The organism is Nonlabens arenilitoris (genome assembly GCF_002954765.1).
Taxonomy (GTDB): domain Bacteria; phylum Bacteroidota; class Bacteroidia; order Flavobacteriales; family Flavobacteriaceae; genus Nonlabens; species Nonlabens arenilitoris.
Map to the genome: position 1 here is coordinate 3,064,358 of NZ_MTPW01000001.1, position 57,671 is coordinate 3,122,028.

Here is a 57,671-nt window from a genome sequence, read left to right on the forward strand (position 1 = left end):
GTTCAAGGAGTTTATAAAAAAGAGATTATGAATGATCCTGCTTTCGCGAAAGCGCAACAACTAGCCGACCAATTTGCTCAAAACGAAGGTCGTCGTCCTAGAATTATGATTGCTAAAATGGGACAAGACGGACATGATCGTGGAGCAAAGGTAGTCGCTACTGGTTATGCCGATGTAGGCTTTGACGTAGACATAGGTCCACTTTTCCAAACACCAGCTGAAGCAGCAAAACAAGCTGTAGAAAATGATGTACATATTTTAGGTGTAAGTTCTTTAGCGGCAGGACATAAAACACTAGTTCCTCAAGTAATGGATGAGCTAAAAAAATACGGCCGTGAAGACATTATGATCGTTGTAGGTGGCGTGATTCCACGTAAAGATTACCAGTTTTTATTTGACGCTGGAGTTGCTGCAGTCTTTGGTCCTGGAACTAAAATCAGTGAAGCGGCGATTGATATTTTAGGGTTATTGATGGATGAGTGATTAATTCGTTATTACATCCGTTCCTAAGAACTTATCATCTTTATTGTAATACCAGTTGCGCACTTTAGGCATATTGATATTGTTGACTTCGTGATTCTTTGATAGCAGAATGTACTCACCACTAGTTCTATCGATATCACCTTTTTGATCACGCTTGAAAAACTGATATATTTCCATTTTATAGGTCGTAGGGTCAAAGTAAAAGTACCACACATCACTACCTACATTTTCATCATACATCACCTCGAGCACCAGGTATTCTTTTCCGTTAAAAGTTTTACGCTCGACTTTATCTGTAATAATGGTTCCTGGATCTTCTAGCTTCATAGGTAATCCGTAGAGATAGGTGTAATAATCTTTCATGAAGACTGCTCGTTCCTCATCTTTAATTGTGGTTTCTAGTTGAGATATAGGCTTCTTCTCATTAATCTTAAGAACAGTGACTTCTCCTTTTTCAACAACGTAAGAGGTTGTGATACTATCACGATTTGCAACCAACGCAAAACGTTGCGCTGGTAGATTTATTTCTATATTACTGACGCGATCAGAATTCCTAGGAGTAGTCATAGTTACTTGAAAATAATCTTGAAACGTTTGCCAGTTTCCATCAGGATCATGATGTTGAATCGCCTTATCTAGCAATTGTTGTCCGGATAATTCTTGAGCTTGTAAGATAAAAGCGTTTAGAAAAAGTAGTACGAAAAAGAATCGCATAGTATAAATAATTTTAGAAACTTAAATTTAGAATATTAATTCCTTTAAAAAATTAAAATATGCTACAAATTCATTCACCTGTAGGTCCATTAGCTATTATAATTACTTTACTGTAATTTAGTTCCTTCTTGCTAATCTTCTAGCAAGACGCTTTTTATAAATCTTCAAACGGATACGCTGTACTCCACCACGTTGATCCTCGGGTATAGCCTCTATCCTAGCGATATCTCTTTTTAATCGGTCGATACTCGCTATATTATCACTAATCCTTATTCCTATGGCAACATTAAAATAATTACCATTATTAAATGTATTACTCAATGCTGGAGCTGTCGCTATTTTATAATCTACCATTTCAAAACTAGGACTAGCAAAAACAGATATGGCCGGTGTAAATTCGTATTCAATACTAGTCGTTAACCTGAATAGAGTTCCACTATCCCTAAATTTTGCGCCACCTTGAGCTGTTGTTTGACGATTCTTATTTTGGCTATATCCTATTCCTATGTCACCAGTAATATGCCATAAATTAGTAAAACGGTAATCATATCCAGCAAACAGGTATGCGTTGAATTTTGTAGCTCTATCATAATTACCAACGACTTCTACATCGTTAACTTTCATAAAATCATTTGATAAGGCTGCACCTATATAAAGACCTTTATAAAGATATGCCTGTGTGCGAATACCAAAGCCTAAACCACCACTTAAGCCATTGCCTATATAATTATCACCAATGGGTGCACCTCGCTGTATAAATAGATCTGTAACGTTCCTTCTTAACCGACTACTTTCTGGAGCAGAGATAGAATCTGTTTGTGCAAACAGGCTATTAGAAAGCAAAAGGATTATTGTACAAATAAACAATCTAAAATTGAACGACATAATTCTCTGTTGCATTAGTGATCATAAATTGCTCTGTAATTATAGCTCCTGTCGCATCTATATATTCTACAGTCATTGCGGACGGATACACCGTTTCAATATCGATAAAGGTATCACTAGCAGATTGATTAAAGGGTAAAAACTCTCGCTCTTCACACACCACATCAGTTGTGATCCCATCTTCGGTATATTGCGAGCAATTTAATGATTCAAAAGTAATGATAGCATTGAAAACATCTGTTACACCAGTAGTATTTGAAAAATTCAGGTTTACGATAGAAGACTGTTTTAAAATTTGTGTAGGTATATTGTATTCTAGTGTGCTCGCATAATTGCCATTACTGATACTAACATTACGTCTAGGGTAATCTATAGATGTCAGGCTAAAACTAGTCTGCTCATCTGTATTTACTAGCATTAAAAATGAAACCTCTCCATTTGAATCTGTGATGCCACTACCCAAGATAAAATCTTCGTTACTATCACTAAATTTTGTAAATGAGGCAGATTGAAAATCAAAAGAATAAAATCCGCTATACACAACGACTTCTACATTTTCCAAAGGATTATTAGATCCATCTAAAACAGTTGTAGAGAATAATGCTCTTTTATTATTATCAATTCTAGCCTCGCAAGAAATTAATAATATAATGAGACTTAAATACAAAAGATATTTCATGAAGTCGATTTTGCAATAGATGCAATTTACCTATAATAGTTGCGTGGTAGGCATAAAAAAAGCCACAAGAACTAAAAAGTAAAACTTGTGGCTTTAATAATTTAATAGAGTATTGCACTAGTCTTTATGCATAAAAGCTTGTTTAGCTCTTAGTGTCGCCTCATCTTCAACATGGTCATCATCTGGCACACAACAATCTACTGGACATACTGCCGCACACTGTGGCTCTTCATGAAAGCCTACACACTCTGTACATTTATCTGGTACAATGTAATAAAACTCGTCACTTACAGGCTCTTGTGTCTGATTAGAATCTACTTCTTTTCCATTAGGCAATACTACATTGCCGTCTAGATCAGTACCATCTGCATAGCGCCAGTCGTCTGCTGCTTCATAGATTGCGGTATTAGGACACTCAGGTTCACAAGCACCGCAGTTAATACATTCGTCTGTTATGATGATTGCCATAGCTGTTTTCTTTACTTTTGCACAAAAATAATGCCCATTGAACTCACTGGCAATTAATACCACGTTAAATGATAGAATTTCCGCTTTCGCGAAAGCGGGATCTCTACTCAACTCCTTTTTAAAACAGGAGCCTACAACAGCAACAGCAGCCATAGAGGCCGCTTTTTATAAAGCACAGTCCAAAAATTCTTGGTTCACAGATGAAAATCTTAACCATGCATTTGAACAATGGGCACTAGCTCTTACCGTAGAAACACTCACTTCCTGGACTAATGCTTATAATCTTGAAGATATTAACTCTAAAGTTGTTGCCATTATAACAGCTGGAAATTTACCTTTAGTGGGATTTCATGATGTGCTATCGGTTATCATTACAGGTCACCATGCTATGATTATAAATAGTAGTAATGATGATGTCCTTACACCTATGTTATTACAACTGGCTACTGATTATTTACCAGAACTATCTCAATCATACAGTTATAATGATGGTAGATTAACTGGTTATGATGCTGTTATAGCTACAGGTAGTGATAATACTGCACGATATTTTGAATACTATTTTGATTCAAAACCTCATATTATACGTAAAAACAGAAATAGTATAGCTGTACTTACTGGTACTGAAACTATTGAGCATATGGAAGCCTTGAGCAAGGACGTGTTCAACTACTTTGGATTAGGATGTCGTAGTGTTAGTCACTTAATGGTACCTCGTAATTATAATTTTGACTTATTCTTTAATGGGATGTTTAAACAACAGCATCTTATAAAAAATGAAAAATATGTCAACAACTATGATTATAATAAAGCTGTCTATTTAATGAGTGAATTTGACTTACTAGACAATGAGTTTTTATTAATTAAAGAAGAAAATGATAGTTACAGCTCACCGATAGCATCTTTAGGCTATAGTTATTATGATGATATCAATGATGTTGCAAAACAAATTAAAATAGATGCAGATAAGCTGCAATGCGTTGTGGCTCAAGGAGAAATAGCAAAAACTATTAAAGCAACTCTAGGAGATTTAACGGCACCTGCGGTGGTAGATTTTGGCACAACACAATGTCCTATGTTAAACGATTATGCAGATGGTGTAGACACGGTTAATTTCTTGTTGACATTATCTTAATCATTTATTGATTTCCTAATGTCCTTTGGGATGATAATTTGCATTTTTGTAATTATCGTAAACTCTCAATTATGAAAATCCATAATTTTTCGGCAGGACCATGTATTCTACCACAAGACGTATTTCAACAAGCATCAAAAGCTGTCTTAGACTTTAATGGTCTCAGTATTTTAGAAATATCGCATCGCAGTAAAGACTTTGTTGCGGTTATGGATCGTGCACAAGCATTAGCCTTAGAACATTTGGGACTTACTGATAAAGGTTATAAAGCTCTTTTTTTAGGTGGTGGTGCTAGTATGCAATTTTTAATGACTGCTTATAATCTATTAGAAAAAAAAGCGGCTTATTTAAACACTGGTACTTGGTCAGATAAAGCCATTAAAGAAGCAATAGCTTTTGGAGAAATAATAGAAGTAGCCTCTTCTAAAGATGCTAATTATAATTATATCCCTAAGGATTATGAGGTTCCAATTGATGCAGATTATTTTCATATCACAAGTAACAATACCATTTTTGGAACACAGTTAAAATCCATACCTCAAGTAGGTATTCCACTAGTTTGTGATATGAGTAGTGATATCTTCTCACGTCAGATGGATTTTACACAATTTGATTTAATATATGCAGGAGCTCAAAAAAATATGGGTCCAGCTGGTGCTACATTAGTTGTTGTTAAAGAAGATCTATTAGGAAAAGTGACACGTCATATTCCTTCTATGCTTAATTATCAAACACATATCAGTAAAGATTCAATGTTTAACACGCCACCTGTATTTCCTATATATGTAAGCATGTTAACCTTAGAATGGTTGAAAAATAATGGAGGAATTGAGGCCATAGAAAAAGTAAATAATGATAAAGCAGCTTTAATTTATGGTGAAATAGATCGTAATGAACTATTCCAAGGATTTGCAGCAGTAGAAGACCGTTCTAATATGAATGCTACTTTCTCTCTAAGAGATGAAACTCATAAAGAGCTTTTTGATACCATGTGGAAAGACGCAAGCATCAGCGGTTTAAATGGACATAGATCTGTAGGTGGCTATAGGGCAAGTATGTACAACGCACTACCTCTAGAGAGTGTTCAAATACTGGTAAATGTCATGCAAGAGCTTGAAAAAAAAGCATAGATTAAATTGACCACACCTTAACAAAATTGTGAAGGCTTGATAACTTTATAATATCAAACTATCAATTTGAAGAAAGCAATAAAAATAAATACAGTTGACAATTAACTGCCAACACCTAATAAAAGTAAGATGAGCAAAAAAGTATTAGCAAACGATGGAGTTTCACAAAGCGGAATAGAAAAGTTAACTGCAGCAGGTTATGAAGTGATTACCACAAACGTAGCACAAGACCAACTAGAAAACTATATCAACAAACATGAAATTGCAGTATTACTAGTACGATCAGCAACCACAGCTCGTAAAGAACTGATTGACAACTGTCCTAGCCTTAAAGTGATAGGTCGTGGTGGTGTAGGAATGGATAATATTGATGTAGAATATGCACGTGAGAAAGGCCTAAAGGTGATTAATACACCAGCCGCTAGTAGCGCCAGTGTGGCTGAGCTGGTTTTTGCTCACCTATATGGTGGTGTCCGTTTCCTTTACGACAGTAACCGCAATATGCCACTCGAAGGAGATACTAATTTTAAAGGATTGAAAAAGCAATATGCAAAAGGATCTGAACTTAGAGGTAAAACCTTAGGAATTATAGGTATAGGTCGCATAGGTCAAGAAGTTGCAAAAATTGCTGCTGGTGTAGGAATGAAAGTTATGGCACACGATTCTTATGCAGACTCTGCTCCTACCGTTTCTTGGGATTTATTTGATGGACAAACCGTTTCAGTGAAGATTCCATTAGTTAGTAAAGAAGAATTGCTAGTACAATCAGACTTTGTCACTTTACATGTTCCTGCTCAAAAAGATTATGTAATAAGCGAGCATGAATTCAATCAAATGAAAAAAGGTGCAGCAATCATTAATGCTGCCCGTGGTGGTGTTATAGATGAAGTTGCTTTAGTAAATGCATTAGAGTCTGAACATATATCATTCGCAGCACTAGATACATTTGAGAAAGAACCACAACCTGAAATGGTCTTACTTATGAATTCAAATCTATCACTTAGTCCACATATAGGTGCTGCTACTAATGAAGCACAAGACCGTATAGGAACTGAACTTGCAGATCAGATTATTGAAATTTTAGGATAAATAATCCCATAACTATAACTAGCCGAGAGTAACTACTCGGCTTTTTTGTGGAGTAATAATTACGCTTTCGCGAAAGCGTAACAAACACAACACTATCCTTATCTTTGTCATCCAATACTACTATATGGATAATAATGACATTTTAAGACGACTGAGATTTATACTCAATTTGAGTGATGATGCCATGATCGATACTTATGCAAAAGGTGGAGCACCTGTCACACGTGCCGAAGTAAGCGACTGGCTCAAAAAGGAAGAAGATGAGGATTTTAAAGAAGTCGTAGATGTTAATCTAGCTACGTTTTTAAATGGTGTAATTGTTAACTATCGTGGTAAACAAGATGGCGTGACTCCTGAAGCAGAAATGGTACTAGACAACAACACGATACTACGTAAACTTAAAATTGCTTTCAACTTTAAGTCAGATGAGCTTATTTACATCTGGAAAAAGGCAGACGTTGAGATTAGTGAAACAGAACTAAGTGCTTTTTTCAGAAAAAAAACACATGCCAAATACAAACATTTAAATGATCAGTATCTACGTAAATTTCTAAAAGGATTTCAAATCCAGCGCAAGACACAGCGCGAGAAAGAGGAAAGAAGAAACTCTTTTAAAAAATAAAAAAGCCTCATAGTAATTATGAGGCTTTTTTAATGTTTTATGTATTAACCACTATTGTTCGCGGTCTTTCTTTTTGAAAATTTTTCTCTCTTTAATATATGCAGGTATACCTATGGCAGCCACAAAAAGAACAAAGAACGCAACGTATTGTAGAGATAGAACTTGATCACCGCTTGCATAACTGTGCAATCCTGATAAGTAAAAGTTTACCCCAAAATATGTCATCAGTATTGATAAAAATGAAAGTATAGACCACAAATTAAATGTCCATCTACTTTTTAATCCAGGTACTAATCTTAAGTGAAGTACTATGGCATATACAAATATGCTAATCAACGCCCAAGTTTCTTTAGGATCCCAACCCCAATAACGTCCCCAACTTTCATTTGCCCACATACCACCTAAAAAGTTACCTATGGTTAACATAATAAGACCTATGGTAAGTGCTGCTTCATTGATATAAGTAAGTTGCTTGATATTTAAGTCCATGCGCTTTTTATTCTTATCGTTTGAAAAAATCATAAGTATAAAAGTGATAATCCCTAAAATCATTCCTAAAGCAAATGGACCATAACTCGCTACAATTACAGCAACGTGTATCATTAACCAGTAACTGTCTAACACTGGCTGTATGTTTGCCACATCTGGATCTAACCAGTTTAAATGTGCCACCCATAATACAATAGCTACAACAAAGGCTGCAGCGGCCATAGTTAATTCACTTTTACGGCCTAACAATAAACCAAATAACATAATAGCCCATGCCACATATAATAATGACTCATATGCATCTGACCAAGGCGCATGACCACTGATATACCATCTAGTAATCAAACCTGCCATGTGAACGATGAACAACCCTATAATAACTACTTTATGAAATTGAATAGCATAACGTAGTTCTTTCAACGGTTTCTTCATTAAAATTTCAGAAATCAATAAAAGGATTAAAAAGACCCCAAACCATGCATACCACATATATAGATTCCTGAAAACATCATATTTATTATATAGTATCTCTGCCTTTATCTTACTCTCGCTAGGCATTACTTCACCGCCATATGCTTTTTGGAAACGATTGAGACTTGCTAGGACTTGATCTGCCTCGCTGTAATCACCTTTAGCCTTTCCATAACGTAAAGTTTGTAAATAAGCTGGAATAAATTGTTTAGTTAATACCGAGTCTGTGGATTTAAATCCTGCGTCATTCAACTCTGGATAAGAATACCATTTATTGATAGGATCATTAGGTTTAGGGAATATTCTAATCATAGAACTAGAAACAACTTGATCTAATAATCCAAGATTAGAATTCACATCAATAAAATCTTTTTGAAAAGCATTTTTTCGATCTGATTGATTTGCTTCATCCAGATAAGGTGCCAGTTTAAATGCAATAAACTCGCCGTCTGGTGATCTAAAAAAGTCCATTCCAGCAGCATATTTTCTAGAACGATCGATACCTAAAATATCTCTAATAGAATCGTTTCCTCTTTTTAATCTAATAAGTGGAACCTCATACCATAGGTTACCGAACTGCATCATACTTAACAGCGTCTGTTCTGGTGATAAACGCACAATACTATCTCCTACCGTTGCTTCATAATAATCACGCTCTGATATCTTACGTAATAATTCAGAAGCTAGCGTGCTAATAGGCTTCATTCTACCGTTATCTTGTATAATGACTTCACCAAATTTATCTGCTTGTTCTTGTGGTATCATGTTAGCTACAATGATACTATCTAATCTAGAAACAGGTGTTTCTCTTAACTTAGTGCTTGTAGCAGTAACTTCTTGATGCTCGCCAGGTGCATGATCATGACCTTCATGCCCGTCTTGTGCAAAAGTGAGAGAAGACATGAGTAAAATAAATACAGCTGTAACGTTCATTTTTGCCTTTCTTTTATTAACACGTCTTATCAATCGACCTAATTCACCAAAACGAGTATTAGGATCAAAAAGCAATGCTAGTAAACCTATATACAATAGATAATAACCGGCATAAGTTACCGTTTTACCCCAAAAATCGTGATTTACAGATAAGTGAGTTCCCAACTCATCTGGGTCAAATCCGGCTTGAAAAAAACGATAACCATCCTTATCAAGCACATTATTCATATATATGCGTTCTGCAGTACTACCATTATCGTCGTTTACTAAAACTTTACTCTCAAAAGCCGCATATGCTTTTTCAGTACCAGGATGCTTATCTGCTATAAAATCTTCAAGAGTAATTGAAAAAGGAAGCTCACGCATGATAGAACCATACTTAATGTAAAGATTCACTCCATTGACTTCAACATCTACATAATCAGACACTATACCTTTACCACCTAGCATTTCAATCTTCTTACTATCAGTACCAGATGTAACAGTCGCTTTAATTCCATAAGCCTTTGCAGCAGTAGGCTCTGGTGATTTGATAATCCCTACATTACCTGCTGTTATGGGTTCTGGAATTACAAACTGCATATTACCTATAGTGTATAATGATCTAAGGTTTAAAGTTTGAATACTATCTTTAAAAACCTCGCCTTGCATTTGATCTGCCATACGCATAAACTGACCTTCAAAAGGTGTTTGAATCGTATAACCGTTCCAGTTTTCTACTATATTGACTATATCTTCTGCAGCTGCAAGTTCTGGATCTAAATTAACTCCAAATAGCGTATTATGTATTAAAGCTTTCTCTCCGTCTTTTAATAAGTGATCATGACGCGTTCCCTGTCCAGCTTCAACTATTTTAAGGTAGCGTTCTTTACCATCTTCACTGGGTATTAAACCTTCAACAGCATCAAATATTAGTGTATCAATGGTAATGCTAATATCTTTATCATAAAACTCTTCATTTAACGAGTAACTATAATCATAAGGCGTGATTAACATTTTATCCTTTATTTCTCGCTGCATTTCCTGTCCATCTGGGCTCATACCTTGCATGATGACACTCATATAAGTCTCGTCTGAGTAAAATGCTTGCTCTGTACTTCCTTCACGTATCAGCATCATTCCTTCAAATGATATATAACGTGTAATTCCTGCGCCTATAATAATAAGAATCCAAGATAAATGTAAGGTAAGCGTTGCCCACTTTTTCCACTGTAACAATTGATAACGTTTGATATTACCTATAAAATTAAGTACTAACAAAAACATCATTGCACTAAACCACCATGCATTATAAATCCATTTTTTTGAAGTAGGTGTATCATAAATATGTTCTATCCATGTACCTACAGCCATGCTCAACGCAAATGCAAATAATAAAAAAGTCATGGTTCTAGTAGAGAAGAGTAACTTGACAATCCAGTGGTCTTTCATAGCGCTGTTTTACGGTTTGCAAAGATACTTTACAAAACCCGTTTCACCTAGCTTGTAGGTCGTTCCACAGTTTGTATTTTTACAACATGATGGAGATAATTGTAATCGGTACTGGTAACCTGGGCTTCAACCTATGTAAGGCTATTGAAAATCAGTATGTTATTAAGGATTCCGCTTTCGCGAAAGCGAAATGTAAGAACGTTAAAAATACCCTAAAATTAATAGGTTACTACAACACTAGTGCTACACGATTAGCTAGCTTACAGGCACCACTACTCGACTCTATCACATCCTTACCTAAAGCAGATCTTATAATTATCGCTACACCAGATGATTACATCACTAGTGTTAGTAATTCTCTTAATACTGATGCGATTGTCGCTCACACTAGCGGTAGTGTCGATTTACAGGCGGTTTCAAATCGTAACAACTATGGAGTATTTTATATTCCCCAAAGCTTTAGTAAGTCTAGAGAAATGAATTTTGAAGAGTTGCCTGTCTGTCTAGAATACAATAATGATATAGCACAGAAAGGATTAGAAACATTGGGTAATTGCTTGTCTAGTAAGGTTACTTATCTAGATTCAGAACAGCGTAGACGATTACATATTGCAGCAGTTTATATGAACAATTTTGTTAATCATTGTTATACTAAAGCTGACGAAATATTAAGTGATGCAAATATTGATGCCTCTTTACTATATCCATTGATGAATGAAACTCTTGCTAAAGCTCAAGAACTAAGTCCTTATGAGGCACAAACCGGTCCTGCTAGACGTAATGATGTGCAGACAATCACAAAACACCTCGAGGCATTAAAAACTAATGATCGCGCTATGTATGACGCGATAACAAATTCAATAAAAAACACTTATGGCAACTAGTTATAAAGAATTATTACACGAGATCACTACTTTTTTCTTTGATGTAGATGGCGTTCTCACCGATGGCAGAATGTTAATATCAGAAAGTGGCGAGTTATTAAGAACGATGAATGCCAAAGATGGTTATGCCATAAAAACTGCTCTACAGCAAGGTTTTAATATTTGTATTATTACTGGTGGCCGTAATAATGGAGTAAAGTCAAGATTAGAAGGACTAGGCGTTAAAGATGTATTTCTGGATGCGCATGATAAGATGAAGTACCTTCATCAATATGCTGCTGCACATGATTTAAAGCCTGAACAAATGCTTTATATGGGAGATGACATGCCAGATATTGAGGCTATCGAGTTTGTAGGTCTAGGAACCTGTCCACAAGATGCCATTGCCGAAGTTAAGGCCGTAAGCGATTATATATCACACAAGTATGGTGGTGATGGTTGTGTGCGTGATGTTATCGAGCAGGTTCTTAAAGTACAAGGTAAATGGAATGTGGCTGGTGGAAAGAATATTCAATCATCTTAAATAGATTATACACTTTCTACTCTTAAAACGACAATGCTTACATTTTTTAAATTAATTCGCTGGCCTAATGTTTTGATGACCATACTTACACAGTTGGTCATCGTGTATGCTATTTTAAATCCATCTGGTGTTGATATCGCGTTAAACTGGTGGCAACTTACATTACTTATTCTATCGACCGCATTATTAACTGCTGGTGGTAATGTTATTAATGATATACAAGATGTAGAAATCGACAAAGTCAATAAACCTGAAAAAGTTCTAGTAGGCAAAGTAATTAGCGAGAATAATGCGTTTACCATTTATGGTGTATTAACGATTATAGCTGTTATTGCCGGTTTTGCTCTTTCAAACAGTCTTGACAAACCTATCATGGCTACTGTCTTTGTATTTGTAGCTTTTATACTTTATATCTATGCTACCACTTTAAAAAGTATGCTTCTAATAGGAAACCTGATAATTTCCTTACTTGTTGGATTAGTAATTATGATAACTGGAATTTTTGAATTGTATCCAGTGATAACACCTGTCAATCAAGGCGCTCAACAGGTGATGTTGAAAATTTTATTTGATTTTGCAATAGGTGCATTTCTTATTAACCTAGCCCGTGAATGGGTAAAAGATTGCGAGGATATAAATGGAGATCATTCTGGTGGTAGAAATACGCTTGCAATTGCCATAGGCAGGATAAGAGCTGCACGAGTTACAAGTATTTTTCTATTAGGCGTTATAGCCTTATTTGTTTGGTACATCTATAATTACCTTTATCAAAATCAAATAGCACTATTCTACTTTGTATTTATCATTATCGCACCACTTATGTATGTGATGTTAAGGTTATGGGGTTCTGAAAAAACAGCCCAATTCAAACTGTTGAGTATGATTCTTAAAATCGTATTATTTGCCGGAATATGTTCCATGGCGGTCATCTCCCTAACTGTATAACTATGCTTCAAGAAAAATTTAAGAATACCGAAATCATTCTAGCGTCTCAATCACCGCGTAGACAAGAGCTATTAAAAGGTCTAAATATTGACTTTAAAATACAAACTAGACCTGTAAATGAAGTATATTCTAATGAATTAAAAGGCGCACAAATAACTGATTATCTATCAGTTTTGAAAGCCGACGCCTTCAAAAATGATTTAAAAGATGATCAACTACTAATCACAAGTGATACCATCGTTTGGTTTAATGATGCACCGCTGGAAAAACCTAAAAATGATCAGCATGCTATCGATATGATTAGCTCAATGAGTGGTCAAGTACATGAAGTATTTACATCAGTTTGCTTTACTTCTACTTCAAAACAAACCGTGATCAATGATTGTACTAAAGTGCATTTTGCCGAATTGACTTTAGAAGAGATTGAATACTACGTTAAAACATACCAACCTATGGATAAAGCCGGTGCATATGGTATTCAAGACTGGTTAGGCTATGCAGCGGTTACCAGGCTTGAAGGTTGTTATTATAATGTTATGGGATTGCCGCTGCCTAAGGTATATGGGTTTTTAAAGAATTATTAAAATGAAAAAATCATTCTATTAATCATCATTCTATCCATTGCATTGGGGACACTTTTTTACTTCTCACGTATTTCCTTTCAAATAGACGCCTTTAAATTAAAAATATGGGCCAGTGAGGTATTATTTTTTCTAGTAATAGGAGCTATTAGTGGCTTTATCTCGTTAAGGCATAGCAAACGATGGAACCAGAAAAAAGATGAAAATCAATAATTATTTACACAAACTTGATGTGATTACGCTTTCGCGAAAGCAAACTTAAAATTTCTAAAAAGTTAAAATGTTATACGATTACTAAACGATTGTTTAGTTTTATAATTCATAAAAACTAGAATTATAAAACTAAAAAAGAAAACCATTATTGTTACCAGTTCTTCCAAAGGAATAGGTAAAGAAGTTGCTCTTCTACTCGCTAAAAATGGTGCAGAAGTAGTAATCAATTATCATTCAAATGAAGACGCCGCAAATAAAACAGTAGAAGAAATACATCATCTAGGCAGTAATGCCATAGCAATTCAGGCAGATGTTAGCGTTAAAGCTGATTTCACTAGATTATTTGATACTGCAATAGAGACCTATGGTAAAGTCGATGTACTTATTAATAATGCTGGTATTATGATCAATAAGCATGTTAAGGATTATACCGAAGATGATTTTCAAGCTATTTTAAATGTCAACCTTAAAGGAGTTTTTAATGGTCTTCAAGAAGCTGATGAAAATTCAGCAGATAACGGTAATATCATTAATTTCTCTTCTAGCACCGTAAAAATGATGTTACCTACTTATGGATTATACTCTGCATCTAAAGCAGCTGTAGAACAATTAACTCGAGTTTTTTCTAAAGAAGTAGGTCGTGGTATTTCAGTTAATTCAATTGCTCCAGGCCCTACAGAAACAGAATTGTTTTTAGAAGAAAAATCAGAAGACTTTATTGAAAATCTTAAAAGAATGTCTGCCTTTAATCGCATTGCAGTTCCAATAGATATCGCAAAAGTGGTTTTATTTCTCGCCAGCGACGATTCAAAATGGATATCTGGTCAGGTCGTTTTAGCAAACGGCGCCATCATTTAAATAATAAATCAAACACTTAAATATGAAAAATAAATATCTTACGTATTTACTAATGCGTCTTATAATAGGAATTAGTATGCTAGGTCACGGATTAGTACGTATTCCTAAAATTGAGGCTTTCAGTAATGGAATGGCTGCAAAATTTAGTGAATCTATCATCCCTGCATTTATGGTAGAACCTTTTGGTTATTTTCTAACTATAGCCGAGTTTCTGTTGGGCTTCTTAATAATCATAGGCTTATTTACTAGACAAGCGTTAACAGGTAGTATTATCACAATGTGTTTATTAGTACTAGGTAGCACCATGATTGAAAACTGGACCGTGATTAACTCACAGCTTATTCATGCTGCTGTTTTTGCATTTCTATTATGGAATATTGATTATAATAACAATTCTGTAGACCATATCATTAAAAGTAAAAACTAAGCATAACTCTATTTATCTATAAAGACATGAAACAACTACTTACCATAACTTTTATCGCTACTTTACTATTTACAGGTTGTAAAAAGAAACAAGAATCAGCCGTTTCTAGTAAAAATCTAATAAATATTTCCAATACAGAGCCTATTTTTATGAATGATGCTCATCAATTAGTATACGAGATGGTTCAAAAAGTTGGTAATCATGATCAACTTCTAAAGAAACAGAATGTTGTCTATAGCTATACCTATGAAACACCTGATGGGAAGATAGACCAGTCCATTGAAATGTATCAATTTAAAGGCGAACTTTCTCAAGGAACCTATATTAAACATGAACGCACTTTCCCTGATTTAACTGGAACTATTATACAAGGATACGATGGAACTAACTACTGGCTCAATCATAATAACAATAATATTATAGATGAACAAAGATTAAAAAGAGTCGCTTTTAATAGACCTACTAATTATTACTGGTTCACAATGATGCCTAAATTACTAGATCCAGGTATAAATTATGAATATGTAAAGGAAGAGACTATAAACAATAATACCTACGATATCGTCAAAGTATCATTTGAATCTGCAGATAATTCACCCAAGGATATTTATCAACTGTATATCAATCGCGATACAAAATTAGTAGACCAATTTTTATTTACTGTTGCAGACTTCAATAAAATGAAACCTTCCTTAATGCAAATGGAATATGAAAATATTGATGGATTGTTAATACCTACTAAAAGAAAATATAAAGCATCTGACTGGCAAGCAACGATAACAGATGCTCCTTGGATTCATGTAAATTGGACAAATATAAAATTCAACAATGATATAAATGACCAAGACTTTCAGAACAAAGCCATATAGTTCAAATCTTTACATACTAAAAAATCCACCTAGCGGTGGATTTTTTTTTCCTAGAAACAAGTCTAGGTGATATGATAAATGCTTTCTAATTAAAACATCTCGCGACCAGAGAAATGGAATGCTCCTTCTATGGCAGCATTTTCATCACTGTCACTACCGTGTACAGCATTTTCTCCCATACTAGTTGCATATAACTGGCGTATAGTACCTTCAGCAGCATCTGCTGGGTTCGTAGCACCTATAAGCGTACGGAAATCTGCAACTGCATTTTCTTTTTCAAGAATCGCAGCAACGATAGGTCCACGAGTCATAAATTCAACTAACTCACCAAAGAATGGACGCTCATTATGCACAGCATAAAAAGTTTCAGCATCTGCCTTAGTCATTTGAGTTAATTTCATCGCTACGATTCTAAAACCGCTCGCAGTAATTTTTTCAAGTATAGCACCGATGTGTCCGTTTTCAACGCCATCAGGCTTAATCATTGTAAATGTTCTATTAGTTGCCATCTTTATTTTTTTAAATAGGCTGCAAAAGTACTATTAAAAGTCGCAGTGGCAATACAATAGCCTTTAGTTTTTTGTGCCGTGATGAATTAAAGTATCATCTATAGCATTTACTTCTTGCATCACTCCTATTTTAATGGCTATGGATTACTTTTGTAATTATGAACGCAGCACAAATTAAAGAGCTCAAAAATTTATTGAGCACTCCTCAAAAAATAGTAATTGTACCGCATCGCAATCCAGATGGTGACGCAATAGGTTCCACGACAGCTTTGTATAGCTATTTAAAACAACTAGATCATCATTGTACTATTATTTCACCTAACGATTATCCAGACTTTCTAAAATGGATGCCTTTCACAAATGAAATAATGATTTATGAAAAAGAAAAAAATGAAGCAGACTCCTTAATTAAAGAGGCTGATTTCATCTTTATACTAGATCAAAATGCTTTTCATAGAGCTGGTGAAATGGAAACAATACTAGCTGCTACTGATACTACATATATAATGATTGATCATCACCAGCAACCAGATGATTTTGCTACCTATATGTATAGCGACACTTCTATGAGTTCTACCTGTGAAATGATTTATCATTTTATAGATAAGATGCAACACACAGATATGATTACCGCAGACATGGCTTCATCCATGTATACCGGTATCATTACAGATACCGGTAATTTTAAATACCGCTCAACTACTAGCGCGACATTAAGAGTAGCGGCTCAATTAAAAGATAAAGGAGCTGACAGCGAGGCTATTAATCGTAATATCTATGATGTAAACACACCATCTCGTATGAAATTACTAGGTGTTGCTTTAAACAATTTACAGATATTGCCAGAGTTTAAAACGGCCTACATAACACTTACCCAGCAAGAGCTTAACGATAATAATTTCAAAAAAGGCGATACAGAAGGATTTGTAAACTATGGATTAAGTCTAAAAGGTATCGTATTTGCCCTTATTTTTATAGAGAATAAAGACGACGGAATTATTAAAATCTCCTTAAGATCTAAAGGTGACTTTGACGTAAATTTATTAGCAAGAGAACACTTTAACGGTGGCGGCCATAAAAACGCCGCAGGTGGACGCTCAGACCTAGATATGAAAGCTACAGAGCAAAAATTAATTAGTATATTGCCTTCTTATGAAAAAGCACTTAGCGACACCATTATTTAAAGTTTTACTGGCACTATTAATACTAATTACCTATAGTTGTAAAACACCAGAGCCTCGTAAACCTATAAGTCGCACGACCAGTTCTACAACAGAACTGTCTATAGAAAACAATAAACAAATCTATGCTGCTGAAGAAGCAGCAATTGAAAAAATCATCGCTGGATTAGATAAAAAGTTTGAGCGATCAACTCATGGCTTTTACTATGCTTTTACACAAAAAGATAGTATTGAAGGTAAGACGCCCGTTTTTGGTGATCGTGTAACCTTTGAATACAATGTTATTGCACTTAATGGAGACACAATCTATCATAAAGAAGAACTATCTCCTATCACTAAAAGTATGGAGCAAGAATATGGAATCTTTCGCGGTATGCGAGACGCTTTAAAACTAATGCAAACCGGTGAAGAGGCTACTTTTTATTTTCCATCCTATACAGGTTATGGATATTATGGAGACCAGGACCGCATCGGGACTAACGTTCCCTTTAAAAGTGATGTCAAATTACTGGGTATTAATATAGAAGAATAATTCTTATAATTGCGTTGGATTTGTGTTTTACGCTTTCGCGAAAGCGTACTAATTCATGCCATATGTATCATTTACAATTAAATTAAAACAACAACTCAAATAATTAAAAAATTAAAATAATGAAAAAAGTACACGGATTACTTTTATTACTAGCTGTGATTCTTACAGCAGCATCTTGCGAAGATAAATATGGAGATGCACCAGACGGAATCTATGCAGAAATTGTTACCGATAAAGGAACAATGCTGGCCGAATTATACTATGAAGCCGCACCATTAACCGTTGCAAATTATGTAGCGCTTGCAGAAGGTAATCATCCACAATTGGGCGTGGATAGTTTAAAAGGAAAACCATATTATGATGGTTTACTATTTCATAGAGTTATGAAAGATTTTATGATTCAAGGTGGTGACTATACTGGTACTGGATCTGGTAATGTAGGTTACAAATTTGATCAAGAAATTGTAGATACTTTAAATCATAATGCAAAGGGAATTTTATCAATGGCAAATGCTGGTCCTAATACTAATGGGACACAGTTCTTTATTATGCATAAAGAGACACCTTTCTTAAACGGAAAGTATAATGTATTTGGTAAAGTGGTAGAAGGTCTATCTGTTATTGACTCAATTGCTGCCGTACCAGTAAATGCACAAGCAAACAACAGACCTATTGAAGATGTAAAGATGCAAACGATACGCATTATCAGAAAAGGAAAGGCAGCAAAAAAATGGGACGCTGTAGAGGTTTTTAATACTGTTCAAGAGGAAAAAGCAATTGCCGCACAAGAAGCTGCAGAGCGTTTACAAAAAAGAATGGCGCAAGCGCCAGAAATGCAAGCAAAAAAAGCTGCACAGCTTAAAGAATGGAAATCAAAAGCTACTAAATTAAAAGATAGCGATGTGTTAGTTTATAAAATATCTGAAGGTAGTGGTGTACAACCAGCTATGGGTTCTGAGGTTAAAATAGACTACAGTGGCTTCTTTATGGATGGTAAACTTTTTGATACTAGTGATGTAGAAATTGCGCAAACCTATGGTAATTATAATGAGCGCAAGGATCAAGCTGGTGCTTACCAAGCAATACCTGTAAAATATGATCCAGCAACACCTATGGGTGCGGTAGGCTTTAAATATGCATATTTAACAATGAACTATGGTGATAAGATTGTTGCTTTTGTTCCATCTGACCTAGGTTATGGTGAGCGTGGTGCTGGAAATGTTATACCACCTAATACAGAACTTATTTTTGAAATGGAAATCTTACCACAAGATTAATTTCTTAAATACTTAGAATAAAATAAGCGCCCTTCGGGCGCTTTTTTTATATCTATTATTATCTATTTCAATTGATCAATTACCGCTTCAGGTTTTAATAATTCCTGTTCACCTGTTTTCATATTTTTTAAAAGCAAAGCTCCAGCAGCTATTTCATCTTCACCTAATAAAATGACATATGGTATTTCATTACGATCTGCATACTTCATTTGTTTATTAGTTTTAGCAGCTTCAGGATATAACTCTGTTTTAATACCACTTTCACGGAAACGGCATACTAGATTCATAGCATGAGCAGCTTCTATATCACCAAAGTTTATAAATAAAACATCTACTCCAGCTCTAACTGAATCTGGGAATAAACCTAACTCTTCAATAACTAAGTAAATACGGTCCAGACCAAAACTAATCCCTACACCACTTACATCCTTTAATCCAAACATACTGGTTAGATCATCATAACGTCCACCACCACCTATGCTACCCATCTTCAATCCTTCTGGCGCAGCTACTTCAAAAATACAACCGGTATAATAATTAAGTCCACGCGCAAGAGTGATATCTAAATCTAGATTAGCAGACTTTAATCCTAGAGCAACAATTTGATTATTTATAAACTCAAGCTCTTCAATACCTTTTAGTCCAGTTTCAGACTCTGATAATAAAGATCTCATTACATCAAGCTTTGAAGCAAAATCACCTTGAAGACTAAAAACAGGATTAAGTTTTTCAATGGCACTTTTAGAAATGCCTTTATTTATCATTTCATCTTTAACCTTTTCTGCTCCTATTTTATCAAGTTTATCTAATGCAACAGTAAAATCAATGAGTTGATCTTCAGCACCTATCATTTGAGCGATACCAGCTAGAATTTTTCTATTATTAATTTTAATAGTACAACCATTTAATTTCAAATCTGTGAATACAGCATCATATAGCTTTACTAATTCTACTTCTTGTAATAAAGAATTACTTCCTACCACATCTGCATCACACTGATAGAACTCTTGAAAGCGACCATGCTGTGGTCGATCTGCACGCCATACAGGCTGAATTTGATAACGTTTAAAAGGAAAAGCTATATCATTTTGATGTTGTACAACATATCTAGCAAATGGTACTGTTAAATCATATCTTAAAGCTCGTTTACTGATTTGTGGAGAAACTTTATACTCATTTTTAGATTGTAAATCTTCTTCATTTACCTTATTTAAGTACTGACCATTATTCAAAATTTTAAAAATCAGACGATCTCCTTCTTCACCGTATTTACCTAGTAAAGTATCACTATTCTCAAAACTAGGTGTTTCAATAGGCATAAAACCATAATGCTCAAAATGATGCTTAATGGTATTCATTACATATTGACGTCGCTGTACTTCAACAGGACTGAAATCTCTAGTTCCTTTAGGTATAGAAGGTTTTTGTGCCATAACTTAAATTAAAGATGCAAATATAAACACATCATTAAGGCTAGGCTTCATAATTATATTTTAAAGTAATATGATTTACTTAATAGAACTTGTAACATTGTATAGAAAATTGAGTCTAACCACGTATGGCAGGATTATTAAGGCAAAACATCAACATTGCACAACAAAGTATTAAGGGACAATTCTTAAGAACAGCACTAACCGTCATTATTATTGCGATAGGAATTACGGCTCTAGTTGGTATTCTTAGTTCAGTACGCGCGCTAGAAAGCACGATAGGTGGTGGTTTTTCTGGAATAGGCGCAAATACCTTCAGTATGCAGCGTTATCCTTTTACCATGCAAAGACGTGGTGGTGGTGAACGTGTAAAAGTAAATCCTATCATTAGCTACCGCGAGGTTAAAGACTTTGAAAATCAATGGGATTATCCTTTTTCTCAAGTAGGTGTGTCTTTTCAGGCCACGTCGCAAGCCGAAGTGAAGAGTGAAGATCGTAAAACTAAACCTAAAGTCATCATATCTGGAGTTAATGCAAACTATGTTGAGAATGCAGGGTTAACCATTAATGAAGGACGTGGATTTTCAAGTTTTGACATTAAAAATAATGCTCGTGTCTGTATTATAGGTAGTGATATGGAAGATGAACTTTTTCAAGGACTTAACCCTATAGGTCAAGTTTTAAGTATAAGAGGTAACAAGTTTACTGTTGTAGGTTTACTAGAAGAAAAGGGTTCCACATTTGGAAATAATATTGACTTAAGAGTATTAATCCCTATTGATGTGGCACGCAGTATTTACACTAGTCCTAATATTAATTATGACTTAAGTGTAAAGGTTAAAGATGATCAATTTATGGAAGGAGCAAAAGATCGTGCTGTTGTACTTTTCCGTAATATAAGAGGTCTTGCCCCAGTAGAGGAAAATAACTTTGGTGTGATTCAAAGTGATCAATTACTTGGTGCCGCAAATGAGATAAAAGTAGCTCTCTATGCCGCAGGTTTTATAATTAGTATTATCACCATTTTTGGTAGTTCCATCGCGTTGATGAATATCATGCTAGTATCTGTTACAGAACGTACTCGAGAAATAGGCGTACGTAAAGCCTTAGGCGCTAAGCGATCAACGATATCTTGGCAGTTTTTTATAGAAACCATGCTTATCAGTCAATATGGTAGCATTTTAGGAATACTTTTTGGAATTCTAATAGGCTATGCTGTTTCAAATTATCTCGAAGTAGAATTTCTAATGCCATGGACACCTGTGATTTGGGCGACTATTATTTCTATAATCATAGCTATATTCTCTGGTGTCATTCCAGCGATAAAGGCTGCAAGACTAGACCCTATTGAAGCCTTAAGACATGAGTAAAATATATATCAAGTATTACAAATTTGCCGTAGGCGATGTAATCATTGGTATTTATGAAAATCAACTTTGTTTATTAGACTGGCAATACCGCAAACAACGTGAAGCCATTGATCACCGTATTGCAAATGATCTAAACGCTATCTACACGGTTGAAGATCATCAACTTCATCATAAGGTTATCGTTCAAATACAAGAATATTTTAATAAGAAACGTAATGAATTTGACATTCCTCTATTATTAACAGGAACTACATTTCAAAAAGCAGTTTGGAATGAATTATTAAAGATTCCTTATGGACAAACGATTTCTTATCTATCGCTTTCGCGAAAGCTTTATAAAGAAAAAGCGATAAGAGCAGTAGCCAATGCAAATGGTGCAAATGCCTTATCAATAGTTATACCTTGCCACAGAGTGATAGGAAGTAATGGTGATTTAATAGGATATGCCGGTGGATTACTAGCAAAGAAAAAGCTCCTACAAATTGAAGGAGCTTTACAGAGTAATCAATTGGGATTATTTTAAAATCCGTTTTTTTCTTTTCCTAGTTCCATTAAATCATCAAAATAATTAAAAAGATCTCCTTTTGTAATTATTGCTCCTTGTTCAATAAGTTTAAACTTATCACCGTTAGGATCATCACTATATTTTTTTACAGCTGTAAATAATTTCACCGTATCATCCATCAAATTCTTTTGTAACCAGGCATATCCTTCTTTAGTGGTAATATCGATTAGCTCATCACCTACCATTACAGATATTAAGGATATTTCTTTTTCTTGTAAATGAAATAAATTCATGGTCTGTGGTGAGATGTGCTCAAGATACTTTGCTTTTGTGAGTACGCCTTCCCATACTAGATCAGAGAAGACATCGATTTCTTGCTCTGCCACCTCTGGTTTATTTGCCTTTATATCATCCCATTCTGCAGCCGTTATGGTTTGAGTTGCTAGAAAATTGATGAATTCTGGATGTAATTCTTCTAATTGTTCTTTAGTTAACCTTCTATATTTCATGACATGATGTAAAAAAGCCGCTCCAGTAAGGAACGGCTTAGTTATTATTCTAATTTGAAATGACTAGTTCTTAGCACCTACCACGTCAAAAGTAAAAGCAGTAGTTACTTCTCTGTGGAAACGTAACGTTGCTTCATATTGACCTAGACGCTTGATGTTTCCACCAGCTACAGTAATAAATTTCTTGTCTAATTCAACTCCTTGCTTAGCAAGTGCATCAGCAAGATCTTGTGTAGTTACAGATCCAAAAAGCTTATCACCATCACCAGTTTTGGCAGCGATTTTAACTTCAAGACCGTTTAACTTATCAGATTGCTCTTGAGCAAGTTTGATATTGTTTGCTTCTTTATGAGCACGTTGCTTGATAGTTTCAGCTAGTTGTTTCTTAGCACCTGGTGTAGCCATTATAGCCATACCATTAGGGATTAAGAAGTTACGACCATACCCAGGCTTAACAGTTACTACATCGTCAGTAAAACCTAAATGTTCTACGTCTTTCTTTAATATAAGTTCCATATCGTTAATCTGGTTTTATTTTAATAAATCACCTACGTAAGGCATGATAGCGATGTGACGCGCACGCTTAACAGCTACAGCCACTTTACGTTGATATTTTAATGAAGTACCTGTTAAACGACGTGGTAACAATTTACCTTGTTCGTTTACAAAGCCCATTAAGAAATCAGGATCCTTATAATCTATGTATTTAATACCACTACGTTTGAAACGGCAGTATTTTTTTCTTTGTTGAGTTTCAATTTTTAAAGGAGATAAGTAACGGATGTCACCATCTTTTTTTCCTTTAGCTTGTTGTTGTAAAGTTGCCATGGATTACGCTTTAGCTTTGTTAGACATTCTATCTCTTCTCTTTGCAGCCCACTCGATAGCATACTTATCAAGTTTTACGGTAAGGTAACGCATTACACGCTCATCACGACGGAATTCTACTTCAAAATCGTTAATTACCTCACCAGGTACTTCAAATTGAAAAAGTGTATAAAAACCACTTTTCTTGTTTTCGATTGTGTAAGCTAGTTTTTTCAAGCCCCAATCTTCTTTGGCTATCATCTTTGCACCACGTGTAGTAAGGAAATTTTCAAACTTCTTTACTGCTTCCTTTACCTGATCATCAGATAAAACGGGATTCAAAATGAAAACAGTTTCGTATTGATTCATAATATATTGTTTAAAACGGTTGCAAAAATACTTCTTTTCTTTTGTTCTCACAACACTTTCAAGGCATAGAGATAAAATAATTCAGCACCACATATTTGTAAACAAATTCGATGAAAAACAAAATAAAATCGTTTAAACAACAGATTTATTTGCATTACATCAGTTAAAGTGTTAACATTGTCACGGTAATATAACACTTAAACGATGAACAACACTATTTTAAATTGTTACGTAGTTGATGATTCAAGTATTCAACGCCTTGCTATAGTGAAAATGATTGAGAATCATCCCAATTTAAAACTAGTAGGTGAATTTAGTAATGCTATCGAAACTAAAGCAGCAATAAAGGATCAAAAAGTAGATCTTATCTTTCTAGATGTAGAGATGCCTATTCTTACTGGATTTGATTTATTAGATGATATTACAGAAAAACCAGGCGTAATTTTTGTGACAGGTCAAACTAAATATGCGTTTAAAGCATTTGATTATGCGGCCATTGATTATTTACAAAAACCTATTAAGAAAGATAGATTTTTATATGCCGTTGAAAGAGCTTTACTTGCTCATAAGTTACGTACAGAAATGATTGAAGATCGCGGTGAGTTCATTTTTGTAAAAAGTAACCTTAAGAAACGTAAAGTCTACCTAAAAGAATTAAAATATATTCAAGCGTTGGGTGATTATGTAAAACTAATAACCGAGGATGATAGTTTAATTGTATTATCTACAATGAAAAGTTTTGAGAATGAGCTTCCATCAGACGAGTTTTTGCGTATTCATAAATCCTACATTGTTAACTTACGTAAAATAGAAAAGTTTAATTCTAAAGCTGTAGAACTAGGAAGTGAAGTATTACCATTAAGTAGAAATCGCAAATCAGAATTAATTGATGCTCTATCACAATTTTAAAATAAATAGAACCCTAAATATCCCCTAATTAAGCAAGGTCACTAGAAATAGTGACCTTTTTTATTACCATATAGTGTGGTTGTAATAAGGTGGAACTACAAAGTTTGCGTTTTTTGGCACGCTGATTGTATTTACTATATCGAGTACGACATTGAAGTCTGCTTATAATACCTAGTAATTATGAAAAAGCTATCTACCCTACTGTTAGTATTCTTGATGGGAATCGGGATAAGCTATGCAACTACAATTGAAGATGACCGTTATCGAGGATATGACAACAGTTTTATTTTTAATGAAGGAGGAATTGAATTTGCAGTTTTTCCTGATGGTCAATTTGATTTCAACTATTTAAATGATGGTCCTCAATTTGGTACTGTGATTAATACTCCTAATTTAAGTATCTCTTTTAATACTGGTTATAATTATGATGCTTATGTGCAATATGATTCATATGGTGCAGTAATTCAAATTGAAAATACGCCTATTTATTATGACAGCTATGGTCGAATCATACAAGCAGGCGATGTATTTATTAACTATCGCAACGGTTATGTTAATCGTGTCGGAAATTTGCGTGTATTTTACAACAGGCCTGGTGTTATTTTAAGAACCACGGGATTTATTAATAGATTTAATAGATACTATGTTTATCAGCCTTGGCATGCATATTATGGTGTACCTTTAGTAAATAACTGTATTGTATGGAATAATCCTTATCGTTTATATTACAATCCTTACAGGTATGCATGGAACTATCATAGAGTAAACTGGAATAGACCTAACTATTATAACGGTTGTTATGCTAGAGCAAATGTAAGACGCACATTTTACAGACCTAATGACAGAGTAAATTATCGTAGTTTTGAAAGAGGTCGTAGAGATAACAATGGTCGTGCAATTGCTACTAGAGATGCTAGAAGAGATCGCGAAGCTATCACTAGAGGACGCAGGACTGTTTCAAGAAGTGATAACCGCATAGCTAGCAATAGTCGTAGCACACAAGCTAGAACAGCTAGACGCAGTGATAATAACGTAACAACTAGTAGAAATAGTAGAAGCTCAAGAGCTACTGGTACAACAACTAGAGCACCTCAAGCTACTACAACTAGTAGATCTTCTAGAAGAGCAACAAGTACAGCAACAACACGTAGTACTAGAACAAGCAATCCTGCAATTTCAAATCGCTCTAGTAGATCAACACCTGCAATTTCAAACTCTAGAACGACTAGAAGAGCTTCAAGCACTGTTAGCAATTCACCTAGAACTAATAGAAATACTAATACAGTAGCGCGTTCTTCAAGAAGTTCAAGAACGAGTAACGCTACCGCTAGAAATAGTTCTGAAAGAACAAATACAAGAGCAATATCTTCTAGCAACCGTAAAGCTGCTGCTGCAAGCAAACGCTCTACTTCTAATAGAAGATCGGGAAGAAATTAATACATAAATTGAATGACCATTAAAGCCTACTCACAACTGAGTGGGCTTTTTTTATGGCATATACTTACGCAGCAATTCATTTATCTCTATAGATAATTTCAACTTTCTAATAATTAATACATAAATTATTGTAAGCAATACACTTTTCAGAAAGATATTTAATACAGGATGCCAGTTAAAATCCCAAAAGTAAAAAACCGCAATAAAGGTCAGTATTAATAGAATAGAAAGACTAGTTCTAGCAGTCCATGGATGTATATGTAATTTGTGATATACATAAAACGCTTTCGCGAAAGCGTATAAAACATAAGCAATGCATGTCGATATTGCAGCACCCATTAAACCATAAATGGGTATTAACCACATATTGAGTAAAATAGCCAAGACCGCTAGCAACAAACCTAACCACAATGTCACCCGATATAAGTCTGAATTGTATAATATAGCATTATTACTACCCAGAAGACTTTCTGCATATTTAACTACCGCAATTAACATTACCACTGGGATTCCCACTCGATATTCTGGACGCATTAATTGATAAAATTCATTGACATTACAAATGATAATAATTACTAAAAAACCAGCAATAATACTGAGATTAAGAGAGCTGCGTTTATAGAGATGCTCTACCTCTTTTATCTCACCTCTATTAAAATGACCTGCCGTTAATGGATGCATTATTTGCGCCATACCACGTGCTGGCACGGCTATAACCGTTGCAATAAAGACAGCGACATTATACCATGAGATGTTATCAATAATTAAATAATCATTAATCATAAACTTATCCAGGTCTAGCAATGCAGTGCCCACTGATCCAGCAACTATCATCAATAAAGAATAATTGATTAAATCTTTACTCGCTTTAATCTTCCCTAGCTGGTATTGAGGTGTATATGTTTTAAAAGCTACTAACTTCATTATAAAAGCTCTTAAGCCATAAATAAGGACTAGACTGTAAATAAATTGCACTTGTGTTATCCAGTCCAACGCTAGAAATATTAACATTATAGTCGCTGCTAATCTGTAAAAAACTTCCTTTAAAAAGTTACCTCCTATGGTTTTCATATGGACTTTAGTCCAAGCATAAAAAATTTCAAAGTAAGCTTGGAAAACCGCTATAATTGCGATGGACCATACAAAATCGCTAGTAATTTGATTACGATTTGCGATATATAGCCGTATAGGGTCATAGAATATATAAATGAGAATGAAAACTGGTATAATAATAACTAGTGGCCATAACAGCATTTGTGTTAAAAACGAATCACGCTCATTTTTATGGTCATACCTAGAGTAAAATTTCACAATAGTATTGTGAATCCCAAAGGACATTAAAGGAAATAATAGAAAAGCTGTCGATAAAATATAACCCCATAAACCATAGTATTCATCATCTAGATAGGTGGTCGCTAGCAACAACACATTAAGTGCACCCAGTACAAATCCAGCAGCTGTAATTGCAAGATTCCATCCAGATTGTTTAATAACTATTCCCATGTGTAAGCTATTGTTTTAGCTAGTGTTTTAGTAAGGTTTTCTCTTTTGTAACTATTAATATGATCATTTAATTGACCTTCATTATTACCATTTTTAAATAGCGCATATTTTTCTAAAACATGTTCTTTAAGTTTCTGCTTTTCAAGATAATTAAAATATTGACCAGAATGTGTATGTTTTATCAAGTTCTCAATATCTGCATCTTTAGGACCTATGGCTATAATAGGTCTTGCACTGGCAAAATATTCAAATAGTTTTCCTGGTATAATGGCCTTAGTATCTATACTATCAATTTCAATAAGTAATAAACACTGGGAATGAAACATTAGGTCTACAGCATCTTTATGAGAAAGGTAACCTAATAGGTTTAGATTCGAGTCAAGATCATATCTATGAATAGAATCTAAGATTTCACTACTCACATTACCAGCAAGTTGTAATTTAAAAGCCGCTTTAAAATCAGTGCTTTCACTACATAATTCTGCTAGTACTTCCCATAAAACTTGAGGATTACGATCAGATAACAGCGTTCCTACATGCGACATGGTAAAGGCACCTACTGGTTGTCGTGTTGTAGTATTTACATTGATGTCAAATCCATTTGTAATTACTTGTATAGGTGTATTGGATTTAGACGCAAATTCTTTTCCTGTATGAGGACTAGTAACTATAAGTAAATCTGCATTATTTAAAACATCTTGTTCTAATTGTTCATGCTTTTTTTGTGCTCTAGCTCCTATTTTTAAATGCTTATGATAACCTATAGTTGTCCATGGATCTCTAAAATCTGCCAGCCATTTAAAACCTGTATATTTATTCTTAAGCTCTAGACCGATTAAATGTATAGAATGTGGTGGTCCCGTAGTAATTATAGTCGGGTTTTTATGCTCCAGTAAATAAGGATGTATTGCTTTAATTACTCTCGATTTCCATCCTACTCTAGCATCTGGTACAAATAAATTACCACGCATCCATATCATGGCGCGCTGTAATGGTCCAGCATTCTTAGGTATAATTCCCTTTTGAAGATTTTTAGTACGCTTACGCGAAAGCGAACTGGCCCAACGACTAGGTTCATTGATAGGAACTTTAATGAATTGAATTCCTTTAGGTACTTCTTCTATAAGCGATGCATCAACTATAGGATAGTCAGGATGATCTGGTATAACCACCGTTACTTCAAAGTTGTACTGATCTAAGTATGTAGCAAATTTTAACCAGCGTTGTACACCTGGACCACCAGCAGGTGGCCAGTAGTAAGTAATGATGAGAACAGGATTTTTCATTTAAGATCTTTTCTTAAATGAGTAAAATAAACCGCCTAAGACAATCATAAACAACAAAATATTACTACCTAACATGATATTGCTTCCTGTTTTAACCACCTGAGGTTCAAAACTCATAACAATTTCATGTGATCCAGCAGGAACCTTAACACCTCTTAAGGTGTAATTTACTCTAGCGATAGGTGTCTGAATACCGTCGATAGTTGCCTTCCAACCATGTGGATAATACATCTCACTAAATACAGCCAAAGCCTCTTGAGTATTACTAGTTCTATATACTAATCTTTGTGTATCATAATCTATTAACTGAATACTAGATGTTGAGTCAGCATGTGTGGCTGTAAGATTCAATAACTCTTTCTGATTTTTTTGAATGACTGCAAGTTGACTTCCATTAAGCTCAGATAGACTTGTAATTTCTTCATTATCACTAGCCACTGTCTTTAAGGAATCTACAAACCATGCATTACCCATAGCCATAGGATTTTCTTTGGCAACATAACCGGTTTCTTCAGCATCAATAATATATCGCACGTTAAACATGCTCAAGATTTCAATGTTTTCTCTACCTACAGGAGCTATTCCATTTTCATTAAATAGATAAAACTCAGACAATTCTTGAATACGTCTAGGCTTTGCACCATGATATCCACCTATTGATTTGTGAAAATAAGGTGCTCTTCCAGAGTTGAATGGGTTGAGTAATAAGTCATAAACTCTATAATGATCACCTGCTTGTGCGTCTTTCATAGCGATATCATCTGCAGGAGTTTTGCGATGAGCATTATCATATTCACTAGCGGTTACATAATCATCACTGTTAACATAATTCATGTCAAAACTTACTAAGTCGAATAAAATGACCACACCAGCAATCACTAGTACAAGATTTTCTGACAGCTTCTTTTTGAGTAATAAAAACAAAGCACCAGCAATAATACCTGTAATTAATAAGGACCTTAAAGCATCTGCTCGCATGATTTCAAAACGGTCATCTCTTAAGGCATCTACAAAACCAATTCCTAATTGATCACTGTCCATATAATATTGATCCATAGGACTAGCAAAATCAAATAATTGACCACCTAAACCTATCAAGATTAATAGAAAACCACCAACTACAATACCTGTATATTTTAAGGCATTGGCTTTAGTCTCAACAGAATTTCTTTCATTAAAAAACTGCCATAAACCTATCACTGCAAGGATAGGAACGCATAATTCAATTAAAACCTGTATAGAGGTTACCGCCCGGAATTTATTATATAATGGAACTACGTCTATAAAGAAACGAGTTATCCAGTCTGCATTTTTACCATAAGATAATAAGAGAGCGAGCACTATTACAGCACTAGTCCACCATCTTAATCTACCTTTAATTAAAAATAATCCTAGAACTGCGAGAAACACAACACCTATACCTAAGTATGGTGGCGCCTCTACAATAATTTGATCACCCCAATATAACGGCACATTTTCATTGACAAAACGCACCACATCTGCTTTAGGTAAACCTTGATCTGTAAGATACTTTACTGTATTAGAGTCTTCATCTGGTCTAGCGCTACTACCACCACCAGCAAATCTAGGAACTAATAAATTCAAGCTTTCACTTAATCCATAACTGTATTGTGTGATATAGTCATAATCTAAACCTGTTTGTGGAACTACTTCTTGGCCTTGAGCATTAATGGAAAGATCAGATTTACCACGAGTACTCTCTTTAGAATACTCACTAGTAGCTAACAAATTACCTGCATTAGTTCCTAATGCTAATAGTACAGCCGCGGTCATAATACCTATAGACTTAAAGTAATGAGGCACCATCTTTTTACATATGGCATCAATAAGATATGCAATTCCTAAAATGATTACAGCCAATAATAGATAATAAGTCATTTGTGGATGATTAGCCTGTAATTCTAGTGCCATGGCCAGTGATGTGACTATGAATCCCAATAAATATCGTTTCTGAAAAACTAATATAATTCCACTGAGAACTAGAGGAAAATATGCAATAGCATGAGCTTTTGCATTATGCCCTACTCCTAATATAATGATTAGATAAGTTGAAAACCCAAAGGCTAATGCGCCTAGTAATCCAATTTTCCAATTTACTCGCATGACAAGCATGAGAATATAAAAGGAAATAAAATATAAGAATAAATAGTCTGCCGGACGAGGTAAAAATCTTAATGCACGATCTAATCCATCTATAAAGTCGTAAGGATATCTTGCTCCTAATTGGTAAGTAGGCATACCTCCAAAGACGGAATCTGTCCAATATAATTCATCACCCGTGGCGGCGCGATGTTCTATAAGCTGTCTAGCATTACCTTTATATTGTACAATATCGTTTTGGTAAAGTTTCTTACCGCTTAACACTGGATTAAAATATGCCAACGCAGCAATAATAAATACGGCTATAACAGCCAGATGTGGTAGTAATTTCTTGAAATTAAAAGTCATGAATTTATTTCAGTCGATGAAAGTTGAAAATTAATCAATTTCCTCAAAGTCCACATACTCACCTACGGTTTTATTTTCCTTAGGTTTATTAACTTTTTTCTGGCTAGATCGTGGACCTTGTGACTGGTTGAATAAATCATCTGTATTCATACCGCTGCGCTTCTCAAAGCTGCGTGACATGCGTTGCATGGCTTTTTTACCTAGCCATTTTAAAATACTAGCACCATAATATTTAAGTATTAATCGTACGGAAACGTAGATCACTAAAACAATAAGAATGACTTGTAGAAGTTTCAATAGAAGTAATTTTAAGTAAAATTAAAAAGTCATTTTATTATTACTCTTTAATATATCTTAAATTTGAACTTTTAAGGAATCATTTTATGACTGCTTTTACGCAAAAAATATTATTTGTGTCTGTTTGTTTAATAAGTTTTATAACATCAGCACAATACACAGAAACTATTAATACTAATAATCCCGGCTTATCCCAAGGCGCTTTTGCGGTAGGGAAAGGTGTTGCTCAAATAGAAGGTAATCTATTTTATAGAACAGAGCAGCATGACCTGCAGCGTTATGAGAGAGACTATACTGGTTTAAGCATGCAATTGCGATATGGTGCGTTTATGGAACGTCTAGAGTTTTCTTTTATAGGGAATTTTGCTTCTGTAAATCAAATGGATAATAGAGGTTTTGGAAATGTAGAAAGTAGTTTTTCTAACTTCTCTAGAAGTACAATAGGTGTTAAGTATCTTGTTTTTGATCCACTTAAATTCTTTGGAGAGAAGAAAGTAAATCTTTTAAGTTGGAAAGCAAATAATCGATTGAACTGGAGAGATTTTGTACCAGCCATTTCAGTATATGCAGGTGCAAATATTAATTTTTCAGAAAACAATCTATTAACGCCGCCCAATGATCCTACCTTCTCACCTCGATTTGAACTAATCACTCAAAACAACTGGGGACAATGGGTTTTTGTCACTAACTTTATAGTAGATCGCGTGACAACAGATTACCCTTCTTATGAATGGATTTTAACCATGACCCATAGTATTAATGGAAAATGGGCCGTTTTTGGAGAGTATCAAGGATTTAAATCAGACTTTTATAGTGATGATTTAGGTCGTGGTGGACTAGCTTATTTGATCTCTAAAGACTGGCAAGTGGACGCCAGTGCAACTTTTAATTTTAAAGATACACCATCTGTTTTTCAAGTTAATGTAGGAATGTCTTACCGTTTTGACTTTCATAAAGATGATGAAACCATAAGCCAGAAAAAGAATTTACAAGGCACTGGTGATGATAGCGGTAGAAAAGCCAAAAAAGAAAAAAAGAAAAAAATCGATTTCTAGGAATCTACTATGATTGAAATCAAGAGAATTACAGCAAAAGCTGATATCAAAAAATTTGTCAAATTCCAGCAAGAGCTGTACCAAGGCAATGATTATTATGTTCCACCTATCGTCAATGACGAGATGTCCAACTTTGATCCTGAAAAAAATCAAGTTTTCAAAAACGCAGATTGTTGGCTTTTTCTCGCCTATAGAGGTAAAGAAATTGTGGGACGTATTGCAGCCATTATCAACTATGTAGAAGTCAAAGAACAGCATAAATCAAAAATGCGTTTTGGATGGCTGGACATGATTGATGATATAGAGGTCACAAAAGCCTTGCTCAATGAAGTTCATCGTATAGGTAAAGAGAAAGAACTAGAATATGTAGAAGGACCAGTAGGTTTTTCTAATATGGACAAAGCAGGATTATTAATAAAAGGTTATGAAGAATTGAGTACTATGATAACCTGGTACAATGCTCCATATTATAAAGAGCATTTAGAACAGCTAGGATATGAAAAAGCTGCAGAATGGGTTGAGTTTAAATTTCAGCCACCTAATCCTATACCTGAGAAAATAAATAAATTTGCTGACATCATAGGTAGACGTTATAAGTTAAAAACACTTCAGTTCAAATCAACTAAAGAGATTTTACCTTATGTAGATGACATGTTTGATTTACTAAACAAAACCTACAGTAAACTAGTCACCTTTGTCCCTATACAGCAATATCAAATAGACCTTTATAAAGAAAAGTACTTACCGTTTATAAATCCAGATTTTCTTGAATTAGTAGTGGATGATAATGGTAAACTCATCGGTTTTGCGATAACTATGCCTTCATTTTCTAAAGCTTTACAAAAAGCTAAAGGCAAATTATTTCCTTTTGGGTTCTTACACTTATTAAAAGCTAAAAAGAAAAATAATAGAGCTGCCTTTTACTTAATAGGTATTGATCCAGAATATCAAGGGAAAGGTGTAACCGCTATGATGTTTAGAAACGTCACGCAAAACTTTATAGACTATGGCATTACACTATGTGAGACTAATCCAGAACTAGAAGATAATCTAGCGGTACAAGCATCGTGGAAAAACTATGATCCTATATTGCACAAACGCAGGCGTACTTATAGAAAAGATATTTCATAATTCTAATTGTGTAATGATTCATCTTGCTAACGGACTTACACAAAAAAGATTATGAAACTTACCTTACAACTAGCCGCAATCTATAACCTTATTTGGGGTACATGGGTAATCCTTATGCCCAATCATTTTTTTGAACTTGTAGGTATGGAACCTTTAAACCATCCCATGGTGTGGCAAGGAATGGGAATGGTTATAGGTGTTTATGGATTAGGTTATTGGTGGGCTAGTTATACTCCCATGCGCCACTGGCCTATAGTTGCAGTAGGTTTTTTTGGAAAAATATTTGGCCCATTAGGTTTTATCTTTAATTATTTACAAGATGTAGTACCTTTTGAATTTAGTTATACCTTAATAACTAATGATTTTATCTGGTGGATACCATTCTTCTTAATTTTGAAAAAAGTCCATACGGACTATAAATGGAGACTAACATGATCCATAAACTACTACTCTATTCCTTTATCTTATTATATGGCATCGCTGGTATTTTACATTTTGTTCAACCAGATTTATATCTAGAAGTTATACCTGAATGGCTGGGTAATAAAGTAATCATTAACTACCTCGCTGGTGTCTTAGAATTAATCGTAGCGTTACTAGCCTGTTTTAAACAATCTAGAAGCACCACGGCATACACAACAATAGCTATGTTGCTAGCTTTTACTATATCACATATTTATTTTATACAAAACGATAGCTGTGCAGGCTCTTTTTGTATAGCAGCGTGGATTGCATGGGTAAGACTAGTAGTAATCCATCCATTGTTAATTTGGTGGGCATGGTCTATTAAAAAGATGTAACACTTTATAAAACGATAAACAAGACAAATGATTATTGCTTACTCGCACGGCGTCTTTTCCGCTCTAATTTTTTGCGTTTCTTCTCGTTTTCTTTGGCTTTTTTTCCAAATATTCTTTCCTTATTCTAGCACGTTCTGCTAGTTGAATGGAATCATAATCTGCTGGAAGATTATCTTCATATTCATTCCAGGCAGTACGGCCTTTAAAATAATCATAGTCTATTGCAGGTTCTTGTTCTTCTAGAGTTTCTCTCTTAAATTCATTGAGCAAGACATCTTCTATATAAAAATCTTCAATATTTGTTTCTGGGCTATACTCTGCTTTTAAATCAATATCAAAAATACTCGCTGCATTTTTAAACCAGAAAGCACTCCATCCACTACGCAATTGTTTTAAAAGTTCAAAAGTGGTCATACCAGTTTGACGATGTAATAGCTTAATTAATATCTGACCTTCTGTTGTGGTTAATTTTTTAAGCTCGGCTGTAAACTCTTCTTCTACATAGCGTTGGACTATTTTTGTGTACTTCTTTTTATCGCTTTCATACTCTAGCGATGCAAGCCTTCGATCTAGCTCAGTTAATCGTTCTGCAGCTAGCTTTGCATAAGGCCACACTTTTTTAACCTTACGTTTAATAATTTGATAACGTATGTTTTCATATCTACTATCAAATTTTAAGGACTGCAATAACATAACACGATCTAGTTCTATGGCACTTAAAGAGTCACCATCTATAAAGAAGTACTGCGGTGTTTGTACTGTATCTGTTTTTACTGGCAATATGGTAGGTGTTGTTTGCGCTTTCGCGAAAGCGGAACCCAACAAAACTATTATTAATATAAATATCTTATTGATCATAAAACGGTAATTGCCAAAAGCATTCCAAAAATAAGAAAGCTGTCTATTAATAGCGATTTATGTAGGTGTTTATTATCTTCACAAACTAAATTTTATCACATGTCTCAAGAAAGCATATTAAATAAAAAGTCTCTAGATTTTCTAGAAAAATACCTGAATACCGCATCGCCTACAGGATATGAATGGAATGGTCAGAAAGTATGGATGGACTATCTAAAACCGTATGTAGATGAGTTTATCACAGATAATTATGGTACAGCTGTAGGCGTGATTAACCCAGATGCTAAGTTTAAAGTTGTCATAGAAGGACATGCAGACGAGATATCGTGGTATGTTAATTATATTACAGATGATGGTTTAATTTATGTCGTGCGCAATGGTGGATCAGATCACCAAATTGCACCTTCTAAAAAGGTTAATATTCATACTAAAAAAGGAATTGTGACTGGTGTTTTTGGCTGGCCTGCAATTCACACGCGATCGCGTGCGAAAGAGCAACCGCCTAAACCGGATAATATCTTTATAGATACAGGTTGTGAGACTAAAGAAGAGGTCCTAGCGCTAGGTGTTGATGTAGGTTGTGTCATTACATACCCAGATGAGTTTTTTGTATTGAATGGAAACAAATTTGTATGTCGTGCCTTAGATAACCGCATGGGTGGTTTTATGATTGCTGAGGTAGCACGCCTGTTAAAAGAAAATAAACAAGAATTAGATTTTGGCCTTTATGTAACAAACTCTGTTCAAGAAGAAATAGGATTGCGTGGTGCAGAAATGATTACACAAACGATCAAGCCTAATGTAGCTATCGTGACAGATGTAACGCACGACACGACAACACCTATGATTGATAAGAAATCAAATGGAGAGGCAGCGATAGGTAAAGGTCCAGTCCTTGCCTATGCTCCAGCTATACAAAATAATCTGCGCAACCTGATTATGGATGCTGCAGATGCAAATGAGATCCCATACCAGCGTCGTGCAACATCACGTTCTACCGGAACTGACACTGATGCGTTTGCTTATTCTAATGGTGGTGTCCCTAGCGCGCTTATCTCACTACCTCTACGTTATATGCATACTACAGTTGAAATGGTACATAGAGATGATGTAGAAAACGTGATTAAAATGATTTATCAGTCTTTATTAAAAATTGAAAATAATCACGATTTTAATTACTTTAATAATAAGAATGAAGGTTTATTCTAGTAGTGGTCCACTACTCAAGTACAATATTCATTTTAAAGTATTTAAAACCCTACTGGCATGTACTAGTAGGGTTTTGTTTTTATAATAGTTACTCAACAATAGCTATAATAAATTTTAAACTAAATCATTATGGCTAAGTTTTAAATAAATATAATCAACCTTATGAAGTCTTATATCTATTTGTATATTCTATTATTAATTTTACTTTCTTGTAAATCAAATCAAGAACAAAGCCATACTAACTTACCTAAAGATAATAAACCATCAGCAACACAATTGATTACAGAAATGGATCGTGATAACAATGGTCGATTATCTAAAGAAGAAACTCAAGGACCGATATCTAGTAATTTTAAAAATATAGATAAAGATCAAGATGGCTTTTTAACCCTAAAAGAATTAAATACTGTAGAGAATAGTCCTGGTAATAGACCTCCTAGACTAACCAATAATGATAAGGATTTATCAAAAGAAGTTAATTATGATATCAAAGCGGTTTCTGTAAATACAGATTATTTTATTTCAGAAAATATAATTGATGGTATTCAAAAAAAGTTGATCGTTATTAATGGTATAGAAACACTTTGTTATGTTTTTAAAACCAACTCGCAAGCAACAGAACATCAGATGGGTCCATGGTGCCCGAATCTGATTACTGATACCAAGGATAAAGCTGGAATATGGTTTGACGGTGGTAAAGTCTATGATGTGTCAGGTCATTTTATAGCCAGTCTAGATGATTTTTATAATGATGATAATTGGAAAGTTTACCGTGAAAATGGAACCGTGAAATATACAGATACCAAAGAAGGATGTTTAGCTGCTGCAAAACCAGATGTTGAAGAAGCTTATCAAAATTATTGTGTAGAATGTTTACCAGATTATTTTAAAGATCAAGTGACAACATATGTTATACCAGTAACACCTATTTATTTTAATGAATCTCAAAGCTTTGGAAGAAATGCTATAGGAGTTGCTTTTAATGGTGTTAATTATGATCCGCCAGCTCCTACAGATGCTATTCTAGCAGCACATACGATAGCACCATTAGATGATCATGGTGGACATGTAAATCCAAATGGCGGCTATCATTATCATGCCGCTACAGGTTCGACAAAAGAGGTTACACAAACAGATTTACATTCGGCGATTATCGGGTATGCTATTGATGGATTTGGTATTTATTCTTTGTTAGATAAGTAAGGCTATCAATCCACAGATTTAGATGAGTGTGGTGGCCATACTGATGAAATTAGAGAATATCACTAGCACGTAGGTGAGCCGGGAAGCAACCAAATAATAAAATGCCTACACGGAATAGCAGGATATACAGAAGTTGTAGAGTAATTTCAAAAATTATTTAGTTTTAAGAAAATTATTTTCCATGTCACAATTCTTTTTTAATCATATTGCGTTATCTGTTAAGGATGTCGATAAATCTGTACTCTTTTATCAAAAAGTATTTGATTTTAAAGAAATTGAGAACACAGCTTCTAACTCTTCAACTAGATGGCTTTCTATAGGGAATGGAAAGCAACTCCATTTAATACCCAGACCAGATGCTATAATTAAAACGAATAAAGCTGTTCATTTTGCTTTGTCAACACTAGAATTTGATGCATTTGTGTTGAGATTAAAAATAATGAATATTGAATTTTCAGATTGGCCTGGTACAACGCTTAAAAATTATATTCGGAAAGATGGAATCCAACAAGTGTATTTTAAAGATCCAGATCATTACTGGATAGAAATTAACGACGACTATAAAAAATTACTAAATATTATCATAGAACAAATAAATTAATTTTTCTTTTGTATTGATATTTATAAATCAAATAGATTTCTTGAGTCTTTAAATAAAGATTAAAATCATAGTGAAAGCGATTCATCATATATTTTGTTATATATTCTTTACTTTTCTATTTGTAGGATCAGTAAACGCTCATGATTTATCGTTTTCAGACACTTCTATATTTACATCTTTCCAATCAGAATCTTCAATACAGCAAAAAGCTAGGTTCAATAAGATTTTTGCAGTTGATTCTAAAATAGAACTAGTTCCTACTAGCACCTTAATTGATGGATACTCCTACTCTGTAAGTAAACATCTATTATCATTACATGGTCTTTTGACTAGCAGCGAATACTTATGTCAATTAGGCAAAACTCGCTTATTAACATTTGATCATTTATCTATTAAGAACTCCTTTAAAAAGGTGTTATTATTCCCTTTTCATTCTTTTTGGTAATTAAATAGTCATTTTTCTAACACTTAAGCAAGCTTCTTGATTTGAATCATGATAGCTAGCTGATTATTTATAATATCAAAACATTTCAAATCATGGAAACATCAATGGTGATTATTTCAATCACACTAATAATTATATGCATTTTACCATTTTTAATTATAAACGGGAAAACCAAAAAAAGAGCCCAATATTTAAAAACAATTTTTAACAATAAAATACAAGAAGATAAAAAAGTTTTAGGAGAATATGAGATTCATAACCAATTTGCCATAGGTATAGACAGTAATCAAGGTCAAATTTGTTTTCTTTTCAAAAATGATGAATGTGAACTATTTAAAAAAGTGAAATTAAATGATATTAGTTCTTGTGAAGTCTTAAAAGAATCTAAGCAAATAACAAATGGTAAATCGAGTTATGAGTTGATTCAAAGAGTTAAATTAATATTTTACAACTCCTATCATATAGCTATAGATCATTTTGAACTATATAATGATGAAAATAGCTTACAGGTGGATGGAGAAATTGCGCTGGCTTATAGCTGGCAACAGAAAATAGAACATATATTAACTGAAAGAAAAGCTAATAATACAAGAACCGAAGTAGTAATAGAGTCTAATAATATATTTGTTTAATCATCCCAATACAAGATTCAAAAGATTGACGACTCGTTAATCTTTTGAATCTTAACAATCCATTTATAAAACGATATTTCTTTAATTATTTTTTCATGTATTAACATAATACTCACGATAAACTATATCTTAATCTTTACTTTTATGAAATAACCATCAATCATTCACATAAAAATATCATATGGACTGGATTTACCAATCAGACGACCCAATACTTACAACACTAGCAGCAAGCTTTTTAATATTTATCGCCATTATTATAATTACACGTCTTGTTGGGTTAAGATCATTTGCAAAATTTACCGCATATGACTTTGCATTTACTATAGCTATAGGTAGCATCATATCTGCTACGCTCACATCTAGTACAACAGTAGTACATGGAGTAACCGCTATTGCCGCTCTATTATTTTTGACATTTATTTTCTCGTTTTTGCAAAGAGTATTACCTAGTATTAAAAAGCTCACCTCAAATAAGCCATTGTTATTAATGGATGGTAACCAAATTTTAAATGAAAATTTGAAACACGCACGCATAGAAAAAGAACAATTGATAGCCAAGTTAAGAGAGGCTAACGTCATGAGTTTTGATCAAGTAGAAGCTGTCGTTTTAGAATCTACTGGTGACATTTCAGTTTTACATCGTACAGAAGATGAAGATTCTTTACATCAAGATATATTAGAAGGTGTACGTAAAAAACCTTAGTCTATAATCATCAAAATATATAACGAAACCACTTTTACTACTAATCTAATATTGAAGTTTTAATTTTAGGAACTCTTAATAGCAAGACTACTCCTATTGCAAAAAACACCACTAGAAATAATATACTACCTCTCATAGATCCACTCCATTGTGTTACTAGAGTAAAAATAGTCATCCCTATCACGATACCTATCTTCTCGGCCACATCATAGAAACTAAAATAAGAAGCAGTATCTGGATTACCTTCTGGTATCATTTTAGAAAACGTACTTCGCGAAAGCGATTGTATAGAACCCATAACAAATCCCACAGCTGCGGCTGTTAGATAAAATTCCATCGGTGAATAAACAAAATATCCATAAATACATATACCAACCCATATAATATTGATACCTATTAAAACATTGATATTGCCATAATAATTAGAAAGTTTACTTGCTATAAAAGCACCTGCAATAGCTACTATCTGTATAAGTAAAATAGAAACTATTAAACCCATAGTAGCTCCACCTTCTTCCCATTCAACTTCTTCTGTACCAAAATAAGTAGCAACAAGCATAACCGTTTGCACAGCCATACTGTAGACAAAAAATGCTGCGAGATAACGTTTCATTTGTTTGTTATCGCCTAGTTGATGCCAGATTTTCTCCAATTCTTTAAAACCATTTGTAAAAATATTCTTTACAGCACTGGTGTCTTTTTTATTCCCTAGTGGCAAGTAAGCATAAGTATATTGAGCAAATCCCATCCACCACAATCCTACGAGAATAAACGACATTTGTACCGCATCTATACCTAGTAATTTACCACTAGCTGGGTAAAGGCCAAACTCATTCATTGCCAAACAAAAAACAAGTAATATCACACTACCTACATAACCTAAAGAGAATCCTCTAGCACTAGTTGCATCTTGCTGATGTGGTAAAGCTACATCTGGCAAATAACTATTATAAAACACTAAGCTACCCCAGAAACCTATCAATGCTAGAAAGTACATCGCAAGACTGAACCATAAATAATCAAAACTAAAGAACGCTAAACCAATACAACAAGACGCTCCCAAATAGCAAAAGAACTGCATAAATCGTTTCTTTTGTCCAGAGTAATCTGCGATACCTGATAAGATAGGAGATAAAATACTGACCACTAAAAAAGCAATCGCAGTGGTGACAAATATGATATTTTCATTGTTTACTTCTTTAAGAAACTCTGGTACATTACCGTCTTCATAAGCTTTCTTACTAATAGCAGAATAGAATATGGGAAATATAGCACTGGTGATCACCAGTGAGTAAACCGAGTTTGCCCAATCATAAAATGCCCAAGCTTGTAATAGTTTTTTGTGACCTCTAGGTAATGTATTTTTCATAAAAAAAGGGTTCTAATAAGAACCCTTTAAAAGTATATAAAAACAAGCGTTTATTTAAAGCTTGTAACACCATATTTACGAGCTTCAATTTTTGCTTGAGGTGCTAGTTCTTTCAAAAACGCAATACGACTATCGTTAGATGGGTGCGTACTCATAAATTCTGGTGGAGCTTCGCCTCCACTATTTGCTTTCATGCGTTCCCATAGTTCTGCTCCAGCATCAGGATTATAACCAGCAATTGCTGCTAGATATAAACCTATTTTATCAGCCTCAGTTTCATGTGATCTAGAAAAAGGTAACATTCCACCTACTTGTGAACCTATACCATAAGCTTGATTTAATATCTGTTGGGTACCTTCATTTAATCCTCCTAATTGACCACCTACAGCAACACCTACAGCACCTAAGGCTTGTACTTGGCTAGCACTCATGCGTTGTGCCCCATGATCAGCTAGTGCGTGTGCCACCTCGTGCCCCATTACAATAGCTACTCCAGTTTCATCTTGACAAATAGGTAAAATACCAGTATAAAATACAATTTTCCCACCAGGCATACACCAGGCATTAACTGTTGGGTCTTCAACTAGGTTATATTCCCAGGCATAGTCCTTTAAATACTGCTCTTCACCTAATGCATTTAACCATCGTTGTGCAGCAACTTTTATTTTACTACCTACTCGATTAATCATTTCAGAGTCTGCTGTACCTGTGACCACCTTATTGGTATTAAGAAATTCTCCATACTGACTAAAAGCCATTGGAAACAACTGACTATTAGACATAAAATTAAGCGTCTTCTTCCCAGTAAATACATTTGTCTTACAAGAAAACAAAGTTACCGCGATTGTAAGAATCAGTAATTTATTAAACCTCATATTAACTCTCTTTTTTATTAATTGTTCAACTCTTTTAATATCGATTCCGTGATGGGAATCTGTGTGTATAATCTCCTCATTATCAATAACAATAATTTGCGGTGATTGATGCATCACATTTAATTTACTTGCAATCGTATTGCTTAATTCCCTATGATTCAATAAATCTAGTAGGTAAAAACTAGCATCTTCATCTTTTAGAGAATATCCTGCCTCAAAATTTTTGAGTACCATTCTAGAAATCCCACATCTTGTACTATGTTTAAAAATTACCTTAGGAACTCTTTTTGAATTGGCGATCAAGTTATTTAACTGATCTTCAGACTCAAGCATTTGCCATGGCAATCCTTCTTGAATTTCATCTTTTGCAATATCGCGTTGTGATTTAAACAACTTATTAAACAATCCCATGTTGTATATTTATTAATTATCTCGCTTTCGCGAAAGCGGAATCTAACTCATCCCAATACTAAATTACAAAGATAAGGGATGTAACAATTAAATCTCGCTAATGATTTACTAACAGACAGTTTGTCGTATTTATTTGCGTTTTATATGTCTTTTTGGCAATTTTCAATAGAGGTATAAGATTTGACTCTTAAAAGAAAACAAAAAAAAGACATGAACATGAATCAACTTACAATAAAATCGCAAGAAGCGCTCCAGGCAGCGCAACAACTTGCACAAGCGTCAGGTCATCAATTTATAGAAAACCTGCACCTTTTGAAAGGAATGATACAGATAGATGAAAATGTATTACCATTCATTTTTAAGAAACTTAATGTTAATCTATCACTGGTTATTCAACTTATAGACAGTAGTCTTAATGCACTTCCTAAAGTAGAAGGTGGCGACATTCAATTATCTAGAGATGCATCTAAAACCGTTAATGGCGCTATGAGTATAGCTACTAAGATGGAAGATGAATATGTAAGCTTAGAACATTTATTAATATCGCTATTTGATGGTAAATCAACAGCAGCTCGCATACTTAAAGATCAAGGGATTACTAAAAATCAATTAGAAAAGGCCATAGAAGAATTAAGGCAAGGTAGTCGTGTTACAAGTGCTAGCGCTGAAGAAACCTATAACAGTCTTAATAAATATGCTAAAAATCTTAATCAGCTCGCTGACCAAGGTAAACTAGATCCTGTAATAGGTAGAGACGAAGAAATACGACGTATTTTACAAATTCTATCTAGACGCACAAAAAACAACCCTATGTTAGTTGGAGAACCTGGTGTAGGTAAAACAGCTATCGCAGAAGGGCTTGCTCATAGAATTGTGGCTGGTGATGTCCCAGAAAACCTTAAGAATAAACAAATATTTTCACTAGATATGGGTGCTCTAATTGCCGGTGCAAAATATAAAGGTGAATTTGAGGAACGATTAAAAGCGGTGATTAAAGAAGTCACAGAAAGTTCTGGAGATATTGTCCTATTTATCGATGAAATCCATACACTAGTAGGTGCTGGTGGTGGGCAAGGCGCCATGGATGCCGCAAACATTTTAAAACCAGCACTGGCACGTGGTGAACTGCGTGCTATAGGAGCCACTACCCTAGATGAATATCAAAAATATTTTGAAAAGGATAAGGCACTAGAACGACGTTTTCAACGTGTATTAGTTGATGAACCAGATACAGAAAGTGCTATATCTATTTTACGAGGTATAAAGGATAAATATGAGACACATCATAAAGTTCGTATAATGGATGAAGCGATTATAGGGGCTGTAGAATTGTCGCAACGTTATATTACTAATCGCTTTTTACCAGATAAGGCCATTGATTTAATGGATGAAGCTGCTGCAAAATTGCGTATGGAAATTAACTCAAAACCAGAAGAACTAGATGTATTAGATCGTAAGATCATGCAATTAGAAATTGAAATTGAGGCCATCAAACGTGAAAAAGATGAAACTAAACTTAAGGCTTTGCGCAGCGAACTTGCTAATTTTAAAGAATCTCGCAATGAGATCAATGCACAATGGGTGAATGAGAAAGATATTGTAGAAGCCATACAAGCAGCAAAAAGTGATATTGAAAATTACAAACAACTGGCAGAACGTGCAGAACGTGATGGCGACTATGGTCAAGTAGCAGAACTGCGTTATGGAAAAATTAAAGAAGCTCAAGAAGAACTAGAGAAACTTCAAAAGGAAGTCTCCCTTAATGACACTGGTAAATCCTTAATACAAGAAGAAGTTACCTATGATGACATCGCAGAAGTGATTGCAAAATGGACCGGTATACCGGTTACTAAGATGCTACAAAGTGAGCGCGATAAATTATTAAAATTAGAAGATGAATTACACAAGCGCGTGGTAGGCCAGCAAGAGGCAATTATCGCTGTGAGTGATGCTGTGCGACGCAGTCGTGCCGGTTTACAAGATCAAAAAAAGCCTGTTGGATCGTTTCTATTTTTAGGTACTACAGGAGTAGGTAAAACAGAACTTGCAAAAGCTCTAGCAGATTATCTGTTTAATGATGAGAACTCTATGACACGTATAGACATGAGTGAGTATCAAGAACGTCATAGTGTGAGTAGATTAGTAGGTGCTCCACCAGGATATGTAGGATATGATGAAGGTGGACAACTTACAGAAGCTGTTAGAAGAAAACCTTACAGTGTTGTCTTGTTAGATGAGATTGAAAAGGCTCATCCAGATACTTTTAATATTTTATTACAAGTTCTAGATGAAGGACGATTAACGGATAACAAAGGTCGTGTTGCAGATTTCAAAAACACGATTATTATTATGACTTCTAACATGGGAGCAGACTTAATACAGGATCGTTTTGAGAATGCTAGTTCTGTGACAGAATCTCTACTAGAAGAAACAAAGAAAGAGGTTTTGGTAGCGTTAAAACAACGGGTAAGACCAGAGTTTATCAACCGTATTGATGATATTGTAATGTTTACACCATTGACTAAAAATGAAATTCAGCAAATCGTGAGTTTACAGTTGAAAGGTGTTACTAAGATGTTATCTCTACAGGGAATTACTATAGATGCTACACCAGCAGCGATTGAACTACTTGCTATACAAGGTTATGATCCACAATATGGAGCTAGACCTGTAAAACGAGTCATACAGAAAAGTGTGCTCAATGAATTATCTAAACAGATTTTATCAGGTGAGATTTCTACTGAGAGTATCGTCTTGATTGATGCTTTTGAAAATCAAATCGTTTTTAGGAATGAAACGGATGCTGTAGAAGTGTAAACTAAAAATGAAATTCAAATTATTGCAACTTATTCTTAAGTAAAGAATAAGTTGCTTTTTTGTTTACTTATTTTTTATACGCTTTCGTGAAAGCGACATTAAATATAAATTCAGTATATAATTATGTTCAATTATAATACATAATTGCATTTAACATTAGTTCAATAATGTGAAAAACACAGTATTATAGCGATTAAAAAAGTAGTTAATCCAAAAAAATAGGATGTTGTCCTTTAGTATTACCAGTTCTATATTATATATATGACATTTGATAAATGTTAATTTTTTACTATGAAATTATTATTGAATATATTTTGTGTTTTGTTTCTCACAACGACTGCAATATCTACTGCACAAGTTAAGATAGGAAACAACCCCAATACGATTGATCCTTTTTCTATTTTGGAATTAGAAAGTACTGAAACTGTTTTAGTAGTTACTCGTATTACAGATGCAGAAATGACAGCTATACTACCACTTAACGGTGCGATTGTATACAATACTTCTCAAAACTGTTTATTTCAATATCGTAATAACAACTGGCAAAGCCTTTGTAACGGAGGTACTCTAGTAGATAACAACAATGGTACTTACACATTCACAAACGATAACGGTGGTGTTGTCACGGTAAATACTAATGCAGTTACAAATCCATACAACAATGCCACATCAGGTTTGGCCGCTATGAATGTACAAGACGCTATCGATGAGCTAATTGGACTAGCTAATAATATAACTTTAATTGATAATACAGACGGTACTTATACTTTTACTGATGCTGCTGGTAATATTGTTACTATTGCAGACACGAGTATTTCAACTCTAGTTGACAATGCAAATGGTACATACACTTATACAGATGAATTAGGCAATCAAACCGTGATTGATACTACATTTATAGAATCACTTACTTCGCTAGGTATAAATGCTTCACAAACGTCTCTAGAATATACTGATGAAGACGGTATAACAACCACCTTAGACCTTACAAATATTGTTCAGAATCTAGAAACGATCACTACTCTAGTTGATAATACGGATGGTACTTTTACCTATACTAACGAAGCTGGAACGCCGGTGATTATTGATACCAATGCGGCAGAAACACTTACGACTTTAGTATTGAATGCTGATGATACCAATCTGGATTATACCGATGAAGATGGTGTAACGACTCAGCTAGATTTTACTGCTTTGGTTCAGAATCTAGAAACGATCACTACGCTAGTTGATAATACGGATGGTACTTTTACCTATACTAACGAAGCTGGAACACCAGTAACAATTGATACCAATGCGGCAGAGACACTTACGACTTTAGTATTGAATGCAGATGATACCAATCTGGATTATACTGATGAAGATGGTGTAACGACTCAGCTAGATTTTACTGCTTTGGTTCAGAATCTAGAAACGATCACTACTCTAGTTGATAATACGGATGGTACTTTTACCTATACTAACGAAGCTGGAACACCAGTAACGATTGATACCAATGCTGCTGAGACACTTACGACTTTAGTATTGAATGCTGATGATACCAATCTGGATTATACCGATGAAGATGGTGTAACGACTCAGCTAGATTTTACTGCTTTGGTTCAGAATCTAGAAACGATCACTACGCTAGTTGATAATACGGATGGTACTTTTACCTATACCAACGAAGCTGGAACACCAGTAACGATTGATACCAATGCTGCTGAGACACTTACGGCTTTAGTATTGAATGCTGATGATACCAATCTGGATTATACCGATGAAGATGGTGTAACGACTCAGCTAGATTTTACAACGCTAGTTCAGAATCTAGAAACGATCACTACCCTAGTTGATAATACGGATGGTACCTTTACCTATACTAACGAAGCTGGAACGCCAGTAACGATTGATACCAATGCGGCAGAAACACTTACGACTTTAGTATTGAATGCTGATGACACCAATCTGGATTATACCGATGAAGATGGTGTAACGACTCAATTAGATTTTACAGCGCTAGTTCAGAATCTAGAAACTCTTACTACTCTAGTTGATAATACGGATGGTACTTTTACCTATACGAATGAAGCTGGAACGCCAGTAACAATTGATACCAATGCTGCTGAGACACTTACAACTTTAGTATTGAATGCTGATGATACCAATCTGGATTATACCGATGAAGATGGTGTAACGACTCAGCTAGATTTTACAACGCTAGTTCAGAATCTAGAAACGATAACTACTCTAGTTGATAATACGGATGGTACTTTTACCTATACTAACGAAGCTGGAACGCCAGTAACGATTGATACCAATGCTGCTGAGACACTTACGACTTTAGTATTGAATGCTGACGATACCAATCTGGATTATACCGATGAAGATGGTGTAACAACTCAACTAGATTTTACTGATTTGGTTCAGAATCTAGAAACGATCACTACCCTAGTTGATAATACGGATGGTACCTTTACCTATACTAACGAAGCTGGAACGCCAGTAACGATTGATACCAATGCGGCAGAAACACTTACGACTTTAGTATTGAATGCTGATGATACCAATCTGGATTATACCGATGAAGATGGTGTAACGACTCAGCTAGATTTTACTGCTTTGGTTCAGAATCTAGAAACGATCACTACGCTAGTTGATAATACGGATGGTACTTTTACCTATACCAACGAAGCTGGAACACCAGTAACAATTGATACCAATGCTGCTGAGACACTTACGACTTTAGTATTGAATGCTGACGATACCAATCTGGATTATACCGATGAAGATGGTGTAACAACTCAACTAGATTTTACTGATTTGGTTCAGAACCTAGAAACAATCACTACGCTAGTTGATAATACGGATGGTACCTTTACCTATACTAACGAAGCTGGAACGCCAGTAACGATTGATACCAATGCGGCAGAAACACTTACGACTTTAGTATTGAATGCTGATGATACCAATCTGGATTATACCGATGAAGATGGTGTGACAACTCAGCTAGATTTTACTGATTTGGTTCAGAACCTAGAAACAATCACTACGCTAGTTGATAATACGGATGGTACCTTTACCTATACTAACGAAGCTGGAACGCCAGTAACGATTGATACCAATGCGGCAGAAACACTTACGACTTTAGTATTGAATGCTGATGATACCAATCTGGATTATACCGATGAAGATGGTGTAACGACTCAGCTAGATTTTACTGCTTTGGTTCAGAATCTAGAAACGATCACTACTCTAGTTGATAATACGGATGGTACCTTTACCTATACTAACGAAACTGGAACGCCAGTAACGATTGATACCAATGCGGCAGAAACACTTACGACTTTAGTATTGAATGCTGATGATACCAATCTGGATTATACCGATGAAGATGGTGTAACGACTCAGCTAAATTTTACTGCTTTAGTACAAAACTTAGAGGGTCAAGATATTAGTACTGATGGTAATCCAGGTAATATTTCAATATCTAATGGTTCAACAATAAATTTAAATGTTGATGATGCTGATTCAGATTCTGCTAACGAGGTCAACACGGCTTTTGCTGTTAATGGTGCTAATCTAGAAATCACCGATTCTAATGGTACACTTTCTGTACCTTTAGCTTCAATCGGTTCAGACGATCAAACCATTACTGATTTCTCATACGATGATGCTACAAACGTATTGACCATTACACTCGAAGATGGTAACACTTCTACAGTGAACCTTGCTGAGCTTTCTGAAACAGTTGTCGCTGGTACTGGTGCGATTACAGTAAACGATGATGGTAATGGTAACTACACCGTGAACTCTACCGATCCTGATGAATCTATTACTAACGAGGTCAACACGGCTTTTGCTGTTAATGGTGCTAATCTAGAAATCACCGATTCTAATGGTACACTTTCTGTACCTTTAGCTTCAATCGGTTCAGACGATCAAACCATTACTGATTTCTCATACGATGATGCTACAAACGTATTGACCATTACACTCGAAGATGGTAACACTTCTACAGTGAACCTTGCTGAGCTTTCTGAAACAGTTGTCGCTGGTACTGGTGCGATTACAGTAAACGATGATGGTAATGGTAACTACACCGTGAACTCTACCGATCCTGATGAATCTATTACTAACGAGGTCAACACGGCTTTTGCTGTTAATGGTGCTAATCTAGAAATCACCGATTCTAATGGTACACTTTCTGTGCCTTTAGCTTCAATCGGTTCAGACGATCAAACATTACTGATTTCTCATACGATGATGCTACAAACGTATTGACCATTACACTCGAAGATGGTAACACTTCTACAGTGAACCTTGCTGAGCTTCTGAAACAGTTGTCGCTGGTACTGGTGCGATTACAGTAAACGATGATGGTAATGGTAACTACACCGTGAACTCTACCGATCCTGATGAATCTATTACTAACGAGGTCAACACGGCTTTTGCTGTTAATGGTGCTAATCTAGAAATCACCGATTCTAATGGTACACTTTCTGTGCCTTTAGCTTCAATCGGTTCAGACGATCAAACCATTACTGATTTCTCATACGATGATGCTACAAACGTATTGACCATTACTCTTGAAGATGGTAACACTTCTACAGTGAACCTTGCTGAGCTTTCTGAAACAGTTGTCGCTGGTACTGGTGCGATTACAGTAACCGATGATGGTAATGGTAACTACACCGTGAACTCTACCGATCCTGATGAATCTATTACTAACGAGGTCAACACGGCTTTTGCTGTTAATGGTGCTAATCTAGAAATCACCGATTCTAATGGTACACTTTCTGTACCTTTAGCTTCAATCGGTTCAGACGATCAAACCATTACTGATTTCTCATACGATGATGCTACAAACGTATTGACCATTACACTCGAAGATGGTAACACTTCTACAGTGAACCTTGCTGAGCTTTCTGAAACAGTTGTCGCTGGTACTGGTGCGATTACAGTAAACGATGATGGTAATGGTAACTACACCGTGAACTCTACCGATCCTGATGAATCTATTACTAACGAGGTCAACACGGCTTTTGCTGTTAATGGTGCTAATCTAGAAATCACCGATTCTAATGGTACACTTTCTGTGCCTTTAGCTTCAATCGGTTCAGACGATCAAACCATTACTGATTTCTCATACGATGATGCTACAAACGTATTGACCATTACACTCGAAGATGGTAACACTTCTACAGTGAACCTTGCTGAGCTTTCTGAAACAGTTGTCGCTGGTACTGGTGCGATTACAGTAACCGATGATGGTAATGGTAACTACACCGTGAACTCTACCGATCCTGATGAATCTATTACTAACGAGGTCAACACGGCTTTTGCTGTTAATGGTGCTAATCTAGAAATCACCGATTCTAATGGTACACTTTCTGTACCTTTAGCTTCAATCGGTTCAGACGATCAAACCATTACTGATTTCTCATACGATGATGCTACAAACGTATTGACCATTACTCTTGAAGATGGTAACACTTCTACAGTGAACCTTGCTGAGCTTTCTGAAACAGTTGTCGCTGGTACTGGTGCGATTACAGTAACCGATGATGGTAATGGTAACTACACCGTGAACTCTACCGATCCTGATGAATCTATTACTAACGAGGTCAACACGGCTTTTGCTGTTAATGGTGCTAATCTAGAAATCACCGATTCTAATGGTACACTTTCTGTACCTTTAGCTTCAATCGGTTCAGACGATCAAACCATTACTGATTTCTCATACGATGATGCTACAAACGTATTGACCATTACACTCGAAGATGGTAACACTTCTACAGTGAACCTTGCTGAGCTTTCTGAAACAGTTGTCGCTGGTACTGGTGCGATTACAGTAACCGATGATGGTAATGGTAACTACACCGTGAACTCTACCGATCCTGATGAATCTATTACTAACGAGGTTAACACGGCTTTTGCTGTTAATGGTGCTAATCTAGAAATCACCGATTCTAATGGTACACTTTCTGTACCTTTAGCTTCAATCGGTTCAGACGATCAAACCATTACTGATTTCTCATACGATGATGCTACAAACGTATTGACCATTACTCTTGAAGATGGTAACACTTCTACAGTGAACCTTGCTGAGCTTTCTGAAACAGTTGTCGCTGGTACTGGTGCGATTACAGTAACCGATGATGGTAATGGTAACTACACCGTGAACTCTACCGATCCTGATGAATCTATTACTAACGAGGTCAACACGGCTTTTGCTGTTAATGGTGCTAATCTAGAAATCACCGATTCTAATGGTACACTTTCTGTACCTTTAGCTTCAATCGGTTCAGACGATCAAACCATTACTGATTTCTCATACGATGATGCTACAAACGTATTGACCATTACTCTTGAAGATGGTAACACTTCTACAGTGAACCTTGCTGAGCTTTCTGAAACAGTTGTCGCTGGTACTGGTGCGATTACAGTAACCGATGATGGTAATGGTAACTACACCGTGAACTCTACCGATCCTGATGAATCTATTACTAACGAGGTTAACACGGCTTTGTTGTTAATGGTGCTAATCTAGAAATCACCGATTCTAATGGTACACTTTCTGTACCTTTAGCTTCAATCGGTTCAGACGATCAAACCATTACTGATTTCTCATACGATGATGCTACAAACGTATTGACCATTACTCTTGAAGATGGTAACACTTCTACAGTGAACCTTGCTGAGCTTTCTGAAACAGTTGTCGCTGGTACTGGTGCGATTACAGTAACCGATGATGGTAATGGTAACTACACCGTGAACTCTACCGATCCTGATGAATCTATTACTAACGAGGTCAACACGGCTTTTGCTGTTAATGGTGCTAATCTAGAAATCACCGATTCTAATGGTACACTTTCTGTACCTTTAGCTTCAATCGGTTCAGACGATCAAACCATTACTGATTTCTCATACGATGATGCTACAAACGTATTGACCATTACACTCGAAGATGGTAACACTTCTACAGTGAACCTTGCTGAGCTTTCTGAAACAGTTGTCGCTGGTACTGGTGCGATTACAGTAACCGATGATGGTAATGGTAACTACACCGTGAACTCTACCGATCCTGATGAATCTATTACTAACGAGGTTAACACGGCTTTTGCTGTTAATGGTGCTAATCTAGAAATCACCGATTCTAATGGTACACTTTCTGTACCTTTAGCTTCAATCGGTTCAGACGATCAAACCATTACTGATTTCTCATACGATGATGCTACAAACGTATTGACCATTACTCTTGAAGATGGTAACACTTCTACAGTGAACCTTGCTGAGCTTTCTGAAACAGTTGTCGCTGGTACTGGTGCGATTACAGTAACCGATGATGGTAATGGTAACTACACCGTGAACTCTACCGATCCTGATGAATCTATTACTAACGAGGTCAACACGGCTTTTGCTGTTAATGGTGCTAATCTAGAAATCACCGATTCTAATGGTACACTTTCTGTACCTTTAGCTTCAATCGGTTCAGACGATCAAACCATTACTGATTTCTCATACGATGATGCTACAAACGTATTGACCATTACTCTTGAAGATGGTAACACTTCTACAGTGAACCTTGCTGAGCTTTCTGAAACAGTTGTCGCTGGTACTGGTGCGATTACAGTAACCGATGATGGTAATGGTAACTACACCGTGAACTCTACCGATCCTGATGAATCTATTACTAACGAGGTTAACACGGCTTTTGTTGTTAATGGTGCTAATCTAGAAATCACCGATTCTAATGGTACACTTTCTGTACCTTTAGCTTCAATCGGTTCAGACGATCAAACCATTACTGATTTCTCATACGATGATGCTACAAACGTATTGACCATTACACTCGAAGATGGTAACACTTCTACAGTGAACCTTGCTGAGCTTTCTGAAACAGTTGTCGCTGGTACTGGTGCGATTACAGTAACCGATGATGGTAATGGTAACTACACCGTGAACTCTACCGATCCTGATGAATCTATTACTAACGAGGTCAACACGGCTTTTGCTGTTAATGGTGCTAATCTAGAAATCACCGATTCTAATGGTACACTTTCTGTACCTTTAGCTTCAATCGGTTCAGACGATCAAACCATTACTGATTTCTCATACGATGATGCTACAAACGTATTAACCATTACTCTTGAAGATGGTAACACTTCTACAGTGAACCTTGAGAACTTAAGCTCTACGGTAACACAGACAGTAACTACTGGAAATACAATTGCTACTCATACAAGTGGAACGTCAACAACAACAATATTAGAAACAATTACTGCTGTTGCACAAGCTACTGGTAATGCAGATGCTGATGTGACTGCTGGTGATGCTAACACCATCGCTACGTATACCGATGAGAATGGTGATGATGTGAATGTTAATGAAACCGTTACTGCATTTTCACAAAATGATACACCAACCTCTAGTGACCCTAATGCTACTGGAGAAATATCTTATACAAATGAAAATGGTACAACCACTACAGCTCAAGTTGTAAGTGGTGATGCTGATAATAATATACAAGTTGGGTCTGATGGAGGAGCATTTTTTGCTGGTCCTACCATTGCAGCAGCAGGAAATGTAGCAGGAGACGGTGGAACCATATCGAGTTTCGGAACTTCAACTATTGTAAGAATTGATACAGGTGATTATCGCATCAATTTTGCTACACCTATAACTGGTGCTTATGTTGTTCAACTTACTGTATTAGATTGTGATGGAAACTGTCCGCCTGCTGGTGGTTCTAACTATGATGACCCAGGAATATCATACTATGGCATTGATGCAAATGGTTTTAATGTTAACATAGGAGACAGCGACAATGGTACAAGTCCTAAAGTCGATATTGACCTAGAGTTTATGTTTACCGTAATTAAACTTCCATAAAATTAAGTTATGAAAAAAGTAATTGTCTTAGTTATCATTGTTTTAAGTTCCGCTTTCGCGAAAGCGCAAATTAGTCCCAATTCACTGTTAGGATTACCTAGATATTCCACTGTTGAAATCAATTCAATTACAGGTGTTGAATTAGGAACATTAGTTTATGATAGTGATTTGAACAGAGTATTAGAATATACCAATAACGGTTGGGAAGAAATATTGGTAAGCGGTAGTGTGGAGAGCGTTGGTGTTGTTGAAATTAATGCTGCTGGAGATTATACCATATCAGGATTGAACTTTACGCCTACTAGCGTTACCTTTCATGCCTATGCAAATGTCGAAACCACAAATCTGAATTCTGATAATGGCACCAGAGATAATGAAACAGGTATAGGAAATTCTTTCGGTTCAATGACCGGATTTGCAAGGGACGACAATGGGACGATAGTACAACAAGTTATCTATGTAGGTGGTAGTGGAAACTCGATAAATGATATATCTAGGTTTGCATCTAGTAACCATTGTATAGGTGTAAGATATGGAAATCAAAATGGAATCTCATTAGGCTTACTTACTGCGAGAGTAACTAGTTTTACTACAAATGGATTCATTATTAATGTTGATAGTTATATCGACGGTTTAGTTGTTATATATGAAGCTCATAGATAAATTATTTAATACCAATAACCTTTTATGGGTTACGTTGTTTTTAAATATAACATTAGTAACGGCGCAAACAGCCTTTACAAATAGTGGCGATTTAAAAATTCATAATAACGGTCAGATAGGCTTCCACATCGATGTAATTAACAATGGTGATTCTGTAGAGAATGAAGGCTTAGCTGGTTTTTATAATCAAAATAATTCTCTGAACTTTAGTGGATTAAATCAAATGAATTTTGAAAATTTTGAAGTTGATGTTGAAGACGATTTAAATTTATTTACTTCTATAGGTGTTAATGATGAAGTCTTCTTTACCAATGGTAGAATCAATACACCTAGAATTGACCCATTAGTTAAATTTAAATTTTTAAATGATAATGTTTACACTGGTGAAGGTGATAATGAGCATGTAGATGGTTATGCTCAATTTAATGGAGATTTTCAATTCAGTTTCCCTGTTGGTGATGATTTTGAAATGAAACCTCTTGCCATTGATAACTTTAATAATTCGTTTACATACACTGCTGCATATTTTAAAGAAAATCCTAATACACCTACCACGTTTATCAACTCTTTTGATACAAACAGTTTTGAGCCTAGCTTAGATGTTATATCAACAGTTGAATTTTGGTACTTTGAAGGTCTTAAAGATTTAGAACTTACACTTACTTGGACTAATTCCAGTAATATCTCTCAAACAGCAAGTAACTTAAGTGATTTGAGAATCGCTGGATGGGATGATGTTCAAAATGTTTGGGTCAACCTTGGTAATACTGGTACAACAGGTGATCTTAATAATGGTACTATTACCTCTAGAATTCCTAATACCAATGATTATAAAATATACACTATTGCCTCAATCTTACAGGCTGGTAATGAAGTGGTCGTTTATAATGGTATGACACCAGATGGTGATGGACTCAATGACACATTAATTATAAGAGGTATAGAAGGAATACCTGGTAATCAACTTTTTATTTACAATAGATGGGGACGACTGGTTTATCAAAAAGACAATTATGATAACTCATTTGATGGTATTGCAAATGCAAATGCCACTATAAAAGGTGATAAAGAATTAGCCGCAGGAACGTATTATTATGTTCTTAAATTACCAGAACAAGAAGATTTGGCAGGATATTTTTACATTAATCGTTAATTTAATTTTAAAATTTGTCATTTTAATAACCGCCCTATTCCTTATATTTAGCCAGATTAAATATAAATGGACAACATGCAGGTAAAAAGATTATTTGACTTTCCCCTATATCAGCTTAAAAATTATCCTAGAGAAGATTCGCTGGTAACAAAATATAACGGTGAATGGAAAAAAACATCCACTCAATCTTTTATAGATCAAGCAAACGCCATATCGCGAGGTCTTATTGAATTAGGAATTCAACCCAACGATAAAGTAGCAATTATATCTTCTGTTAACAGAAGCGAGTGGAATATAGTAGATATAGGTATTATGCAAACTGGTGCACAAGATGTACCCGTTTATCCCACAATATCTGAAGAAGATTATCAATACGTACTTAACCATAGCGAGTCTAAGTATGTTTTTGTTTCTGATGAAGAGGTAAGAAACAAGGTATTAAGCATTAAAGATCAAGTTCCTTCTCTTATCGAGGTATATAGTTTTGATAACATTGCAGGATGTAAAAACTGGGAAGAAGTAAAAGAATTAGGTGCTTCTCAAAATCACCAAGCAGAACTTGACAAAAGGATGGCGGCTATAACAGAAGAAGATCTAGCCACATTGATATATACCTCTGGTACTACTGGACGACCTAAAGGTGTAATGTT

Annotated in this window: 53 protein-coding genes and 1 pseudogene (2 of these 54 running past the window's edge); 35 read left to right on the forward strand and 19 right to left on the reverse strand. The window is 35.1% G+C overall.

Annotation, left to right across the window (positions count from 1 at the left end; translation table 11 throughout):
• Positions 1–483 carry the 3' portion of a methylmalonyl-CoA mutase gene (gene scpA / locus BST92_RS13690; protein WP_105071968.1) on the forward strand. The gene continues 1,644 nt to the left of window position 1, outside the view, so only the last 483 of its 2,127 coding nucleotides appear in the window; its start codon lies beyond the left edge, outside the window; the stop codon is at positions 481–483.
• On the opposite strand, the gene BST92_RS13695 is transcribed toward scpA, so the two are convergent.
• The 4 genes from BST92_RS13695 to BST92_RS13710 form a co-directional block, all read right to left on the reverse strand.
• Positions 484–1,197, reverse strand: coding sequence for a DUF6503 family protein (locus tag BST92_RS13695; RefSeq protein ID WP_105071969.1), 714 nt, complete (start codon positions 1,195–1,197; stop codon positions 484–486).
• A gap of 117 nt (positions 1,198–1,314) precedes the next feature.
• Positions 1,315–2,040 carry a hypothetical protein gene (locus BST92_RS13700; protein WP_105071970.1) on the reverse strand — a complete coding sequence of 242 codons (726 nt, stop codon included), beginning with the start codon at positions 2,038–2,040 and terminating at the stop codon, positions 1,315–1,317.
• 25 nt (positions 2,041–2,065) lie between these two features.
• Positions 2,066–2,761, reverse strand: coding sequence for a hypothetical protein (locus BST92_RS13705; RefSeq protein WP_105071971.1), 696 nt, complete (start codon positions 2,759–2,761; stop codon positions 2,066–2,068).
• Between the two features lie 117 nt (positions 2,762–2,878).
• Positions 2,879–3,229, reverse strand: a complete 351-nt coding sequence (locus tag BST92_RS13710; protein WP_105071972.1) for a 4Fe-4S binding protein — start codon at positions 3,227–3,229, stop codon at positions 2,879–2,881.
• A gap of 37 nt (positions 3,230–3,266) precedes the next feature.
• On the opposite strand from BST92_RS13710, the gene BST92_RS13715 reads away from it, so the two are divergent.
• From BST92_RS13715 to BST92_RS13730, 4 genes are all read left to right on the forward strand, one after another.
• Positions 3,267–4,364 (forward strand): acyl-CoA reductase, encoded by a 1,098-nt coding sequence (locus tag BST92_RS13715; protein ID WP_105071973.1) that lies wholly within the window; start codon positions 3,267–3,269, stop codon positions 4,362–4,364.
• A 71-nt stretch (positions 4,365–4,435) separates the two neighbouring features.
• A complete protein-coding gene (serC, locus tag BST92_RS13720; protein WP_105071974.1) occupies positions 4,436–5,494 on the forward strand; it encodes a 3-phosphoserine/phosphohydroxythreonine transaminase in 1,059 nt (352 codons plus the stop codon).
• A 129-nt stretch (positions 5,495–5,623) separates the two neighbouring features.
• Positions 5,624–6,583 carry a D-2-hydroxyacid dehydrogenase gene (locus tag BST92_RS13725; protein WP_105071975.1) on the forward strand — a complete coding sequence of 320 codons (960 nt, stop codon included), beginning with the start codon at positions 5,624–5,626 and terminating at the stop codon, positions 6,581–6,583.
• 124 nt (positions 6,584–6,707) lie between these two features.
• Positions 6,708–7,205 (forward strand): YehS family protein, encoded by a 498-nt coding sequence (locus BST92_RS13730; RefSeq protein WP_105071976.1) that lies wholly within the window; start codon positions 6,708–6,710, stop codon positions 7,203–7,205.
• 51 nt (positions 7,206–7,256) lie between these two features.
• On the opposite strand, the gene BST92_RS13735 is transcribed toward BST92_RS13730, so the two are convergent.
• On the reverse strand, positions 7,257–10,529 hold the full coding sequence (locus BST92_RS13735) for a cytochrome c biogenesis protein CcsA (protein WP_105071977.1): 3,273 nt from the start codon (positions 10,527–10,529) through the stop codon (positions 7,257–7,259).
• An 86-nt stretch (positions 10,530–10,615) separates the two neighbouring features.
• Here BST92_RS13735 and BST92_RS13740 point away from each other — a divergent pair, with 86 nt between their 5' ends.
• The 7 genes from BST92_RS13740 to BST92_RS13770 all read left to right on the forward strand — a co-directional run bounded on the left by BST92_RS13740 (position 10,616) and on the right by BST92_RS13770 (position 15,829).
• The gene (locus tag BST92_RS13740; RefSeq protein ID WP_105071978.1) at positions 10,616–11,413 is read left to right on the forward strand and encodes a Rossmann-like and DUF2520 domain-containing protein; all 798 of its coding nucleotides are present in this window, start codon (positions 10,616–10,618) and stop codon (positions 11,411–11,413) included.
• Entirely contained in the window at positions 11,403–11,936 is a 534-nt protein-coding gene (locus tag BST92_RS13745) for a KdsC family phosphatase (protein WP_105071979.1), read from the forward strand. The genes BST92_RS13740 and BST92_RS13745 overlap by 11 nt, the downstream gene beginning before the upstream one ends.
• 33 nt (positions 11,937–11,969) lie before the next feature.
• A complete protein-coding gene (locus BST92_RS13750; RefSeq protein ID WP_105071980.1) occupies positions 11,970–12,881 on the forward strand; it encodes a geranylgeranylglycerol-phosphate geranylgeranyltransferase in 912 nt (303 codons plus the stop codon).
• A 2-nt stretch (positions 12,882–12,883) separates the two neighbouring features.
• The gene (locus BST92_RS13755) at positions 12,884–13,465 is read left to right on the forward strand and encodes a Maf family nucleotide pyrophosphatase (protein WP_105072288.1); all 582 of its coding nucleotides are present in this window, start codon (positions 12,884–12,886) and stop codon (positions 13,463–13,465) included.
• Between the two features lie 357 nt (positions 13,466–13,822).
• The gene (locus BST92_RS13760; protein WP_281257039.1) at positions 13,823–14,533 is read left to right on the forward strand and encodes an SDR family oxidoreductase; all 711 of its coding nucleotides are present in this window, start codon (positions 13,823–13,825) and stop codon (positions 14,531–14,533) included.
• A 22-nt stretch (positions 14,534–14,555) separates the two neighbouring features.
• Complete coding sequence (locus BST92_RS13765) at positions 14,556–14,960, forward strand: DoxX family protein (RefSeq protein ID WP_105071982.1); 405 nt, start codon at positions 14,556–14,558, stop codon at positions 14,958–14,960.
• A gap of 26 nt (positions 14,961–14,986) precedes the next feature.
• Positions 14,987–15,829 carry a DUF6503 family protein gene (locus BST92_RS13770; RefSeq protein WP_105071983.1) on the forward strand — a complete coding sequence of 281 codons (843 nt, stop codon included), beginning with the start codon at positions 14,987–14,989 and terminating at the stop codon, positions 15,827–15,829.
• Positions 15,830–15,918: 89 nt separating this feature from the next.
• Here BST92_RS13770 and BST92_RS13775 read toward each other — a convergent pair whose 3' ends face one another.
• A complete protein-coding gene (locus BST92_RS13775; protein WP_105071984.1) occupies positions 15,919–16,338 on the reverse strand; it encodes a nucleoside-diphosphate kinase in 420 nt (139 codons plus the stop codon).
• 158 nt (positions 16,339–16,496) lie between these two features.
• Here BST92_RS13775 and BST92_RS13780 point away from each other — a divergent pair, with 158 nt between their 5' ends.
• From BST92_RS13780 to BST92_RS13790, 3 genes are all read left to right on the forward strand, one after another.
• Positions 16,497–17,522, forward strand: coding sequence for a DHH family phosphoesterase (locus BST92_RS13780; RefSeq protein WP_105071985.1), 1,026 nt, complete (start codon positions 16,497–16,499; stop codon positions 17,520–17,522).
• Positions 17,491–18,051, forward strand: coding sequence for a gliding motility-associated peptidyl-prolyl isomerase GldI (gene gldI, locus BST92_RS13785; protein ID WP_105071986.1), 561 nt, complete (start codon positions 17,491–17,493; stop codon positions 18,049–18,051). Before BST92_RS13780 ends, gldI begins: the two co-directional genes overlap by 32 nt.
• 119 nt (positions 18,052–18,170) lie before the next feature.
• Positions 18,171–19,328, forward strand: a complete 1,158-nt coding sequence (locus BST92_RS13790) for a peptidylprolyl isomerase (protein ID WP_105071987.1) — start codon at positions 18,171–18,173, stop codon at positions 19,326–19,328.
• A 62-nt stretch (positions 19,329–19,390) separates the two neighbouring features.
• On the opposite strand, the gene hisS is transcribed toward BST92_RS13790, so the two are convergent.
• Entirely contained in the window at positions 19,391–20,761 is a 1,371-nt protein-coding gene (gene hisS / locus BST92_RS13795; protein ID WP_105071988.1) for a histidine--tRNA ligase, read from the reverse strand.
• 125 nt (positions 20,762–20,886) lie between these two features.
• On the opposite strand from hisS, the gene BST92_RS13800 reads away from it, so the two are divergent.
• Positions 20,887–22,128 carry an ABC transporter permease gene (locus BST92_RS13800; protein WP_105071989.1) on the forward strand — a complete coding sequence of 414 codons (1,242 nt, stop codon included), beginning with the start codon at positions 20,887–20,889 and terminating at the stop codon, positions 22,126–22,128.
• Positions 22,121–22,651, forward strand: coding sequence for a methylated-DNA--[protein]-cysteine S-methyltransferase (locus BST92_RS13805; protein ID WP_105071990.1), 531 nt, complete (start codon positions 22,121–22,123; stop codon positions 22,649–22,651). The genes BST92_RS13800 and BST92_RS13805 overlap by 8 nt, the downstream gene beginning before the upstream one ends.
• Here BST92_RS13805 and BST92_RS13810 read toward each other — a convergent pair.
• The 4 genes from BST92_RS13810 to rpsF form a co-directional block, all read right to left on the reverse strand.
• On the reverse strand, positions 22,648–23,142 hold the full coding sequence (locus BST92_RS13810) for a DUF6495 family protein (RefSeq protein ID WP_105071991.1): 495 nt from the start codon (positions 23,140–23,142) through the stop codon (positions 22,648–22,650). The two genes, BST92_RS13805 and BST92_RS13810, sit on opposite strands and share 4 nt — an antisense overlap.
• Before the next feature lie 63 nt (positions 23,143–23,205).
• On the reverse strand, positions 23,206–23,658 hold the full coding sequence (gene rplI / locus BST92_RS13815) for a 50S ribosomal protein L9 (protein ID WP_105071992.1): 453 nt from the start codon (positions 23,656–23,658) through the stop codon (positions 23,206–23,208).
• A gap of 15 nt (positions 23,659–23,673) precedes the next feature.
• Positions 23,674–23,970 (reverse strand): 30S ribosomal protein S18, encoded by a 297-nt coding sequence (rpsR, locus tag BST92_RS13820; RefSeq protein ID WP_036579259.1) that lies wholly within the window; start codon positions 23,968–23,970, stop codon positions 23,674–23,676.
• 3 nt (positions 23,971–23,973) lie between these two features.
• Complete coding sequence (gene rpsF, locus BST92_RS13825; protein WP_105071993.1) at positions 23,974–24,318, reverse strand: 30S ribosomal protein S6; 345 nt, start codon at positions 24,316–24,318, stop codon at positions 23,974–23,976.
• A gap of 204 nt (positions 24,319–24,522) precedes the next feature.
• Between rpsF and BST92_RS13830 the strand changes: the two genes are divergently transcribed.
• Entirely contained in the window at positions 24,523–25,227 is a 705-nt protein-coding gene (locus tag BST92_RS13830; protein ID WP_105071994.1) for a LytR/AlgR family response regulator transcription factor, read from the forward strand.
• A gap of 180 nt (positions 25,228–25,407) precedes the next feature.
• On the forward strand, positions 25,408–26,664 hold the full coding sequence (locus tag BST92_RS13835) for a hypothetical protein (RefSeq protein ID WP_105071995.1): 1,257 nt from the start codon (positions 25,408–25,410) through the stop codon (positions 26,662–26,664).
• A 51-nt stretch (positions 26,665–26,715) separates the two neighbouring features.
• On the opposite strand, the gene BST92_RS13840 is transcribed toward BST92_RS13835, so the two are convergent.
• The 4 genes from BST92_RS13840 to BST92_RS13855 are packed head-to-tail and all read right to left on the reverse strand — an operon-like array spanning position 26,716 to position 32,219.
• Positions 26,716–28,167 carry an oligosaccharide flippase family protein gene (locus tag BST92_RS13840; RefSeq protein ID WP_105071996.1) on the reverse strand — a complete coding sequence of 484 codons (1,452 nt, stop codon included), beginning with the start codon at positions 28,165–28,167 and terminating at the stop codon, positions 26,716–26,718.
• Positions 28,158–29,453: a glycosyltransferase family protein gene (locus tag BST92_RS13845; protein ID WP_105071997.1), complete on the reverse strand. Its 1,296-nt coding sequence runs from the start codon at positions 29,451–29,453 to the stop codon at positions 28,158–28,160. Before BST92_RS13845 ends, BST92_RS13840 begins: the two co-directional genes overlap by 10 nt.
• The gene (locus BST92_RS13850) at positions 29,454–31,922 is read right to left on the reverse strand and encodes a YfhO family protein (RefSeq protein ID WP_105071998.1); all 2,469 of its coding nucleotides are present in this window, start codon (positions 31,920–31,922) and stop codon (positions 29,454–29,456) included.
• 30 nt (positions 31,923–31,952) lie between these two features.
• The gene (locus BST92_RS13855; protein WP_105071999.1) at positions 31,953–32,219 is read right to left on the reverse strand and encodes a DUF4834 family protein; all 267 of its coding nucleotides are present in this window, start codon (positions 32,217–32,219) and stop codon (positions 31,953–31,955) included.
• 116 nt (positions 32,220–32,335) lie between these two features.
• On the opposite strand from BST92_RS13855, the gene BST92_RS13860 reads away from it, so the two are divergent.
• From BST92_RS13860 to BST92_RS13875, 4 genes are read left to right on the forward strand one after another with little or no spacing between them, the layout of a single operon-like run.
• The gene (locus BST92_RS13860) at positions 32,336–33,274 is read left to right on the forward strand and encodes a transporter (RefSeq protein WP_245910948.1); all 939 of its coding nucleotides are present in this window, start codon (positions 32,336–32,338) and stop codon (positions 33,272–33,274) included.
• Between the two features lie 9 nt (positions 33,275–33,283).
• Positions 33,284–34,405 carry a GNAT family N-acetyltransferase gene (locus tag BST92_RS13865; protein WP_105072001.1) on the forward strand — a complete coding sequence of 374 codons (1,122 nt, stop codon included), beginning with the start codon at positions 33,284–33,286 and terminating at the stop codon, positions 34,403–34,405.
• A gap of 51 nt (positions 34,406–34,456) precedes the next feature.
• A complete protein-coding gene (locus tag BST92_RS13870; RefSeq protein WP_105072002.1) occupies positions 34,457–34,840 on the forward strand; it encodes an alkyl hydroperoxide reductase in 384 nt (127 codons plus the stop codon).
• A complete protein-coding gene (locus BST92_RS13875) occupies positions 34,837–35,205 on the forward strand; it encodes a DoxX family protein (protein ID WP_245910949.1) in 369 nt (122 codons plus the stop codon). The genes BST92_RS13870 and BST92_RS13875 overlap by 4 nt, the downstream gene beginning before the upstream one ends.
• A 63-nt stretch (positions 35,206–35,268) precedes the next feature.
• Here the strand turns inward: BST92_RS13875 and BST92_RS13880 are convergent, their stop codons facing one another.
• Complete coding sequence (locus tag BST92_RS13880; RefSeq protein ID WP_105072004.1) at positions 35,269–36,063, reverse strand: DUF4294 domain-containing protein; 795 nt, start codon at positions 36,061–36,063, stop codon at positions 35,269–35,271.
• 99 nt (positions 36,064–36,162) lie between these two features.
• On the opposite strand from BST92_RS13880, the gene BST92_RS13885 reads away from it, so the two are divergent.
• The 5 genes from BST92_RS13885 (at position 36,163) to BST92_RS13905 (ending at position 40,859) form a co-directional block, all read left to right on the forward strand.
• On the forward strand, positions 36,163–37,272 hold the full coding sequence (locus BST92_RS13885; protein WP_105072005.1) for a M42 family metallopeptidase: 1,110 nt from the start codon (positions 36,163–36,165) through the stop codon (positions 37,270–37,272).
• A 162-nt stretch (positions 37,273–37,434) separates the two neighbouring features.
• Entirely contained in the window at positions 37,435–38,475 is a 1,041-nt protein-coding gene (locus BST92_RS13890; protein ID WP_211292507.1) for a YHYH protein, read from the forward strand.
• A 181-nt stretch (positions 38,476–38,656) separates the two neighbouring features.
• Positions 38,657–39,076, forward strand: a complete 420-nt coding sequence (locus tag BST92_RS13895) for a VOC family protein (RefSeq protein ID WP_105072006.1) — start codon at positions 38,657–38,659, stop codon at positions 39,074–39,076.
• 537 nt (positions 39,077–39,613) lie between these two features.
• The gene (locus BST92_RS13900) at positions 39,614–40,153 is read left to right on the forward strand and encodes a hypothetical protein (RefSeq protein WP_105072007.1); all 540 of its coding nucleotides are present in this window, start codon (positions 39,614–39,616) and stop codon (positions 40,151–40,153) included.
• A 181-nt stretch (positions 40,154–40,334) separates the two neighbouring features.
• Positions 40,335–40,859 (forward strand): DUF421 domain-containing protein, encoded by a 525-nt coding sequence (locus BST92_RS13905; RefSeq protein WP_105072008.1) that lies wholly within the window; start codon positions 40,335–40,337, stop codon positions 40,857–40,859.
• Between the two features lie 40 nt (positions 40,860–40,899).
• Here the strand turns inward: BST92_RS13905 and BST92_RS13910 are convergent, their stop codons facing one another.
• The 3 genes and pseudogenes from BST92_RS13910 to ytxJ all read right to left on the reverse strand — a co-directional run.
• Positions 40,900–42,228 (reverse strand): MFS transporter, encoded by a 1,329-nt coding sequence (locus BST92_RS13910; RefSeq protein ID WP_105072009.1) that lies wholly within the window; start codon positions 42,226–42,228, stop codon positions 40,900–40,902.
• Positions 42,229–42,278: 50 nt separating this feature from the next.
• The gene (locus BST92_RS13915) at positions 42,279–43,103 is read right to left on the reverse strand and encodes a M48 family metallopeptidase (RefSeq protein WP_245910999.1); all 825 of its coding nucleotides are present in this window, start codon (positions 43,101–43,103) and stop codon (positions 42,279–42,281) included.
• A 36-nt stretch (positions 43,104–43,139) separates the two neighbouring features.
• Positions 43,140–43,514, reverse strand: a pseudogene (gene ytxJ, locus BST92_RS15290) (bacillithiol system redox-active protein YtxJ); the annotation flags it as partial.
• A 210-nt stretch (positions 43,515–43,724) separates the two neighbouring features.
• Between ytxJ and clpB the strand changes: the two are divergent.
• The 7 genes from clpB to BST92_RS13950 form a co-directional block, all read left to right on the forward strand.
• Entirely contained in the window at positions 43,725–46,331 is a 2,607-nt protein-coding gene (gene clpB / locus BST92_RS13920; RefSeq protein ID WP_105072289.1) for an ATP-dependent chaperone ClpB, read from the forward strand.
• Positions 46,332–46,622: 291 nt separating this feature from the next.
• Positions 46,623–50,594 carry a beta strand repeat-containing protein gene (locus tag BST92_RS13925; protein ID WP_105072011.1) on the forward strand — a complete coding sequence of 1,324 codons (3,972 nt, stop codon included), beginning with the start codon at positions 46,623–46,625 and terminating at the stop codon, positions 50,592–50,594.
• Between the two features lie 115 nt (positions 50,595–50,709).
• The gene (locus BST92_RS13930) at positions 50,710–52,863 is read left to right on the forward strand and encodes a beta strand repeat-containing protein (RefSeq protein ID WP_105072012.1); all 2,154 of its coding nucleotides are present in this window, start codon (positions 50,710–50,712) and stop codon (positions 52,861–52,863) included.
• Positions 52,864–52,964: 101 nt separating this feature from the next.
• The gene (locus tag BST92_RS13935; RefSeq protein ID WP_105072013.1) at positions 52,965–55,205 is read left to right on the forward strand and encodes a beta strand repeat-containing protein; all 2,241 of its coding nucleotides are present in this window, start codon (positions 52,965–52,967) and stop codon (positions 55,203–55,205) included.
• Between the two features lie 9 nt (positions 55,206–55,214).
• Complete coding sequence (locus tag BST92_RS13940; protein WP_105072014.1) at positions 55,215–55,868, forward strand: hypothetical protein; 654 nt, start codon at positions 55,215–55,217, stop codon at positions 55,866–55,868.
• Complete coding sequence (locus tag BST92_RS13945; RefSeq protein ID WP_105072015.1) at positions 55,852–57,021, forward strand: T9SS type B sorting domain-containing protein; 1,170 nt, start codon at positions 55,852–55,854, stop codon at positions 57,019–57,021. The genes BST92_RS13940 and BST92_RS13945 overlap by 17 nt, the downstream gene beginning before the upstream one ends.
• A gap of 75 nt (positions 57,022–57,096) precedes the next feature.
• On the forward strand, positions 57,097–57,671 hold the start of the coding sequence (locus BST92_RS13950; RefSeq protein ID WP_105072290.1) for an AMP-dependent synthetase/ligase. Its footprint extends 1,207 nt past the window's final position; the window shows 575 of its 1,782 coding nt (coding positions 1–575); the start codon lies at positions 57,097–57,099; the stop codon falls past the right edge of the window.

Excerpts from the sequence above, each read along its gene's own strand:
- BST92_RS13780 (WP_105071985.1), top strand. The coding sequence starts at position 16,497 with ATGAACGCAGCACAAATTAAAGAGCTCAAAAATTTATTGAGCACTCCT.
- BST92_RS13880 (WP_105072004.1), bottom strand. The coding sequence starts at position 36,063 with ATGATCAATAAGATATTTATATTAATAATAGTTTTGTTGGGTTCCGCT.
- BST92_RS13740 (WP_105071978.1), top strand. The coding sequence starts at position 10,616 with ATGATGGAGATAATTGTAATCGGTACTGGTAACCTGGGCTTCAACCTA.
- clpB (WP_105072289.1), top strand. The coding sequence starts at position 43,725 with ATGAACATGAATCAACTTACAATAAAATCGCAAGAAGCGCTCCAGGCA.
- BST92_RS13850 (WP_105071998.1), bottom strand. The coding sequence starts at position 31,922 with ATGACTTTTAATTTCAAGAAATTACTACCACATCTGGCTGTTATAGCC.
- BST92_RS13705 (WP_105071971.1), bottom strand. The coding sequence starts at position 2,761 with ATGAAATATCTTTTGTATTTAAGTCTCATTATATTATTAATTTCTTGC.
- BST92_RS13775 (WP_105071984.1), bottom strand. The coding sequence starts at position 16,338 with ATGGCAACTAATAGAACATTTACAATGATTAAGCCTGATGGCGTTGAA.
- BST92_RS13835 (WP_105071995.1), top strand. The coding sequence starts at position 25,408 with ATGAAAAAGCTATCTACCCTACTGTTAGTATTCTTGATGGGAATCGGG.
- BST92_RS13755 (WP_105072288.1), top strand. The coding sequence starts at position 12,884 with ATGCTTCAAGAAAAATTTAAGAATACCGAAATCATTCTAGCGTCTCAA.
- rpsF (WP_105071993.1), bottom strand. The coding sequence starts at position 24,318 with ATGAATCAATACGAAACTGTTTTCATTTTGAATCCCGTTTTATCTGAT.
- BST92_RS13925 (WP_105072011.1), top strand. The coding sequence starts at position 46,623 with ATGAAATTATTATTGAATATATTTTGTGTTTTGTTTCTCACAACGACT.
- BST92_RS13695 (WP_105071969.1), bottom strand. The coding sequence starts at position 1,197 with ATGCGATTCTTTTTCGTACTACTTTTTCTAAACGCTTTTATCTTACAA.
- BST92_RS13770 (WP_105071983.1), top strand. The coding sequence starts at position 14,987 with ATGAAACAACTACTTACCATAACTTTTATCGCTACTTTACTATTTACA.
- BST92_RS13945 (WP_105072015.1), top strand. The coding sequence starts at position 55,852 with ATGAAGCTCATAGATAAATTATTTAATACCAATAACCTTTTATGGGTT.
- BST92_RS13870 (WP_105072002.1), top strand. The coding sequence starts at position 34,457 with ATGAAACTTACCTTACAACTAGCCGCAATCTATAACCTTATTTGGGGT.
- BST92_RS13830 (WP_105071994.1), top strand. The coding sequence starts at position 24,523 with ATGAACAACACTATTTTAAATTGTTACGTAGTTGATGATTCAAGTATT.
- BST92_RS13845 (WP_105071997.1), bottom strand. The coding sequence starts at position 29,453 with ATGAAAAATCCTGTTCTCATCATTACTTACTACTGGCCACCTGCTGGT.
- BST92_RS13745 (WP_105071979.1), top strand. The coding sequence starts at position 11,403 with ATGGCAACTAGTTATAAAGAATTATTACACGAGATCACTACTTTTTTC.
- BST92_RS13710 (WP_105071972.1), bottom strand. The coding sequence starts at position 3,229 with ATGGCAATCATCATAACAGACGAATGTATTAACTGCGGTGCTTGTGAA.
- BST92_RS13895 (WP_105072006.1), top strand. The coding sequence starts at position 38,657 with ATGTCACAATTCTTTTTTAATCATATTGCGTTATCTGTTAAGGATGTC.
- BST92_RS13800 (WP_105071989.1), top strand. The coding sequence starts at position 20,887 with ATGGCAGGATTATTAAGGCAAAACATCAACATTGCACAACAAAGTATT.
- BST92_RS13910 (WP_105072009.1), bottom strand. The coding sequence starts at position 42,228 with ATGAAAAATACATTACCTAGAGGTCACAAAAAACTATTACAAGCTTGG.
- serC (WP_105071974.1), top strand. The coding sequence starts at position 4,436 with ATGAAAATCCATAATTTTTCGGCAGGACCATGTATTCTACCACAAGAC.
- BST92_RS13840 (WP_105071996.1), bottom strand. The coding sequence starts at position 28,167 with ATGGGAATAGTTATTAAACAATCTGGATGGAATCTTGCAATTACAGCT.
- BST92_RS13750 (WP_105071980.1), top strand. The coding sequence starts at position 11,970 with ATGCTTACATTTTTTAAATTAATTCGCTGGCCTAATGTTTTGATGACC.
- BST92_RS13885 (WP_105072005.1), top strand. The coding sequence starts at position 36,163 with ATGTCTCAAGAAAGCATATTAAATAAAAAGTCTCTAGATTTTCTAGAA.
- BST92_RS13900 (WP_105072007.1), top strand. The coding sequence starts at position 39,614 with ATGGAAACATCAATGGTGATTATTTCAATCACACTAATAATTATATGC.
- BST92_RS13915 (WP_245910999.1), bottom strand. The coding sequence starts at position 43,103 with ATGAGGTTTAATAAATTACTGATTCTTACAATCGCGGTAACTTTGTTT.
- rpsR (WP_036579259.1), bottom strand. The coding sequence starts at position 23,970 with ATGGCAACTTTACAACAACAAGCTAAAGGAAAAAAAGATGGTGACATC.
- BST92_RS13940 (WP_105072014.1), top strand. The coding sequence starts at position 55,215 with ATGAAAAAAGTAATTGTCTTAGTTATCATTGTTTTAAGTTCCGCTTTC.
- BST92_RS13765 (WP_105071982.1), top strand. The coding sequence starts at position 14,556 with ATGAAAAATAAATATCTTACGTATTTACTAATGCGTCTTATAATAGGA.
- hisS (WP_105071988.1), bottom strand. The coding sequence starts at position 20,761 with ATGGCACAAAAACCTTCTATACCTAAAGGAACTAGAGATTTCAGTCCT.
- BST92_RS13805 (WP_105071990.1), top strand. The coding sequence starts at position 22,121 with ATGAGTAAAATATATATCAAGTATTACAAATTTGCCGTAGGCGATGTA.
- BST92_RS13905 (WP_105072008.1), top strand. The coding sequence starts at position 40,335 with ATGGACTGGATTTACCAATCAGACGACCCAATACTTACAACACTAGCA.
- BST92_RS13735 (WP_105071977.1), bottom strand. The coding sequence starts at position 10,529 with ATGAAAGACCACTGGATTGTCAAGTTACTCTTCTCTACTAGAACCATG.
- BST92_RS13875 (WP_245910949.1), top strand. The coding sequence starts at position 34,837 with ATGATCCATAAACTACTACTCTATTCCTTTATCTTATTATATGGCATC.
- gldI (WP_105071986.1), top strand. The coding sequence starts at position 17,491 with ATGAAAAAGCACTTAGCGACACCATTATTTAAAGTTTTACTGGCACTA.
- BST92_RS13725 (WP_105071975.1), top strand. The coding sequence starts at position 5,624 with ATGAGCAAAAAAGTATTAGCAAACGATGGAGTTTCACAAAGCGGAATA.
- BST92_RS13790 (WP_105071987.1), top strand. The coding sequence starts at position 18,171 with ATGAAAAAAGTACACGGATTACTTTTATTACTAGCTGTGATTCTTACA.
- BST92_RS13730 (WP_105071976.1), top strand. The coding sequence starts at position 6,708 with ATGGATAATAATGACATTTTAAGACGACTGAGATTTATACTCAATTTG.
- BST92_RS13865 (WP_105072001.1), top strand. The coding sequence starts at position 33,284 with ATGATTGAAATCAAGAGAATTACAGCAAAAGCTGATATCAAAAAATTT.
- BST92_RS13810 (WP_105071991.1), bottom strand. The coding sequence starts at position 23,142 with ATGAAATATAGAAGGTTAACTAAAGAACAATTAGAAGAATTACATCCA.
- BST92_RS13890 (WP_211292507.1), top strand. The coding sequence starts at position 37,435 with ATGAAGTCTTATATCTATTTGTATATTCTATTATTAATTTTACTTTCT.
- rplI (WP_105071992.1), bottom strand. The coding sequence starts at position 23,658 with ATGGAACTTATATTAAAGAAAGACGTAGAACATTTAGGTTTTACTGAC.